This window comes from uncultured Bifidobacterium sp. (assembly GCF_959020155.1).
GTDB lineage: Bacteria > Actinomycetota > Actinomycetes > Actinomycetales > Bifidobacteriaceae > Bifidobacterium.
In genome coordinates this window covers 57,088-114,758 of the sequence record NZ_CAUERC010000001.1, presented here as the reverse complement: position 1 = coordinate 114,758, position 57,671 = coordinate 57,088, and the positions used below count along the sequence as shown (strand labels likewise).

The window sequence follows — 57,671 nt, the reverse complement described above, 5'->3', positions numbered from 1 at the left end:
ACCGCGCCCAAATCAAACGCCAGCTATAACGCCATTAACCAGGCGCTCGCGGACGTGGATGCCGGCAAGATCGGCGCTGTTCCGCTGTATTTGAGGAACGCCCCCACCAAGCTTATGAAAGAGTGGGGCAACCACGAGGGCTACAAGTATGCGCACGATTGGCCCGGTGCCGTGGCGCCACAGGAATATATGCCCGAAGAGCTGCGTGGCACCGAGTACTACCATCCCAACGATCGCGGCTACGAACACGAAGTCAGCCAGCGTCTTGCCAAGATTCGCCCGATGTTGCATGGCGGGGAACCCGAACAGAAATGAACATAGGGGAGTAAAGTGTAACGCAACAATAACAGTGGGAAAGGGAAGACAAACACCATGGCGACCATCTTCATCGTGGACGACGATCAGGCCATCGGCGAAATGCTTAGTCTTGTTTTGGAAAACGAGGGATTCCAGACCGTGACCTGCCTGGACGGGCTGAGGGCTGTGGAAATGTTCCCCATCGTCAAGCCCGATTTGATTCTGCTTGACGTTATGCTCCCCGGGCTGGACGGCACGGGGGTGGCCCGCCGCATCAGAGCTACCTCTAATGTGCCGATTATCATGCTCACCGCCAAATCAGACACACTTGACGTCGTGGCCGGCTTGGAAGCCGGGGCCGACGACTACGTGCCCAAGCCCTTCAAAGTGGCCGAATTGCTGGCGCGTATCCATGCACGCTTCCGCATCGCCAAGCCGGCCGCCGAAGACGGTGCCACCGGTGGCGCAAGCGGTGGCAATGCAAACGTCAACCATCTGGAACGCGGATCCATCGTCATCGACCGTTTGGAACACACCGCCACCAAGGATGGCAAGGACCTGAATCTTACTCCGATGGAATTCGAGCTGCTGTTCATGCTTGCGGCCGCCGCCGGCGAGGCCATCAGTCGTTCCAGCCTGCTCAAGAATGTCTGGGGATACGAGAATTCCGGCGATACGCGCCTGGTCAATGTGCATGTTCAACGCCTTAGGGCCAAAGTGGAGGACGACCCCGAGAACCCGCAAATCGTGCAGACCGTACGTGGCATCGGCTACAAGTTCGTCACTCCTGAACAATGAACCTGCGCCCTCGATTCAGCCTCAAACGCTTGCTGCGCCACGGACGCGCTGAAGTTCGTCGCTCGCTGCAGGCCCGCACCGTGGCCCTCACCGTGATTCTTACACTGGCCGTGGCCATCGTCTTCTCTGGCGTATCGATGGTATCAGTGCGCGCCTCGCTGCTTACCCAAATCACTTCGCAGTCGCGTGCCGACTATTCAAACATGGTGCAGCAGGCCCAAACCAGTCTGGACGCGGCCGATGTCTCCGCCACAGTGCAGATCCAGCAGCTGGTCAATGACTTGGCGTCCTCGTTGCAATCCGAGGGGCCCTCCAGCCTGATAGGTGTGTATTTGTGGAGTCGTGATACCAACTCGCGTGCCATCATCCCCGTATCCACCGAACCCAGCTATCAAAGTCTGATTTCTGATGACATCCGTTCGTCCGTGGCCTCCGACTTGGATGACAGCGTGTTCTATCAGCCGGTCGAAATTCCCGGTGATTCCGGCATGTCGGGCAGCGGGACGCCCGCAGCGGTGCTCGGCACCGTATTGGACTTTGGCGTGGCCGGCAACCTCGAATTCTTCGCCATTTATTCGTACACGTTCCAGCAGCAGTCCTTGACGCAGATTCAGCTCAGTCTGGTGGTCATCTGTGCGTTGCTGTCCATCGTGGTGGGCGTAGTAATCTGGCTGGTGATTCGTGGCATCGTGCGCCCGATTGAACGAGTGGCAGCGGCCTCGGAAACACTGGCCTCCGGCAATCTCGATATGCGCGTTACCGTGAATCGTAAGGATGAGCTTGGTGTGCTGCAGCAATCCTTCAATACGATGGCTGATGCGCTCAACCAGAAGATTGATGAGCTGGAGGAAGCAAGCGTTTTCCAGAAACGATTTGTGTCCGACGTCAGTCATGAATTGCGCACCCCGGTGACCACCATGCGTATGGCTTCCGACCTGCTCGAAATGAAAAAAGACGGCTTCGACCCCTCCACCAAGCGTACGGTCGAACTGTTGGCCGGCCAGATCAGTCGATTCCAAGACATGCTCGCCGATCTGTTGGAAATCTCCCGCTACGATGCCGGTTATGCGGCACTTGACCTTGTGGAAACCGATTTATGCGAACCAATTGAAACGGCAGTGGACCAAGTTGCCGGCATCGCCCAAGCCAAACGGGTGCCGATTCACACGTATCTGCCCAATGTGCAGGTTTTGACTCGTATCGATTCGCGTCGAGTGATTCGCATCGTCAGAAATCTGTTGGCCAATGCCGTCGATTTCGCTGAGGACCGGCCGATCGAAGTGCGTGTCGCGGCCAACCGCAAAGCCGTGGCCATCAGCGTTCGCGACTATGGCGTTGGTATCGACGAAGACAAAGTCGCTCATGTATTCGATCGATTCTGGAGAAGCGACCCTTCACGTTCGCGCGTTACCGGCGGCACCGGATTGGGCTTGGCCATCGCCATGACTGATGCCTTGCTGCACCACGGTACTATCCGTGTACGTTCGGCAGTGGGGGAGGGCACCTGGTTCTTGGTATTGCTGCCGCGTGACCCCGACCAAGGTGAGGTGGCGGACGCTGAACTGCCGGTGAATTTTGCTTCTGAAACGCCCGATGACCTGCGTATTACCGGTGGGTTTGGTGTGGCCACCAGCCAAGTCACACATGATTATCATGAGGTTCGCCGCGACACGATGATGGGGAGGCCGCTATGAGACGAGTGACCAGAACGATTGCCGCCGCAGGCGCGGCCATAGTCTGTTGCGTCACGATGACGGCATGCTCAAGTCCGTTCGGTTTGCCGATTAGCGGCTCGGTGCAGACTCTGGCACCGGTGGAACAGCAGACCCAGCGTGTTTACACCAATCCTCAGGGACCTGCGGACGATGCGCAGCCGGAAACCATCGTCAAAGGGTTCTATGATGCCATGCCTGCCGGCGTACAGTCCGATGGCTACCGTGTGGCCCGTGAGTTTCTGACCGGTTCGGCGTCGGCCGGATGGAATGGCGATTCCTCGGCACTGGTCTACAGCGGTACGCCTGATTTCCGCCGACGCGCCAACACCATAAGCGCGCCACAAGGTGCGGAAAGCTCACTGATTGTGGAAGTGGAACTTCAGGTGGTGGGTTCCTTGGATTCGCATGGCGTATACACGCCGTCAAACAGCACCCAAACGCGCAGGCTTCCCTATACGCTGATGAAGAAAAGCGGCCAATGGCGCATCTCGTCATTGGAAAGCGGCGTGGTGATTTCCACCGCAGATTTTGAACAGGTGTTCCGCCAAGTATCCGTGTATCAGGTGAGTACTTCCGGCAAGCAACTTATCCCGGATATTCGTTGGTTGAGCTGGCGCAACTGGCGCACCCAGGCAGTCGGTGAAGTGCTCTCGGATGCACCCTCCTGGTTGGAAGGAGTGCTGCGAGGCGCCGGCTTGTCTACCATCAAACTCGCGGTCGACAGCGTGCCGGTGAAGAACAATGTGGTGGAGATACACCTTAACAGCGGTATCAATGCGTTGAATGAGGAAGAACGAGGCCTGCTGGTACATCGCATCCGTCTGACTATGGGCGACGGCAATGCCGAATACGCGCTGAAGATTACCGGCGACGGAGTGGACTATTCTGATGCCGACGCAAATGTGAAACTTACTACCGAGCAGCCGACAGCGGGCGTATACACGTTGACCGGTGGTCATATCGTTTCCCTGGCCAGCTCCAGTCCGTTGCGTGTAGGGGAGGCCCCCGGATATGACGATGCTCGGGGCTTCGTTTTTTCCTCATCCGGCGGTGCGGTGTTGCGTGCGGACGGTGTCGTCGAATGCCTGAAATCTGATGGTGCGTCCTGTGGGGTGATGTTCTCCGGCGAGTCGATGCGATCGATTACCGAAGGTCTGGATGGCGAAGTATGGGCTGTATCCGAGAACGGGCGCGAATTGCATGTGTCAGATGGGGGTAAGGAAACCGATCTGAAGCTTGATTGGCTTGGCGCTGCCGACAGCATTGTGGCATTGGCGGTTTCTCCGGAAGGGTGCCGATTGGCGTTGGCAGTCGAGGGCGAGGACACGAACGGCGTGATGATGACCGGTGTGGCGCGCAACGGTGATAAAACACTGAGCGGTCTGAGCAAAGCGGCCACCCAAGTGAGTGTGCTCAGACACGTCACCATGCTCACGTTCTACAACGATCTGAATCTGGTGTACGCCACCACACCTCCTGAGGGAAACAGCGAACAACAAGAGGCATGGCGTCAAATGGCACCAGGCCCGGCCAATGCGCAGCGTCTGCCTAATGGAACCATAACGTCGATGGCATCGGGGCAGATTAGCCTGTCCCGTCGCCTGGCCATTGTGGACGATTTGGGTATTGTTCGCTCCGTTTCTGGCTCACTCGACGGTTCCTGGACCATCGCCGATAGCCAGGTCACTGCCCTCGGTGCGCAGTAGATGGTATAAGAAAAACAGTGTTCATAATAACCTTTCTTGTTGTATGAGGCAACGGCTTTGTCGCTCGGCTGGCGAGCGGCATTGCCGCTGCGCAACCAATCACTATTATTGGTCTGTTATCAAGGCAAAACAGTGTTGCGACGCCATTTTTGAACCACTGTTATTAATTTGTTATAAACCTGTTATCAAACTGTTATCGCATGCGATTGAACATTTGGCCTGTGAGCGTCATACTAGAGGCTGTCGATGACGAACAGTCACCAAACAGGATGAAAGATCATCCAAAAAATAAACACTGCTCGAGGAGGAGTATTTATGAAGAATTGGAAGAAGGCCATTGCCCTCGTTGCTTCTGCTGCTGCGCTTGTCAGCGTTGCCGCATGCGGTTCCAGCAACGCAGGTGGCAGCTCGGACTCCGGCAAGAAGACGGTTGGCTTCGTGGCTGTCGGTCCTGAGGGCGGCTTCCGTACCGCCAACGAGAAGGACATTCAGAAGGCATTCGAGGATGCCGGCTTTGACCTGACCTACTCTCCGACCCAGAACAACGATCAGCAGAAGCAGATTCAGGCGTTCAACAAGTTCGTTAACGACGAAGTCGACGCCATCATCCTGTCCTCCACCGAGGATTCCGGTTGGGATGACTCCCTGAAGAAGGCCGCTGAGGCTGAGATTCCGGTCTTCACCGTTGACCGTAACGTGGACGTCAAGGACGCCGAGGCCAAGAAGGCCATCGTTGCTCACATCGGACCGTCCAACGTCTGGTGCGGCGAGCAGGCTGCCGAGTTCGTGAACAAGAACTTCCCGGATGGCGCCAACGGCTTCATCCTCGAAGGCCCTGCCGGCCTGTCCGTGGTGAAGGATCGTGGCACTGGTTGGGGCAACAAGGTTGCCTCCAACGTCAAGGTTCTTGAGTCCCAGTCCGCTAACTGGTCCACTGATGAGGCCAAGACCGTGACCGCTGGTCTGCTCGACAAGTACAAGTCCGACAACCCGCAGTTCATCTTCGCTCAGAACGACGAGATGGGCCTCGGTGCCGCTCAGGCTGTTGACGCCGCCGGCCTCAAGGGCAAGGTCAAGATCATCACCATCGACGGTACCAAGAACGCTCTGCAGGCTCTTGTTGATGGCGACCTCTCCTACGTGATCGAGTACAACCCGATTTTCGGCAAGGAAACCGCTCAGGCCGTCAAGGACTACCTGGATGGCAAGACCGTTGAGAAGGACATCGAGATCGAGTCCAAGACCTTCGACGCCGCCTCCGCCAAGGAAGCTCTGGACAACAACACCCGCGCCTACTGATAAGTCTGCTGCGACTCATTGATAACTGAACCAAATAATTGATGTGATGGTGTGAGAAGGATGTTCCTTCCACACCATCACTCATGTGTGGCTCAAATATCACAAAACGATAACACTTCATTCTCGTTTAAGGCAAAGACATGACAGATAAAAACCCCATCGTCGTAATGAAAGGCATTACGATTGAATTCCCGGGCGTCAAGGCCTTGGATGGTGTTGATTTGACTCTCTACCCGGGCGAAGTTCACGCCCTGATGGGTGAGAACGGTGCAGGCAAGTCCACCATGATTAAGGCTCTGACCGGTGTGTACAAGATCAACGCCGGCTCCATTATGGTGGACGGCAAGCCTCAGCAGTTCAACGGCACCCTCGACGCACAAAACGCCGGTATCGCCACCGTGTATCAGGAAGTGAACCTGTGCACCAACCTTTCCGTCGGTGAGAACGTGATGCTGGGCCACGAAAAGCGCGGCCCCTTCGGCATCGACTGGAAGAAGACCCACGAGGCCGCCAAGAAGTATTTGGCACAGATGGGCCTCGAATCCATTGACCCGCACACTCCGCTGAGCTCCATCTCCATCGCTATGCAGCAGCTGGTCGCCATCGCCCGCGCTATGGTCATCAACGCCAAGGTGCTGATTCTCGATGAGCCGACCTCTTCGCTGGATGCCAACGAGGTCAAGGACCTGTTCGCGATCATGCGCAAGGTGCGTGACTCGGGCGTGGCCATCCTCTTCGTCTCCCACTTCCTCGATCAGATTTATGAGATCACCGATCGTCTGACCATTCTGCGTAACGGCCAGTTCATCAAGGAGGTCATGACCAAGGACACCCCGCGCGACGAACTCATCGGCATGATGATTGGTAAGTCCGCCGCCGAGCTGTCCCAGATTGGTGCCAAGAAGGCTCGCCGTGAAATCACCCCTGGCGAGAAGCCGATCGTCGATGTCAAGGGCCTCGGCAAGAAGGGCACCATCAACCCGGTTGATGTTGACATCTACAAGGGTGAGGTCGTTGGCTTCGCTGGCCTGCTGGGCTCCGGTCGTACCGAGCTTGGTCGACTCCTGTATGGTGCCGACAAGCCGGATTCGGGTACCTACACGCTCAACGGCAAGAAGGTCAACATCTCCGATCCGTACACGGCTTTGAAGAACAAGATCGCGTACTCCACCGAAAACCGTCGTGATGAGGGCATCATCGGCGACCTGACCGTCCGCCAGAACATCCTTATCGCCCTGCAGGCAACGCGCGGTATGTTCAAGCCGATTCCCAAGAAGGAAGCGGACGCCATCGTTGACAAGTACATGAAGGAACTCAACGTTCGTCCCGCCGACCCGGATCGCCCGGTCAAGAATCTCTCCGGCGGCAACCAGCAGAAGGTGCTCATTGGCCGTTGGCTGGCCACGCACCCCGAGCTGCTGATTCTGGACGAGCCGACCCGTGGTATCGATATCGGTGCCAAGGCTGAAATTCAGCAGGTCGTGCTTGACCTGGCTTCTCAGGGCATGGGCGTTGTCTTCATCTCCTCCGAGCTTGAAGAGGTCGTGCGTCTGTCCGACGACATCGAGGTTCTCAAGGACCGCCACAAGATCGCAGAAATCGAAAACGACGACACCGTCTCTCAGGCGACCATCGTCGAAACCATCGCTAACACCAACGTAAACACCGGAAAGGAGGCATGAGATGGCTGAAAAGGCAAAAGCCGAGGGCAACAACTTTGTCAAGAAGCTGCTGAGCAGTAACCTGACCTGGTCGATCGTCGCATTCATTCTTCTGGTCATCATCTGCACCATCTTCCAGCATGACTTCCTGGCTTTGAGCTGGAACAGCAACACCGGTGGTCTGGCCGGCCCGCTGATCACCATGCTCCAGGAATCTGCCCGATACCTGATGATTGCAACCGGTATGACCTTGGTTATCTCCACCGCCGGTATCGACCTTTCGGTCGGTTCCGTTATGGCAGTGGCAGGTGCCGCCGCCATGCAGACCCTGTCCAATGGCATGAACGTGTGGCTCTCCATCCTCATCGCCTTGGCTGTTGGTCTGGCCATTGGCTGCGTCAACGGCGCTCTGGTTTCCTTCCTGGGCCTACAGCCGTTCATCACCACCCTGATTATGATGCTCGCCGGCCGTGGTATGGCCAAGGTCATCACCTCCGGTGAGAACACCGACGCCTCCGCAGTTGCTGGCAACGAACCGCTGAAGTGGTTCGCCAACGGCTTTATTCTGGGCATTCCCGCCAACTTCGTCATCGCCGTTATCATTGTGATTCTCGTTGGCCTGCTGTGCCGCAAGACCGCTATGGGCATGATGATTGAGGCCGTGGGCATCAACCAGGAAGCCTCCCGTATGACCGGTATCAAGCCGAAGAAGATCCTCTTCCTCGTCTACGCGATTTCCGGCTTCCTCGCGGCCATCGCTGGTCTGTTCGCCACCGCATCCGTGATGCGTGTCGACGTGGTTAAGACCGGTCAGGACCTCGAAATGTACGCCATTCTGGCAGTCGTCATCGGCGGTACTTCACTGCTGGGTGGTAAGTTCTCCCTCGCCGGCTCTGCTGTCGGTGCTGTAATTATCGCCATGATCCGCAAGACCATCATCACCCTGGGCGTCAACGCCGAGGCAACTCCGGCCTTCTTCGCCGTCGTTGTGATTGTGATCTGCGTGATGCAGGCTCCGAAGATTCACAACCTGAGCGCGAATATGAAACGCAAGCGCGCGCTCAAGGCTCAAGCTAAGGCGGTGGCAGCATGACAACAGCTACGGCAAACAAAGTGAAGGCTCCCAAGAAGGGCTTCAAGCTCGATCGTCAGATGATCCCGACCCTCGCGGCCGTGGTGATCTTCATCCTGATGATCATCATGGGTCAGGCGTTGTTCGGCACCTACATTCGACTGGGCTTCATCTCCTCCCTGTTCATTGACCACGCCTACCTGATTATTCTGGCTGTGGCCATGACCCTGCCGATTCTGACCGGTGGTATCGATTTGTCTGTCGGTGCTATCGTGGCCATCACCGCAGTCGTCGGCCTGAAGCTGGCGAACGCCGGCGTGCCCGCCTTCCTGGTCATGATCATCATGCTGCTCATCGGCGCTGTGTTCGGCCTGCTGGCCGGCACCTTGATCGAGGAATTCAACATGCAGCCGTTCATCGCGACCCTGTCGACGATGTTCCTGGCCCGTGGTCTTGCCTCCATCATCTCCACCGACTCGCTGACCTTCCCGCAGGGCAATGACTTCTCGTTCATCTCCAACGTGATCAAGATCATCGACAATCCGAAGATCTCCAACGATCTGTCCTTCAACGTCGGCGTGATCATCGCACTGGTGGTTGTGGTCTTCGGCTACGTCTTCCTGCACCATACCCGCACCGGACGCACCATCTACGCCATCGGCGGCTCCCGTTCCTCCGCGGAACTCATGGGTCTGCCGGTCAAGCGCACGCAGTACATCATCTACTTGACCTCTGCGACTCTCGCCGCCCTGGCCTCGATCGTGTACACTGCAAACATCGGCTCTGCCAAGAACACTGTGGGTGTTGGCTGGGAGCTCGACGCCGTTGCCTCCGTGGTCATCGGCGGTACGATCATCACCGGTGGCTTCGGCTACGTGCTCGGCTCCGTGCTCGGCTCTCTGGTCCGCTCCATCCTCGATCCGCTCACCTCTGACTTCGGTGTGCCGGCCGAATGGACCACCATCGTTATCGGTCTCATGATCCTCGTCTTCGTTGTGCTTCAGCGCGCGGTGATGGCGGTCGGCGGAGATAAAAAATAGCGGGCTTGCCCGCTCGGTCTCCGCACCGAATACGACACACACCATAACTGAATAGGCGGGATCAGCCCGGCTGCTGTGATGGCAAGGTCACAGCAGCCGGCACTGCCCGCCAAAGCTTTCTTTCTCCTTTTCTTCCTTTCATTAGCGTGTGGGGCGTGACCCGGGGTTCTCCCGGGGCACGCCCCACACGTGTTTGGAAAGCTGGGACTCTATTGATGATCGGATTTATGCACGCTTACGTGCCGCGCGAATGCGGAACGCGGTGGCCAGACAGCACCAGCCAATCAGGCAGATAACCGTCATCGTTGCAAACGTCCATGTGCCGCCGACGGCAGTGGCGTGAGCAAACTCAGCGGTGCCTTCTTCTCCTGCGCCGGCCTGAGCCACGGAAAGAATCGTGGAGAACAGTGCGGTACCGGCAGCGCCGCCAAACTGAAGACACGTGTTGAAAATGGCGTTGCCGTCCGGCTTGAACTCGGGAGAGACCTCCGACAGGCCACTGGTCATCACATTCGCATTGCCGATGGAATAGAACAGACCGAAAATGAAATAGAATCCGGCGAGCAGCACGGGCGTAAGCTGCATCGAGAACACCAGCATAAGCACTGGGCCCAAAATAGCGATGCCGAGCGGAATCAGAATCGGCTTGACCGCGCCGAACTTATCGTAGAACCAGCCGCCAAGCGGGGCACAGACAGCGCCGACCAGTGCGCCGGGCAGCACCAGAGAGCCGGCCACAAATGCCGTGGTGCCGAGCGAGAGCTGTGCCACATTGGTGATGACATAGCCGTAGCCGATGGCGACCAATGGCAGCAGCAGATATGCGCAGGCGTGTAACAGTACGGCGGGATCCTTGAGAATGCCAAGGCGCAGCAGCGGGGAGAAGGCACGCTTGGAACTCATGGCGAACACGATCAACAAGGCGAGGCCCGCAATCAGACTGACAATGGCGATAATGCCGGAGCGTGTGGCTGACTTGCCGGACACCGCCGCACTGATGGCCACGCCACCTTGGTTGAGCGCCAGCACCAGACCGACCAGCGCGACAACAATGGACCCAAGCTGAATCGGGTCAAGATAGGCAGCCTCGGTCGGTGTCTTCTGCTCAATGCACTTCATGCCGATGCATGCTGCGATTAGCACCAGCGGAATGGCGATGACGAAAATCGCGCGCCACGGTAGCACTGTGGTCACCGCGCCGCCGACGGTCGGGCCGATGGCCGGAGCCACGGTAATGACCAGCGATCCTACGCCCATCAATCGGCCGATTTTCGAACGAGGAGACTGCTCCAGGATGATGTTGATCATCAACGGCGTGGCCACGCCTGAGCCAATGCCCTGAATAATGCGGGCGACAATCAGCAGCGGGAAGGCTTGGGCGACGATCATGATCAGCGAGCCAACGATGGCCAGAATCACAGCCGCAAGAAAAATGGTTTTCAGCGCGAATCGGCGCTTCAAAAACGAGCTGATGGGCATGGTAGCGGCCACCGCCAACAGATAAATCGTGGTAATCCATTGCACAGTGGCCGTGTCGACATGGAATTCGCGCATCAGTGCGGGGAAAAGCACGGTCATCACGGTTTCGGTCAGAATGCCAATGAAGGCAAGTGAGCCGACAGCCACAATCGCGCCGATAAGACGTGTGGGAATCTTCTCGTTATCAATATGCTGCTCAGGCATACATGCTCCTAAACGTTCGGTTGCAAGGTATGGAATGTAAGGTTTACCAACCGGCGTAGGTACCTGTGCGTGCGGATAAACCGGCAATCGTACTGCCTTGGCTGCACGCTATGGAATCACAAAACCACCTGTGAGTGTACGGTTCGGGGCGGACGCTACGGTCGATGCGCAATGGGTTGTCCCTTGGTTTGGTGGGGTTTGATGGGGCGGATTCGGCATTGGTCCGGTAGCAGTTCGGCATTGGTTCAGCATGAGGAAACCGCGATAATATCTGCCCTGCCGCCTAGTTTGGTGAACCATGGGTATTGAGAACACGCATAAGCTGATTGTCAACTGCCTGCCACTCAACGAAGGAGAACGGCGGGCTTTCGCCAAGGCGGCTCGCGATGTGCCGCAGGAATTCGTGGGCGACGAAGCGCACCGCGGCGACATGGTCTGGTCGGCCGCTGTTCCCGAGGAGCTTCGCTCCCGAGCTACCGCAGTCATCGGCAACTTTCCGGTCTCGCAGGCTTCCCAATACACCCGTCTTGAATGGTTGCAGACCTTCAGCGCCGGTGTGGATGCGTACATCTGCCCGGGTGTGCTGCCTCGCGGCACCATGGTCACCAATGCGAGCGGCGCGTATGGCCAAAGCGTGTCGGAACACATGTTCGCCACCATGTGGGCATTGATGAAGAACCTCAACCGGTATGCCTCCAATCAGCGTGATCATCAGTGGCAGGATGAAGGACCGGTATTGAGCCCGGAAGGTGGCATCGCGCTGATTATCGGCGTCGGTGACATCGGGTCGCATTTCGCTCAGCTTGCCCAATCCGTAGGTATGCGTACTTTCGGCGTGCGCCGTCATGCGGACGTGCCGGCCAAGGGCATTGAAAAGATGTATGGCTTCGAGCGGCTGGAGACGCTGTTGCCATTGGCAGACGTGGTGGCGATGGCGGTGCCGCGCTCGCCGCAGACCCATCATCTGCTGAATGCGGATCGTCTGGGTCGTCTGAAATCCACAGCCATCGTGATTAATGCCGGGCGTGGCGACGCCATCGATCCCGAGGCCTTGGCTGACGCCTTGCACAATGGACGGCTCCACGGTGCCGGATTGGACGTCACCGAGCCTGAGCCGTTGCCGGCGGAAAGTCCGTTGTGGGATGAGCCGCATTGCCTGATCACCCCGCATGTGGCCGGCGGCAATCATTTGGAAAAGACTTCCGAACACATCATCCGCATCGCCCTGACCAACGTTTCCCGCTATGCCAAACAGCAGGAACTGTTGAATCTCGTGCGATACTGATTCGCCTGTGTCGGGCGGCGGGCGGCCATCGCCTGACACTGAATACAGATAAGGGGCGTATAACACCGTTGTTATACGCCCCTTATCGGGCAATCCGAAAAAGATGGTTGATAGTCAGTACCAATCAGTACTGGTTCGCGCCGATACCCTCGAACTTCACGTTGAAGCCACGCTGGTAATGCAGGAACATGCTGGCGCCATAGCGGTCGACCGGACGGTGCGTGAACAGCATACGAATGGCGAATGCGGTCTGCACGTCCTTAGGCAGCGCCAGGAATGCTTGGTGGGCGTCCCAGTACGGGTCGTACACCACGGCGGCACCGGGCACGTAGGCGTAACCGTAGCCATCCTCGTTGACGTATCCCATGAACGGCAGATCCCAGGCGTTGTGTTTGGTGAGTTGTGCCTTGAAGTCCTCGACCTCGGCCAACGCCGCGTCGCTCAGGCCGAAGCTCTTGGCCACTTCATTGGCCTTGGTTGTTTTCGAATCCGGGTCCTTGCCGAACATATCCGGGTTGACGATGATGACTTTTCCCTCCGCCATAATGTGTTCCTTTCAGCATGGCGTTCCCCAAGCAAGCACCTAGGGAAGTACTGGCATTGTTCGATTCACATATGAATTGAACAACATGTTACCTTCTCTGTAGAAAAGGATTGTGCACTTTGTTGATGTGCTGGTTTCAAAGCCTAGCATGAAAAATGGCGGATATAAGCCGTTTTGCCGGTTATTAATCTATTGGTAATGTAATTGGGAAGTTATGGTAGTCTGTGATGTCTGATGTTCATATCTTGCAAAAGTGAACATGATAAATGTTTGTTTTGAGGGTGAAAGCAACAAAGAAAACGGCCGTGTACATGAACTCATGTACACGGCCGGCGTGTCGCATCCCGCTGCGACTGCGGCATCGAGATGATACCTGCAGAGGCGTGGTTGATCAGGGGCCCAATGAACGTGGCCCGAGGTTAGTTTCAGTCTGATAGTTCGTAGCCGTTGGCGTCTTTATGCCACGGTGAGCCGGGCTTGCTGCACAGAATGATGATGCCTTCAACAAAGCCCCAGATGGCGGCTGCGATTGGGCCAAGTCCGAGCAGAATCCAGCCGACAAGCGTCAGCAGCAGCTGGGCCACGGCCTTGCCGGTGTTGCCGAGATAGAAGTTGTGCACACCAAGTCCGCCGAGGAAGATGCCCAACAGGCCGGCAGCCAGCTTGGACTTGGACGATTGCCCCACCGGGGCGGCGGCATACGGAGCGGCGGTGTATTGCGGCTGCGCGTAGGCGTTCGGCTGCTGGTAAGCCTGTCCATAGCCGGGCTGCTGGCCGTAGCCCGCTGCGGGCTGTGCGGGCTGGCCGTACTGCGGCTGGCCGTACTGAGGCTGAGCGTATGCGCCGGCGGGCTGGCCGTATTGCGGTTGCTGCTGGCCGTAGCTTCCGGCGGCGGGTTGAGCGTATGCGGCGGGCTGTGGGGCGCCATAGCCCTGCGGCTGCTGTGCGGCATCTTGGCCGTAAGACGGTTGTGCCGGCTGTGCGGGCTGTGCCGGCTGCGGAACACTGTCCGAACCGTACGGTTGTTGTTGATTATCAGTCATGCGGGTCAGTCCCCTCTCAATCGGGAACGGCAATACCTTCTTACCGTTTCTGCACAACATCATCTCATGTTTTGCCCAATAGTAAAACCTGCCGCGCTACGATTGGGCCATGAGAAGTTTCCTGACCAGCTGGTTGATTATGACTATCGCCGCCGCCGTCATGGTCGCGGTGACTCCCGGCATGACCCCGGTGGGGGAGCCTCCGATTCTCGGCATCGCCGCGTTCGCTTTGTTCATGGCGCTGATTAATGCGTCAATCAAGCCGATTGTGCATCTGATCGCACTGCCGTTTGCGATTCTGTCTCTCGGGCTGGTCACCTTGATTATCAATTGGCTGTTCATGCGACTCGCCAGCTGGCTGGCGGTCAGTCTGTTCGGCGTGGGCGTCTTCGTACACGGTTTCTGGTGGTCGGTACTGGGGTCCTTGGTTCTGACCATTGTTGCGGGAATCGTCGGGTCCATCTTGGATCAGTGACGGTGCTCGCTGGGCGAATATGAGTAATGGCGGTTGGAATCGGACTGATTCCAACCGCCATTACTCATATCAAGCTACGGGATCGAGCGGGGCGAACGCTACTCGCGCACCAAGCGGATATGCTCCACATCGTCGCGCCGGGAGCGACGGAACAGCACGAAACGATTGCCGATGGACTGCACCACTTCGGCGTTCAGCTGCTCGGCAAGCTCGGCGGCGGCTTCCTTGGCGGTCAGGCCAGAACCGTCCTGCACGGCGCACTTGATGAGCTCGTGCTTCTCAATGGTTTCATCGGCCTGATTGACGGCCGACTCGGTCAAATCGTTCTTGCCCACATAGAACAGGGGCTTCAGCGAGTTTGCCATCGCGCGCAGCTGCTTGATTTGCTTCTTGGTCAATGCCATGGGAATTTCCTTACATCTTTCGTATAACCACACCAGCATAGCAACCGGTGCTGTCTGTGCTGTTTGCCGCCCTACAGCGCGATGATGGCGGCGATGTAGGCGATGACGGCGACGGCGAACACGAGATCTTGCGCGGCGATGGTCAGGGCACGCCAGTGGGTGCGGCGGATGCTCTCCTCGTAGCAGCGGGCGTCAAGTGCGAGGCTCAGGTTGTCCGCGTGACGCAACGTGCCGGCGAAAATCGGCACGATAATCGCGCTCATCGCCTTGATACGCTGGGCCAGCGAACCGGTTTCGATGGAACCGCCACGCGCGGATTGGGCGTCGACGATGGCACGGGTCTCGTCGGTCAGCGTTGGAATGAATCGCAATGCCAGACTCATGACCAGCGCGATTTCTTGGGCATGGATACCGAGCCGGTTGAGCGGACTGATCAAGGTGGCGAAGGCGTCGGTCATGGCGGTAGGCGTGGTGGTAGTGAGGAACACCGCGCCCAGAATGATTACCAATGCGAAACGGCAGGCGTACAGCACGGCTATGGTCACGCCCTGATCGGTGATGCTTAGCGGGCCAAGCGCCACCACCGGCGTGCCGGTGCGTACCACAAACAGATTGACCACGCCCATCAGCACCAGCAGGATCAGAATCGGATGAATGGATTCAAGCACCCGTAACGGGTTCAGGCGTGCCGCCGCGATAACGGCCAGGGTGATGGCGATGCCCAGCGCGAGCTGGGTTGGCGTGTTCACCGCGAACATCGTGAACATGGCGGCCAGGAAGCCCACCATCTTCACGCGCGGGTCAAGTCGGTGTATCACTGAGTGCGCAGGGCCGTTGGAGGATACGGCCGGCTCGGTGACGGTGGCCGTGACGGGGCCGCCGGATGCGGGGGCGGCAATCGGCATACGGACCACGCGGTCGGCGATTTGCTCGGCCTCCTCCCGGTCATGGGTGATGATGAGCACGGTCACGCCACGCGATTTGAGCGTGCGCAACAGCTCATGGATACGCTTCTTGGCTTGGGCGTCCAGACTCGCGGTCGGCTCGTCCATGATGAGCACGTCAGGATTGCAAGCCAGCACGCCGGCAATGGCTGCCAATCGTTGTTGCCCGCCGGACAGGTCGAAGGGGGAGCGGTCGGCAAGATGCCCGATATGCAGCAGTTCCAGTGATTCGCGCACGCGGTCGGCTACCTCGGTCTCGCCAAGCCCTTGGTTGCGTGGGCCGTACGCCACGTCCTCGGCTACCGTGTCAGCGAACAGCTGATGCTCTGGATGCTGCATCACGTAACCCACATGCCGGCGCAATTGCGCTAATTGCTTGCGATTCGCCGACTTCGGGCGCACGTTGCGACCGCGCTTGCCGGTCGAGGCCACCGGAACACCGGCCACTTCGATGCTGCCGGCGGTCGGCGCAGTCAGTGCGCACAACATGCGCACCAGCGTCGACTTGCCCGAACCATTCACGCCCATCAGTGCCACGGTTTCACCGCGCGCGATGGTGAACGACAGGTCATCGATAACCGCCCGTTTGGCCGAAGGATAGCGATAGATCAGATGCGAGACGCGAATAATGGGGTTCGTCATATCACCGATGCCATCGGAGAGCAGCGGCAGTTCGGAGCCGTCTTCGCGCTCCCGCTGGCGGGGGCTGTCGTTCGTAGGGCGACTGGGGGCGGCTTCTGTGCCGATACTACCCTCAGTCTCGCTTTGCGAGACAGCCTCCGCTAGCGGGGATCGATTATCGACGGCTGCAGTGATACCAATGATTCGCCCGGCCTCCATGTGCACGATGCGATCGGCATGAACGGTTTCATCTGGATGATGCGTGACATGCACAATAGTGGTGCCGCGCGCCTGCAAATCATCCAAAATGCGCATAACTTCGGCGCGTGCGGATTCGTCCAGCATGGCGGTCGGCTCATCCAATACCAGCATTGCCGGGTTCATGGCCAGCATGCCGGCGATGGCGGCGCGTTGCTGCTGCCCGCCGCTCATACGGGTCGGGTCGGACTGGCGTAAGTTCGCCAACCCCACGGCCTGCAATGAATCAACGATACGCTCGCCGATGAGCTCGCGCTCCAGCCCGAGATTCTCCGGGCCAAAGGCCACGTCATCCTCCAACACGGTGGTGACCAGCTGATCCTCGGGATTCTGGAACACCATACCGATGCCGCGGCGGGCAGCACGATAGGCATCGGCATTCGGGCCGGCTGCGTACACGCGTTGCCCCAGTAACGTCACTTCACCACCGTCCGGCGCGGTCAATCCCGCAATCAGACGGGCTAACGTGGATTTGCCCGACCCGTTCGGACCGACCAAGCATAGGCGCTCGCCGGCATGGACCGTGAGTGAAACGCCATCCAAAGCCCATGAGGTGCCGCGGTCATAGCTGAAACGAATGTCCTTGAGCACGGCGGCGGGGGAGGCAGGCTCGGCGGAAGCGTGAGGTTCGGCAGAATCGTGGAACTCGTCGGCGTCGAAGGAATGGGGTGCAACGGTCATGAAACAGCAATCCGTAACTGATAGGCGAAAACGCAGAATCCCGGCCCGTGCCGGGATTCTGCGTTCTGGTTCTTTGAGTGGTCTTTGAGTGGTCGTTAGTCGTGGCGGGCATCGGCCCGTCTCAGGCCAGTCACTGCTGCTTGGACAGCAGGTTGGAGATCGGCTTGTAGATCAGGAAGGTGATCACGGCGTGAATCGCCATCTTAGCCACGTTGAACGGCAGCAGAATCGGCAGAATCATCGCGGCCACAGCTTGGTAGGTCATGTGCGCGTAAATCGGCGTGACAATCAGGTTGCTCACCAGCGCCACCACGATGGCCAGCACCGCACCCACCAGAATGCCGATGGCGGCACCCTTGCGCGTACGGATCTTACGGTAGATGAACGCGGCCGGCACAGACAGGAACAGCGCCACCAGCACAGCCATCAGCGAACCCCACGGATTGGCGAACATGTGCGGCACAAAGCCGAGCACAGACACGATTGCGGCGGCGGCCGGGCCATACGCAAAGCCGGCAATCAGGCAGACGATGCCGGACGGGTCGTACTTCAGCCAAGTGACCGGCGTAATCGGGAATTCAATGAAGCTGGTGACCATCGCCAGCGCCACGAACAGTGCATACATGGCGATACGGCGCGTGGACCAGCGGCCAGAATCGGCCACACCAGTGGTGTGTGAGCCAAGTTTGGCGCTGGTGCTGGCGGTGGACGTGCTGGCCGAACCCTCGGCCTCGGGTGCCACAGAACGAACAACTTGCATGCGAATACGCGAAGATACACTCATAATGAGCCCTCGTTTCTTCCATCCGGACTATACCGTTGGCTCCGGAATCTCACCGGATCAGCCGCTTGCGCGGGTCGCGGGCTTCCTGCCATCCCCGTTATGAAACCCGGGGTGCAGGTTACCGCCAGTAAGGAATTGCACCTTCCCTGAAACTGACAGGCTTATTCATACGCCATGCGCCGGACGTATGCAACCCGCGTTTCACTGTGCAGAAATTCGTCTTGTGCCGGTCAAGTGCAACAATGGGAGCCATGGCTGAAGTGAAGAAACCCAACAACACCATCGACAAGCTTGCCCTGATCGTCACCACCTACAAACGTCAGCAGTTGCTTGAGACACTGTTCGATTCGATTCTGGCGCTTGAACAGGCACCGTGGCGCATTGTCATCGTGGACAATGAGCAGTCCGATCAGACGGCGGACATGGTCGCTGCGTTTGCCGGCAAGGTGACCGGCCAATGGGGCACCACCGTGGCCGACCAGTCCGGTAACGAAGAACGTGTGGTCTATGCGCCGCAGACCGAGAACCTGGGTGGTGCGGGCGGTTTCTCCGCCGGCGTGGCCAAAGCCTACGAGCTGGGTGCCGCATGGTTCTGGGTGATGGATGACGATGTGGCCGTGCTGCCGGACGCCATTGCCAAGCTGTCCAAGTGGACCGACAAGCACGAGGTGATTCAGGGCTCCCGATTCGACTACGATGGCGGCCCGTTCTACTGGCAGTACGACTTCATTGTGCCGCTGGGCATCCCGAACCCGATTGCGCCCGCCGCATTCGGCCCGGCCGGATACCGAGTGATGGACACGCTGTGCTTCGAAGGCGGCCTGTTCAACCGCCGTGTGGTTACGGAAATCGGTCTGCCGGACCCGCGCTTCTTCATCTACTGGGATGACACGATGTATGGCTACCGCGCCAGCAAGGTCACCAACCCGATTGTGGTGCCCGACGTGATCCTGCGCCGTACGCGCGAAATCGGCAATTGGGATATCGCCGGCGTGCGCCAGCTCAACTCCACATCCGACATGAACCGGTATCACATCATGCGCAACCGCGGATACATGGCCCGGTACTTCATGACCTATGGTGACTTCCGTCCGCTGGTGTTTGGACTGGGTACCGTGCTCACCGCGGCCAAGGAAGTCATTCGCCTGGTGATGGTGGATCGCGAGCACCTCAAGACCGGTTTGGTACAGATTGCCAAGGGCTGGTGGGACTCGCGCAAGCTGATGCACGACCCCACCTGGAAGCCCATGCCGTCGCTGAAGTAGCCGTAGTAGTGGCTCCCCTCTATGAGGGGGGTCACTACAGGTTACTTATGGATGAACAGGCCACCGTCGCCCCAAGCCCACTGGCCTTGGCCGGCACCGATCTGGAAGTGCAGCTTGGCGATGCCCATGTCATTGAACGCGTGATGCTCATCTTCCGCACTCTGATCGATATGCGCGGCGGCGGTATCGTCGGCCGGATTATACGAGAAGGTGATTGGCTGACGGTTCATCGCGCTCGGCGCCTTCATCGCAGCCTCGACGCCGGACTTGAACCAATCCGGAGCGGCCTCGCGCCCCTCATCGCTCATTGTGGCGGTGAACTGCTCATAGGTCTTGGTGGCGCGGTGCGTGCGTTGCGCTTCGCATAGCTCCTCATAGGATTTCGCCTGATAATCCAGATGATTCTTCGGATGCCCGATCACCACACCGAGATACAGCTCCTGGCCAGAGGTGACGCGGCAATGCTTGGCCGCCTCCGCCTTGTCCCATGAGCCGGCGACCCATAAGGTGCCGAGGCCGCGCAACGTGGCCGTGAGCACCATGCGTTCGGCATAGAAGCCGGCACGCTCTTTGGCTTCCTCATCGTTCGCGGGGCCGACGATGGCCAGATAATTCGCCGCATTGGTCAGATGACCTGAAGCATTGGCTTCGGCGAACACCTTGGGCTGGTCGCGCACCAGCTGAATGTTGAGATCGCCGAGTAAGTTGATCGGCTGAAGCGCCATCTCGAGCTGGCGGGCCGTATCGTCGTCGATCGGCTCATCATCGTAGGCGCGTACGGCGGTGCGGATGTTAATTGCATCAATAAGTTGGGTATGTTCTGCCATACCTCCCATTATCGCGCGCGACACAGAGTCAGGCCACCATAGACGCCGATTTTTCCTAGTATGCGAAATCGCATGCATTGCCCATTGTCAGGCTTGAAAAAACGATACGAATAGGGTACGTAGTGACCGGCGACGATGCACACGTTTGCACAATTGGTGTGTAATGGTTTCGTGTTGAGCGTAATTCGCGTTAAACTGGGCGCAACCTTACGAACTGATGAAAACGTATGGAAAGGAAGGTCAACGATGATTGAAACTGCACAGGCTTTCGGTGTTGACATTGGCGGTTCCGGCATCAAGGCCGCACCTGTCGATCTGACCAAGGGCGATTTCGCCGAGCCACGATTGAAGATTCTCACTCCCGAGGTCTCCACTCCTCAGGCCGTGGCCAAAATCGTCAAGCAGCAGCTCGACCACTTCGAAGTGCCTGAATCCGCACCCGTTGGCATCGCTTTCCCCGCGCCGATCAAGCCCGGCCAGAAGCTCGACTTCATGGCCAACCTTGACCAGTCTTGGATTGGCGTGGACGTTACTGAAGTGTTCTCCGAAGCCTGCGGCCGCCCGGTCGTCGTGGTAAACGACGCCGACGCCGCCGGCCTGGCCGAAGTCCAGTTCGGTGCCGCCAAGGGCCAGGATGGTCTGGTCATCGCCACCACACTGGGCACCGGCATCGGCACCGCCTTGATTTACAACGGCGTGCTCATCCCGAACACCGAACTTGGACACATCATCCTGAGCGCCAAGCATCTGGACGCCGAGAAGTATGCCTCCTCCGCGATTCGCGAGAATGAGGAACTGGGCTACAAGAAGTGGGCCAAGCGTCTGACCAAGTACTACGGCCTCATGGAGAAGTACTTCAACCCGGACCTGTTCACCGTCGGCGGCGGCGTGAGCCGTCAGAGCGAAAAGTTCCTGCCGTACGTGGATATCAAGACCCCGATCGTGCCCGCCAAGCTGCGTAACCAGGCCGGCATCGTCGGTGCCGCCTACTATGCCAGCACCAAGCAGCAGTGAGCCAGTGAGCGTGGGTGTGCAGCGCTGACCCGCGAATATGCTTCAGGCCGTCCGACTAGTCGGGCGGCCTTTCGCATTGCATAGGAAAGGTATGCGACGCATTCCCGGGAAAGTTGCGCAAAGTGAGCGTGTATGGAGGTCTGTGGCGACGCGTTCCCGGGAATGTGCCGCGTTTGAGGGTGTGATTCGGGTCCAGAGCGACGCATTTCCGGGAATGTTGCGCGATTGAGAGCGGGACAGGGGGCACCACGCTCTATCGTGGGAGGGTATGAGCGTGCATTTCTCTTCTCGTGTGGATATTTCTGCGCCGAATCCCATTGCGGCGGCCGAGGCGGCAGCCAAGGCAAACGGCATCGCACTCAGCAAACTCAACGATTCCAATCCGACCCGCCACGGGCTGGCACCCGAATTGGTGCCGAGCGTGTATACGGCCGACCCACGTGGACCGCGTGCGGCACGAGAAGCATTGGCCGCATTCCTCAATACGGCAAACGTGGTAGACGCAAGCAGCCCTCAGTTGGCTTCGCCCGCCGCCATCGAGGGCGGGAACGAGCGCCATGCCGCTTTCAACAATGCGAATACCGCCATCGAGGGCGTTGACCCGGACGTCCTGTACTTGCTGAGCTCCACGTCCGAGGCGTATTCGTGGCTGATCAAGTTACTTTGCGATGCCGGCGACGCGGTGCTGGCACCCAAACCCGGCTATCCGCTGATCGAGTCGATTGCACGGCTTGAATGCGTCGACACGGTCGAATACCAGTTGCAATTCGACGGCTCCTGGTTCATCGACATCGCCGAACTCGAGCGGCTGCTCAGCGAGCCCGGTGGCGAACGCATCAGAGCATTGGTGCTCATCAACCCGAACAATCCGACCGGTTCGTACGTAAAACCAACCGAGCGTGCACGTATCGTGACATTGTGCCGTGAGCATGGCATCGCCCTTATCGCCGATGAAGTGTTCTTCGATTACTCTCTCGAACCTTTCCCCGGCAACGCACGGCTCGCAGGGGAGCGCGGCGTGCTCACCTTCGCCCTAGACGGATTCTCCAAAATGCTGGCCGCGCCGCACGCCAAAGTCGGGTGGATTCAGGTGTCCGGACCTGCCGAGGACGTTGCCGAGGCACAGCGTCGACTGGACGTCATCGCCGATGATTATCTGCCGATGAGTGACATCATCGCCGAACGGATTCCCGCATTATTGAACGCCGCGCCTGCACAGACCAGACGGGTGGGGGAACGCGTGCGCAATAACCTGGCCAAGTTGCACGAGTTGCTTGACGCCGATCCCAACGGGCTGGTCAGCGTGCTACGGGCCGAAGGCGGCTGGAACGTGCTGCTACGAGTGCCTTCAGTCATCGATGAGAACGAACTGGTGCTGCGGTTGATTGACGAGCACCAACTCACCGGACAGCCCGGCTACTTCTTCGACATGACTTCCAATGGATACCTGGCCGTTTCCCTGCTACCCGAACCGGACGAATTCGAGCGTGGCATCCGCGCCGTGCTCAATACCGTCGCCGCTTTGCTGCGATAGGCCGGTGTTTGCCGGCCCCACGCCTGTACTCCACGTACAATAGCGGCATGGGATTCTTGTTTAGACCGAAAGAACTGCCACGCCCGGCGTCGCTGACGTTCACTTTGGATCAGGCCGGGCATACGTATGATGATGGGCACGTGGGACTTGCTCCCACGGACATCACCATCAGCGAGCTGCGGGTGGCTGTGATCGGACTGAACGGCGCAGGCAAATCCACATTGCTGGGTCTGCTGGACGGTTCGTTGAAGGCCAACGCCGGCACGGTGACCATTGCGGGCGGTGAGGAACGTCTTGACCCGGCTGTGAAGAAGGACGCGAAGCGCATCGATAATCTGGTCGGCAAAGTTCGCCGCGAGGAGATTCCGAACAGCTTTTACCAAGCGGCGAATATTTCCGAGGCTGTTTCCGAAGCGCTGAAAAAGCACAAGGTGCCCGAGTCAGAACGTCATGCGCGCATCGGCAATCTGTTCGCGCATTTTGATTTGGCGCAGGTCTCCAAGGCCAAGGCCAGCGAACTGGACTCCGAGAAACGGCACCTGCTGGCTATTGCGGCCGCGCTGAGCTTTGAGCCGAGTGCGATTGTGGCGGATGAGCCGAGCAAGGGATTGGATGAGATTGGCGCCGCGCATGTGGCCAAGGCGTTGTTCAGCTACAACAAGCAGGTGATTTTCGCCACGCATGACACGGATATGATCCGCCGGCCCGAATACGCCATCGACCGCGTACTGGTGCTGGACGAGCACGCGGTCGCGTTTGACGGAGCGCCGGCTGAGGCTGTGGCGTTTTATGAGGATCTGATTCGCCGCAAGTATGAGGCTGCGAAGCGGTAGCAGATAGGAATCGGCCGTTGGAGGATTGGCATCGGCCGTGAGGTCGATGCCAATCCTCACGCGAAGTAGAAGCCGCGGAAGCCGTACTGGTAGACGCGGTAGATGTATCCCGAACTGAGCACCATCTTGTACTGTGCCTTGAGGTTGCCGTCGGTGTCGGTGATGGTCAGGGTAATGGTGTTCTTGACCTTGGGGATCAGTCCCAACACCAGAAACTCGTGCTCGGTGGAGGCGATGTCATTGCTCGATACCGTGGTCGTCTGACTCGCCGTGCTGGTACCGCCGACATTGCCGGAACCGTCGGCGTCGCCGGCGGCGGCCTCACGGTATGCGGCGGCCGCCTCATCGCTGGTGATGGCGTTGGCCGTGTAATCCGGGTACCCCTCAGCGGAAACGGTGTAGCTGGAAGACGCGACTACGGACGGCAGTGGACACGGGGAAACCCTCACGACAGTATGGGTAAACGATTAGTGAATTACGTCACATACATTATGCCGCAGGTCTTGGAAAACACCGGCCGGAATGCTGGGAGAATACTGAAGCTTGGCGGGTCGCCGAGCGGTCCGGTCCTATAGCAGGGTGAACCAAGACTGAACCTGATGCCAGAGCGTCGGATTGTTGGCGATCATCGAATCGCTGCGCGACTGCACGAAGCAACTTAGTATGGCTATGCCCAGCGCCCACAATACGGCCAGCATCACGACCCAGCGCATCAGCCAACGCCACGGAGTGACGCGGGCGATGCCATCGCCTGAAGCGGCGTCGTTGGCCCCCGCCAATGAGCGGCTCGGTTCGCGCCCATTGACCAGCCACAGTAGCCCCGGTATGGACGCCAGCGAGATCAGCCAGCCGAAATCGGCGGAATACCGCCATCCCAAACCGCCGACGTGGCTGTCGAATACGACCAGCACCGCCGCCACGGCCAAGCAAGACATCAGCCATGGCCGCATGCCGTGCGTCTCCAATCTGCGCAGCAGGGGTAGCGCCAAAGCCATCAAGGTCAGTGGCGTGGCCGTGAAAATCGCGCCGACCATCACCTCGTAATAGCCCCATTGCGGCATCGGGGCGGGAGAGCCCGCCAGCCACGGGAAACGATCCATGAAGCGCAGCGGCAGGAACAGGTAATACCAGATGTTGGCGGGCATATCCGCGGACGGGGTGGTATGCCGGGTCATATCGGATATGGAGAACTGATACGCATTGCCGAAATTGAACGGGGAATCGAACCGAACCATGTTCCATGTCATCAGAGGCGTCACGACGAGAATGGCGGGGATGATTACCGCCAGCGGCGCGCGCAACGCCTGCAACGGCTTGATACGGCGTGTGCGCAGACCGGTGCCCAGCGCGCGAATCTGCGGCCAGAACAGGGGGAACGCAAGCAATGCGGTCAAGGTGAACGTCGGTCGGCATCCGAAATTCGCCGCAATGCACAAGGCGCCCAAGGCCAGTCGTGGCAGGGAGAGAGGCTTGGCGTCGCCCGCCTGCCATCGGTCCGATGGTCTCAGCGGACGGCGGGACGTGTCCGCGCCGAGCCATAGCCATAGTCCCAGCGAAGTCAACGTCAGCGATGCGGCGAACGGTATCTGATAGAAGTTCGTGCGATACAGCAAATACCCCACTTGCGCGCTCACCAACGATGAGACCACTACTAACGACGCGGCCGCCACCGAAGTCTTCGGCATCACGCGATGGATGACGCGCAGCACCAGCAAGGAGAAGAAGATGATGAACAGCAGCACGAGAATATACTCGGCGGCGGATGTCGGCAGATTATGACCGGTCAGCAGACGATAGGGGACGAACAGCAGCACTGCGGGCAACACGCCAAAATAGGAATACCAGTGACCGTCATAATACGCGTAATCCCAGTAGAGCGGACTGGCTCCATTGGCGAGTAGCTGGGCACGTGTGGCTACGTCATAGGGGTGCTCGGTGGCGGCCAGTTGTTCGGGAACCGGCAAGTCGAGCCAGGGCCGGCCGGCGACCAGCGCATCGGCCACATGCCCATACTGGTCGAAATCATAGGTGTAATCGCCGGAAACGTGGAAGACGAGCGGAGACGCGTACCACAGTTCGTGGATGATGGATGCGCCGATAAGCAGGGTAGGAATCGCCATAAGCCCCACGAAAGCAAGTCGTTGCCGAGTGCTGGACGGGTCAAGCGTGATACGCCACAGGTGCGATCCCGGCCTCCAGACGGCAATCATCAGCAACACCAAGGCCATGGCGAGCACGCGCATCCAATTGATGACGAACGGTACGTGCACGTTGGCGCGGGAGTCGGTGACCGGTACGATCGCGCCGCGCTCTTCCTGAATCCAAATACGCACGATGCCGGCACCCGGTGCCTTGACATAATGGCTGCGAATAGCGTCGGGATTCATCGACTGGGCCTGGCCGGTGATGCCATCGACATCCGCGCGCACATGAATGGTCGCCAGCGGTTTGAAGACTTCCTTATCGTCGTTCGCTTCGGATTCGGCCTCGGCCTGCTCACGGGCCTTATCGATGACCTTGCTGCTCGCGGTATCGATGCGTAGGTAATCCGACGTGCCGTCCGCGGTCAGTTCAAGATAGGCCTTGGTCGGATCGGTGACGGTCAACATGCCATCATTCCGGCGCGTGAGACCCGAACCCAGCGTGTTATGCACGGCGTTCGTATCCGTGCTCGCTCCGAGCGTACGCCAGAACGGCAGGTTGAACACGATGCACTCCATGGCGGCGATGGCGGCGATGGCGGCCAGCAAGGCGATCAGCAGGCGCACCAAACGCAGCCGGTGCCGGGTATCCGGACGGCTGGGCAGGCGCCGTTCATGATTCGACGGCATCGGACGATCTGCGCGAGTGTGGTCTATGGAATGCACGCATTTATTCTATAGGCTTTATTCGGGCTTGATGTCGGGCAAACAAGAGACAATGTGAATCATGCCAAAACGTACATCGGACCATGGGAAGCACAACCGCACGCCACTGCTGGGCGGACTGAAGGATTCGATGAACGCGCTCGCGGCCGATCTGGGACTATCCAAGCCGAAGAAGCACGATACGAATCCGTTCGGCGATGCCTTGCAGGAGACCAGTGAGCGTAAAGGCGGCATTATCGACGAACTGACTCGCCATGCAGTGGCGCTGAGTCCTGTAATCAAGCGACGCACCTTCCCCGAATTGGAGAACGTGCCGGAAGGGCTGGTGCTTGGATGGGCGCAGCTGCCCTCCACCAGAGGCCGCGGCTTCTCGCTTGGCATTTTCCCCGACCGCGATCATTTTGCGCAGGTGGCGTTCGCCGATACGCATGGCCGCGTATTCGTGGGCACCGACCCCGACATGGACGTGCAGGATATGCAGGCGCGATTTATGTTCGGCAAGGAAAAAGAAGTGACATTGCCGGACGGTGAGCGGCTGGGCGAAAGCGACGAGCCTCGTTCACGTTCCGGTTTCTCCCGTACAGACCGTGGCCTGGGAAGTGCGCTGCATCATGGGCGTGGTTTGGGGCGTGGCCTTGGTCATGGTGCTGACGGTGTGAAGGCCATTACCGGTGGCGTGGTGGGGCGTGACGACACCGGACGCATGACGTGGCTCGCCTCATGGCTCAAGGCCGGCAACCGGTACACGCTTGAGCAGATGCGTGCCAATCTGCCGCCTGCGATGCGTCATGATTTGGAATACCGCGATGCCATTACCATCGCGTTCTTCGCCACGTATATGTTGCCGCAGATCAATGGTCTGCTCATCGGATTCGGTTCCGGCAATATCTTCCGCCGTCTCAACCGTGAGGCGCCAATCGGTGCGATTCGCCGTTCGGTGCGTGACACTTTGGCGGCACGTGCCCACGGCATGCGGGCCTCCGGTCTGGAGGATCATTTCGCCGATCTGATGCGCGAAGCCGGCGCTCTCGACACCACGCCGGGACTGGAAGCGGTGCATGGCGCCGAACCATTGCACCTGTACACCTCGACGTATTCGAGCGGCTATTTCTTTACGTGGGATAAGTCCTTGGCATTCGGGCAGGCGCTGAAATCCTTGAAGATCGAAGGCAACCTCAACCGATTCGCTGCGGTGAGCGCTTGGTTGGAGCGCAACGCTTCCTTGGGACGCAACCCTACGGAAGATACGGTGACCCGTGCCGAGGCCGCGCAAATCGACATGAAACTCATCGAAAACCCTGCGATTATGGCGCTTGACCCGTATGATGGCGAGCAGGAGCGTCGGGCCGTGCTGAGCCTGGTCGATATCGCCGCACGCACGGCTGGACAGATTCGCAGTGAATTCCCCGATCCTCGAGATGTGCTGACCCAGCAGAACGTGCCGGATTCGGGTGTGACGAATGCTGCGGGCGCTGAAAGTACTGAGAGTGCTGAGGGCGCTGTAGAACGGACCGATAAGAGCGACACCAACACTCAAGCCGCTCGTCCTTCGTATTCGCCGGCGAGGAGCGACGAATGGGTGTATCGTCAGACCCTCTCTTCACTGTTGCGCCGGTTACGGTTGCCGTATCGGTTTGACGTGGAGTTCCGGTCGCGCTTGGATTCGGGTGAAGTGGCCATTGGCTTCACCACCGCCGGCACCTCGATGATGCCCGATAGCCGGTATGACACCACTCGACGTACGTGGCGTGCGCTGAGTAGCGCCGAACGCGCGTCAATGAGCGCCGCCTACAACCTGCGTGTCGGCCTGATGATGGCCGCGCTGAGTTTCGGCACCAGCGAATCCGTGCGCCAGGTGTCGTTGCACATCGATTCCATTGGTCTTGAAGAGGCGATTGCCGAACAGGATTCCGCCATCGAGGCGATGATGAGCGAGGCCCTAAGCGCCTTCGAACATCTACGCAGTGGCGATTTGGGGCGTGTGGGTTCCAAAGCCGACCCCAAAGATGGTGATTTCCATGGCGACCCGACCCGCCCCATCACCCATGAGGAGACGTTCGGGCAGACGGCGTCCGGTGACGAACGCGGCACGGCCGGGGGAGCAGGCAACGGTACCGGACCGTCTGCGGATGCTACGGATCAGGCCGCGGCCGAATCTGCTGACGCCGATGGCGCTGCGTCCATCGATTCGCAGTTCGAAGACCTGATGAAGGGCATCGATATCGACGAAATGGCGTTCGGCATGCCGGACGATACCGGCGCAGGCGACGACCTGGGCGGTATCGGCGGCGAGGGCGTCGGCACTGACGGTGCTGATGGGGCCGCCGGCATGGACGATGATCCGATGAGTGTGCTGCGCCGCAATCCCACCGTGCGCAATATGGTCACCGTCACCTTCACCCGTGATGCCTTCCTCAAGCGACTGGACACCGCTGGGCTTGACAATCCCGAGGAAACCTACCGCATGTTCGGTGCCGTGATGGACGTGGACGGCGAAGGTGGTCTGAAACCCATCAGCGCCGACTTCGACTTGGCGGACAGCCGGTTCTCTCCCACCGGATCCCAGGAGGAGCCCGAACTGGCCGACCGTCAATTCAGCCCGGCGACCGCTCACGTGCTGGGCGCACAGAATAGTGCCGGACTGGCTATCCAGCGAGTGGACCTGCTGCAGCATGGCGTCAACGAATTCCACGATATCGCCAGGAACACGTCGCTCGGCTCCGTGGAAAAGGCCCAGCGAGCCATGCAGGTCATCGAATCGATATGCGATCCCGAACTGACCGATTTGGCCTCTCAGGTCACCAGTGCGTTGATCGATGGCAAGGACACGCCGGACTTCACGTTCACGCTTGCCGACGATCTTGACAAGGAGCGTCTGCGCGCCCGAGACATGCTGTTCTCGGGCCAAGCCGATCAGGCCATCGAAGCGGCCGAAGCGGCCGTGGCCCATTTGGACCAGGTGTATGCGGCAGGCCATGGCGTACCTCGATACTTCAACTCCTATGCCGAGCGCGTGGTCTACAACCGGCTGTTCGCCACATTGGACGAGCGTACGGTGCTTATCCCGGACAATCTGTTCTACGCGCACATGGAGCTGGCTGACGTGTTGAGTCAGATCAAGGGTGCCGAGGCGGCCATCCCGCATCTCAACCGTATGGTGGCGTACGCGCCCGCCTACCCGCTCTCACATCTGAAGCTCGCCATTCAACTGGCCCGCAATGAGGATTGGGATTCGGCACGCGCCGCCTGCCTGAATGCTCTGCGCGTGGCCTTGGACCGCGACGATGCCGCGTTCGCCTATTACCGGTTCGCGTACGCCGAATGGATGCTTGACCGGTTCGACACAGCCGCCGCAGCCTACATTATGAGCGATCACATCGCTCCCGGGGCCATTGGTTCGCTGGAAAGCGAACTGCAGGAACTGGTTTCCCGTGCGGACTCGCAGTGCATACCGGTGCCTGAATCGGTGGAGGCCGCCGCCCATGTGCTTGCCACGCATGATCTGCCGGTCTGGCCGCATATCGAAGTGGCTGACATCGTGCGTGACGCCGCTCGCGTGTGCGTGGATGAGGACATGTTCGTGCCGGCCCGCACGCTCTCGGTGGCTGTGGCCCGCATGAATGACGGCGAAGGCGATAACATCGACATCATCCAAGCCCAGTTCCTGCGCTCGCTATCCGCGTAGCCGCCTGAGGGGAGTTGACGGTATAGCCGGCCGAGGGGAGCCGAGCCCGCTAGGATAGACAACCATGAGCACGAACGAACAACTGGCATGGGATTTCGACGATGGGGATGTGGCCGAGGTCCGGCCTGATACCGGTATTGCACGTTTTGCCCCTGGCTCCGAACAATGGATAGCCGCACTGCAGCCCACTGACGACGACGCGATACGCCTCGACCGTTTCGACGTGAACACGATGACCGCTGAGGCCGCCGCCCGCCTGTGGGCTCGCGTGGCCGCATGGGTGGAATCCGATCAGATCGCCTACTACATCGACGACTCACCCGTCAGCTCCGACGCCGCTTACGACGCGCGCATGCGTTGCCTCGAACGACTCGAAGCGGCGTTCCCCTCACTGGACAATCCGCAGTCGCCCACCCATCGCGTCGGCGGCTCCTTCTCCAACGACTTCGCCTCCGTGCGCCACCCCAGCCGCATGATGAGCCTTGACGACGTCTTCTCCATCGAAGAACTCAAGGATTGGTACGACTCGGTGATTCGCGACCTCGATTGGCCTGAATCCAAGCCCCTGCCCATGAGTTGCGAGGTCAAAATCGACGGCCTCGCCCTGAACCTCATCTATCGCAACGGCGTGCTTGAACAGGGACTGACGCGCGGCGACGGCGTTACAGGCGAAGACATCACCCTGAATGTGCGAACCATCGGCTCCATTCCCGCAAACCTCGGCGGCCCCAAGGAAGACGTTCCGGACTTCGTGGAAATCCGAGGCGAAGTGTTCATGCGTTGGGATGATTTCCACACCCTGAACAACGAGCAGGAGGACGCCGGACGAGCGCCCTTCGCCAACCCACGCAACGCGGCTGCCGGCTCGCTGCGTCAAAAAGACCCTCGCATCACCGCCACCCGTCGCCTGAGCTTCTATGCGCATGGTCTGGGGCAGCTCACTTGGGGGCCGGACCATCCGCGCGGCACCCATGACGTGGTCGCCGACCAGTCGCAGGCCTACGATCTATACACCAAGTGGGGCGTGCCGGTCTCCCCGCACAATCGTGCGGTGACCTCATTCCAGGAGATCCTGGACATGATCGAGTACTACGGCGAGCATCGTGGCGACATCGAGCATGCACTTGACGGCATCGTCGTCAAGGTCGATGACCTGGGCCTGCAGCGTACCCTCGGCGCCACTTCGCGCGCGCCGCGCTGGGCCATCGCCTACAAATACCCGCCCGAAGAGGTCAACACCGAACTGCTCAACATCACCGTGCAGGTGGGGCGTACCGGCCGTGTGACGCCGGTCGCCGTGCTCAAACCTGTCTACGTGGCCGGCTCCACCGTGGCTCGTACCACGCTGCACAATGGATTTGAAGTCAAACGCAAGGGCATTCTGATCGGCGACACCGTGGTGGTGCGCAAGGCCGGCGATGTGATTCCCGAACTGGTCGGCCCGGTGCTTGAACGGCGCAAAGGGCGTGAGGACCAGCTGCGCGAATTCGTCATGCCCGAGTTCTGCCCTTCATGCGGCGCGAAACTGTCACCCGCCAAGGAGGGTGACAAGGACATTCGCTGCCCGAATGTGGAGAGCTGCCCGGCCCAGTTGACCGAGCGCGTGATTTCGCTGGCCTCACGCAAGGCGTTCGACATCGAGCACTTGGGCGAACAATCGGCCATCGCTCTGACCAACCCGGAGGAGAACCGGCCTGATTCGGTGGCGACCTACGCGCCGAACATCACCGAGGTTCTGGTCGCCCCCGGCGAAGAGCCTGACCCGTACGAGCCGGTGGAAGGGCTGGAATTGCCGGCCGCGCAGAAGCCGGTGTTGTCTAACGAATCCGGGTTGTTCAACCTGACCGCCGCCGATCTGCGCGACGTGCGCGTGTGGCGTGAGGCCGCAATCGTCGAGGTGCATGAGACGGTCGGTGCGAACGGTAAGAAGAAAAAGGTGCGTAAGCGTGTCGGCGGCTCTGGCCTGTGGCATCAGGTGCCTGCTTTCTGGACCGCGCCCACGCCGGCCAAAAAGCTCACGGCCAAGCAGCTGGCCGAACGCGCGCAAGGGGAGGCCGCAATCGAATCTGCCGAAACACAGGGAGGTACCGCCAGCGAGACGACCGGCGCACCTACCGGGGCTGAGGCGCCACTTGGTACTATGCCGGGCTTTGCCGCAGCCTCCTATCCTGAGTATGACGTGCCGGCCGACGCGGTTATCGTGCGCGTGGATCACAAGACCACGCGCACTGGCGTCACGGATGTACCGGTGATCATTCGGCCCGGCGAAAACACGCGCAAGATGTTCGACGAAATGGACAAGGCCCGTCACGCCGACCTGTGGCGTGTGCTGGTCGCGTTGTCGATTCGCCGGCTCGGTCCGCCTACCGCACGCCTGATTGCCTCGGCGATGGGCTCGCTGGCAGCCATCGAAAACGCCACGATTGAAGATCTGACGGCCATCGACGGGGTGGGCCCGGAAATCGCCGAATCGGTGGTGAACTGGTTCGCCGCCACCCGCGAACCCGGCGACTGGCGCGGCGCGACTTTGCGTGCTTGGCAGGCCGCCGGCGTGGGCGTCGACGAGGCCGAGACCAGTTCGTTGCCGCAGACGCTGGCCGGCAAAACCGTGGTGGTCACCGGTTCATTGGAGGGCTATTCGCGTGATTCCGCCAAAGAGGCGATTATCGAGCGCGGCGGCAAGGCGGCCGGTTCGGTGAGCAAGAAGACCGATTACGTGGTGATTGGCGCAAACGCCGGCTCCAAGGCCGCCAAGGCCGAGGAACTCGGCATCCCCATGCTGAGCGAAACCCAATTCGCCCAGCTCCTAGCCACCGGCACCATCTAAAATAGCCCCCTCAGACGCTTCATTAACCCCCTCTGATGAGGGGGCTGTCAGCCTTTAGGCTGACTGGGGGAGAGAAAAAGCGAATCCCGCCCCAGTGTGACTTACTCCACTCCCTCTGGCATGCCGCCGCATCACACGCTAGGGTAGAACAGGCCCTAAAGGAGGATACGGATTTATGAGCGACGCACGTCAGATCGAAGCCGACATCTACGAACGCCTGAGCAAGGTCATCGACCCCGAGCTCGGTCGTTCGGTCACCGACCTCGGCATGATTGCCGCCATCGAAGCCGCGCCCGCATCGTCGGACGCCGGCACTTACGACGTCACCGTGCACGTTGAGCTGACGGTTCCCGGATGCCCACTGAGCGAGACCATCACCAGCCAGATCAATGGCGCGGTCAGCTCCTATCCGGGCGCACAGCTGCTGCCTCATATCGAAGTCGGTTCGATGAGCCGTGACAAGCTGGCCGATCTGGTCGCCGACCTCAAGGCCGAACGCAAGCAGAACCCCTTCAGCAAACCGGGTGTCAAGACCCGCATCTTCGCCATCGCCTCCGGTAAGGGCGGCGTCGGCAAGTCCTCGGTTACCGCGAACCTGGCCGCCACGTTTGCGGCCCTCGGCTTCGACACGGCCGCCATCGACGCGGACATTTATGGCTTCTCACTGCCGCGCCTGTTCGGCGTGCATACACAGCCCACCAATCTGAATGGCATGCTCATGCCGGTCACCGCGTGGGGCGTGAAACTGATCTCCATCGGCATGTTCGCCGGTGCTGACCGGGCGATTCTGTGGCGTGGGCCGCGACTGCAGCGCTCCTTGGAACAGTTCCTGTCTGACGTATGGTGGGGCGAGCCGGACGTCCTCTTGCTCGACTTGGCTCCCGGCACCGGCGACATGGCGATTTCCGTGGCCCAGGCGCTGCCCAACGCCGAACTCGTGGTGGTCACCACCCCGCAGCCCTCCGCTTCTGACATCGCCGTGCGCTCCGGACTCGTGGCCCTGCAGGTGCCGATGAAGGTGCGTGGCGTGGTGGAGAACATGAGCTACTACGAGCACAAGGGCGAGAAGCTGGAGATTTTCGGTGCCGGCGGCGGTCAGCGCGTGTCTGAACAGCTCACTCAGGCGCTGGGCTATGACGTGCCGCTGATGGCCCAGCTGCCGCTGGAACCCGAAGTGCGCGAGACCGGCGAGGCCGGCCGGCCGGCGGTGCTGGACGCCGACGGCGCTTTGCGTACGGATGGCATTGGCCAGACCTTCCGAGGGTTGGCTGAACGGCTGTTGGCAGTGTGAGCCTGCGCAGCCTCACACTTTTGTAGGCGGCGTTGGCGTTTAAGTCCGGTTCGCTGCTGGTGGGCGAATCGCTTGACCACAGCACCCGCGACCTGGTGGTCGAGGCAATGGAGCGCACTGTCGGCGTGGATAGGCTCATTAACCTGCAGGCCATTCACATGGACGAGGACGCCGTGCCGCGCTGCCTTGGTATGAATGGGAGATCTACGTTGAGCCCGATATCTGGCGGGTGCCTCGCAGTAAATAACGGCATAGCGCATTGTCGGTGCGATGCTAAGAGGTAATGGCCCATGAGCGGTTCCAATCGGCGAGATTGCGTTGCCGGGACACCACGACATGGGCCATCTCGATAAAACGATGCCGCGTGTCGGCTGTTCTCAGGTCATCCGCAGTGACGAGAATGACGATCCAGCCGAGCAGTTGCAATGCGTTTCGCTTTGCCGCGTCGATTCGCATTTGTGCCGGATCGGCGTGATAGGCTCCCTGATATTCGAACGCGACGCGGCAGTCCGGATATGCCATATCCAATATGACGTATGAGTTGCCGATATTCACGCGATAGTTGGCGGTGGGGCATCCCAAGCCTGAATCCTTCAGCATCCCAAACAGCGTGTTTTCCGGCGGAGAATCCGTGTTCTCTGTCATGTAGGGCAGTGCCTCGTGGCATTTGTTACGACCTATGAACCGCGGACTGATTTCCAAGTAAGTATCGAAATCCTTGCGAGTGGCCATTCTGCGCCGTTTATCGCGGCTCATCAAAGAGGCTCCAATGGCCGCAAGTTCCTCCAATGTAGAGTATTGGGCCATCTGAGCCCACATCATGACCGGCGAGGCAATCCAGAACTGTTCATAATCCTTTTTGCGGATATCCAGTTTTCCCTTAAACACATGGAAGACCACGCCTTTGATTCGTCTGCGTTTGTTGGCACTGGAAACACAGGCGTGCACGGCATCAACAGATAGCGTGCAATGTCGGGGGATGGGCGCGCCGTAGTAGTTGGCCGCATTGATGTATCCCACCAGCAATGGACCTTTCGAACGGCGCGCAGCATCATTGCAGCGTTCACGTTCTGCTCGGCGTCGGCCGACAATATCCTCATGCATAAAAGAGCTCATGATGCGACCGTAAAGCTGATTTGGACTTGAATGCAAGCCAGGCAGGGCAATGTGGTTCCAGCTTATGGAGTTATCCACATTGTCTATTTGCGCAGAGAACGGTTCTCAGTAGTATCTGTGCGCTCAAATGAACAAGAACATAACAATCTCACATCATCGCAAATGGCGACATGGCAGTGATTAGGGCATATTCCATGTGTGCTTCGGGCGTAGAGAAGTGTGCACAGACATTATTGAGAACCGTTCTCTGCGCGCCTATCTGGCTACGACCTCGGTGGGCAGGAGCCCCGTGCGCTGGAACGGCCGGTCCTCGATCTGGTCAAGCACTAGGGTAGCCAAGCTGACGCCGAATGCGTCCATTGGCTGGCGCACGGTGGTCAGCTGCGGGCACGCTGGCGTCGGCGTCGACGTCGGCAAGTACGACGGTCCGATGATATAGGCGATTCGTCGATACCCGCGCCCCAACATATGCTCGGTGAGCTTGCGTGAAGCGAGTCGGTTGTCGATGTCGACGGTGGGGAAGGGGTGGCGCTGCCATAGCCGACGCCGGAAATGGCGACTGGCACGCTGATATTGGCGAATCCCTGAAATAGCGGGTCGTCCTTATGAAATGTGTTGAGAATCCACGGGCCGTATCGCATGGCGCAGCGCAGTCTGCACCGCCCCGCCGCCGAACCAACCCCGGCAAGATCGCGCGCCGCGCCGGCACCACTATCCTCGCCCTGCTGTTCTGCGTCGTATGGTTCTTCCCGGTCTACTGGATGATTATCACCGCCGTAAAGCCGCGCGATGAGATCATGACCACGACCCCCGTGTTCTGGCCCATGCACCTCTCGATCGTCCTGTCGATTATTGTCGCGTTCTTCGCGTGCACGGCCCTGACCCTGTACCGCTTCCGCGGGCGCAAGCCGATCATGGTGTTCGTGCTGGCCATCCAGATGACCTCTGGCGGCATCATCCCGCAGATCATCATCTACAACCAGCTCGGCCTGCTCAACAAATACAGCGGCCTGATCCTGGCGTACATCGCCATGGTGCTGCCGTTCGCGATCTGGAACATGCGCGGGTTCTTCCTGAACATCCCGAAGGACATCTTCGAATCCGCGGCCGTGGAAGGCGCGAACGACTGGCAGATCCTGTGGAAGATCACCTTCCCGCTGGCCGCGCCCGGCATCGTCTCGACCTCGGTGTTCGCGTTCATCAACGCCTGGAACGACTACATGATCGCCTATACGTTCATGAAGGACCAGTCGAAGTACACGCTGCCGGTATGGCTGTCGTCCTTCTCGACACCCACCATGGGCACCGATTTCGGCGGGCAGATGGCCGCTTCGGTGACCTTCTCGTTGCCGGTGGTGGTGTTCTTCATGCTCATCCAGCGCAACATCATGAAGGGTGTGACGACCGGTGCCGTGAAATAGCGTATGCCGCCGTACCTCACCAAACGATTCGTCCGCTGATGGCGGCGTGACCGCGTGTCGCCTGCCGTCAGCGGATGAACGATAATAAAAACAGTATGAAAGGAACAGCTGTGCCCACATTCGAATATAAGGCTGATGCCGCAACGCCGTGTCTCACCCTGATTCCCGCTCCGGTGACATTGGAATACACGCATGGCACGGCTATGATCGGGTCCTTGGTGACGATCGAGAAACGAATTCCCGAATATGCCGTCACCGAAGATGCCGATGAGACCTGGGAAACGCTGCCAATCGAGCAGCTGTCCAGCGAACTCGAGCGTTACTGCGGCGTCGCCGTCCGTACGCGCCGAGTACTCACAGCCACAGATGAAGCCGACGCCGGTGCCAATGCCGCCGAAAAAGCGCGAGATGCGGGCGTGGGTGCGGGTGCGGGCGCGGGTGCGCCGGCAGCGATGAACGGCACCGTCATATTGCTGTGTGTGGATGCGCGATTGGCGCATGACGAATACACGCTGGATGTGTTCGCCTCAGATACCATCGCCGTGCGTGGTGGCAGCGAAAGCGGATTGCGGTACGGCATGCAGACACTGCGGCAGATGATCAGGCAAACCTCGCGGACCTTGCCCTGCCTGCATATCCAAGACAAGCCTGCGTTCGCGGTGCGCGCCTACAGTCTTGACGTGACGCGCGGGCGTGTGCCGACGATGGCGTTCCTCACCTGGTTCATCGACCAGCTGGCGTTGTATAAGTACAACCAATTCCAGCTGTACGTGGAACATGCCTTCGCTTTCGGCGAGCTCAGCGAAGCGTGGCGCGGCACTGACCCGCTCACGGCCGACGACATCATGTTCCTGGACGAATACTGCGCACACCACGGCATCGAACTGGTGCCGTCCTTGGCCACTTTCGGGCACATGTATATGAACCTGCGCACCCGTGAACATCGTGGACTGGGAGAGTTCCCCGAAGACGCCGACCGTCCGTTCAGTTTCATCGAACGAATGGAACACCACACACTGAACGCAGCCAACCCCAAGTCGCACGATTTCGCCTCGCGCCTAATCGAGGAATACGCGCCGCTGTTCCGCTCGCGGTCCTTCAATATTGGTGGCGATGAGACTTTCGACTTGGGCCGTGGCCGGTCCGTACAGGACTCGCCGGGCGCCAGTCGCGATGAGCTGTATGCCGATTTCGTCAAAGACCTATGCAGCACGCTTGCCCATCGTGGTCTACAACCGATGCTGTGGGCGGATATCGCGCTCGAGAATCCGCACACCATGGACTTGCTGCCCGGCGACATCACGATGCTCAACTGGATGTATGAGCCGGATATCGACGAAAGCAAGATCCAGACCATCGCATCACAAGGCCGCCGCCAATTCGTGTGCCCTGCCGTGCGTGCGTGGAGCCGGTTCTTCCCCGACTATGACGGTGCCTGGCTGAACACGTACCGCATGGCGGTGGCCGGGCTCAAATATGGTGCGGAAGGCATGGTGGTCACCGATTGGGGTGACTATGGGCATGTCAATGATCCGCGGTTGAGCGTGCCGGGACTGTGCTACGGTGCGCAAAACGCGTGGAACCCGGTTGCAATTGACGCATGCGAAATGAACCATCGGATTTCTAATCTGGCGTATGGCGACGAATCCGGTTGGCTTATGGATTCACTCGCTCGCATCGACTCCGATGGAGTGTCGTTCCCCTGGGACCTCGCCGTGCAAGTGCTGGAACTGGAATACGGTTCCGGCACCGGCATGCTGAATACGGATGTGGCATCGTATGTGGAACGGTCGTGCGGGGGAGAGCTCATGTTTGACCGTGCGCTGGGATGCGCCGACGCGCGCCGCCGATTGCTCCTGCGGAACCATGCCCGTCTCGAACGACGCCGGGATTGCGACCGGGCGTTGATTGATTGCGGCAGTGCGGTTGTCGCGGTGCTCGATGGCTCGGCACGAGGAGGATTGAACCCGGAGCTGCTGTGGGTGATGCTGGATGGGCAGCGGTTGTTCAATAGACTGGGTGAGGAACTGCTGGTATTGGCTGGCGGCGAGGACGCCTGTGACACCAAGGATGTGACCGGCCGTGCGCTGGATGCCTCGCGCCGCGCCCGTCTTGCCGCCGATTTGGAGTTGTGGTTCGAACGGTACCGTGTGCAGTGGCTGTCCATCGGCCGTTACGCCGAATTGGCGCGTATCGCCCATGTGGTGTGGTCGTTTGCGGACATATTGCGTAGGGGAGCGCTATAGGGGGGGGCTCGCAGAAATTCGGTCCTGCTGAGAACAATGTGAGGCTTACGCGCCGTCAAACGCACATGGTGATTTCAAAAATGGCGAATTGCTGCCATTCTTGCACCTGTGCGTTTGATGGGAAATGTGCGTATGCCTCACATTTTTTTGCATAAAGCATGAAAATGTGTGAGACCGGCGTCAAGGTCGAATTCGAGAAGAAGGCCTTCGAACAGATTCGCCAGAACGCCTCCCAGGTCCTCAACTCCGACGACGCTCCGGACGTTACGGAATACAACAAGGGCAACGCCACGTCCGGCCTGCTCGCCAGCCAAGGCCTGCTCACCAACCTCAACGATTACGTGTCCGAATATGGCTGGGACAAGATTATCACCGGTTCCTTGGCCGACACCGGCAAGTACGATGAGCAAGGCATGATGGGCTCCGGCGACTGGTACGGCATCACCACCGGCGCGGTGAAGTAAGGTCATTCGCACAACAGGCAATTCAATCAACAAGCAGCACATATTGATTTTGGTTTCGGCTGCCTTGTTCCCTGGCGGTCGAAACCACCTCTCCACCAAGGAGCAGCAACAATGAAGTTCACCAACGGCTACTGGATGATTCGTGACGGCGTCGACGCCCTCTACGCTCGTGAAGCCTACGAACTGGCGGCGGATGCCACCACCGAAAGCCTCAACGTCCTCGCCCCGACCTCCGTGGTGCGCGGCCGATACGATACCCTGAACCTGCCCACATTCAATGTGGACATCACCACACCTGCGGAAGGCGTGATTCGTGTGTGTGCCGAACACTGGCAAGGCGCCACCGAATACCCCGGATTCCCGCTCAATGCCGACGAACCCGGCAACCGTGATTACGTGACCGTTCAGGCGAACGGCAATGGCGACGGCGAAGTCGGCGTCAATGGCGCGGATGTCACGCTGACCACTGGCGGACTTACCGTGAAGGTCGTCAAGGGCGCCCCCTGGAACCTGACCTTCATCGGCGAGGACGGCAAGGTGCTCACTGAGTCCGCAGGCAAGTCGCTGGGCCGATTCAAGCTCGGTGCCGAATCGAACGTCACCGCCCAGCCGGTCAGCGAATTCGGTGTGACCATGGACGGTTCCGCCCGTGATGAATCCGACGTGTTCATTGCCATCCAGCTGCATCTGTCGGTTGGCGAAGACGTATACGGCTTGGGCGAACGCTTCGGCGCTTACGTGAAGAATGGTCAGAGCGTCGACATCTGGAATGAGGATGGCGGCACTGCTTCCGAGCAGGGCTACAAGGACATCCCGTTCTACATGACCTCCAATGGGTATGGCGTACTGGTCAACAACCGCGGCCATGTCTCCTTTGAGATCGGTTCCGAGAACACCGAGGCCACCATCAACTCCTTCATCGACGGTATGGCCGAGCGTGATATTCCGCTGGCCGCCTTCCACTACGACTGCTACTGGATGCGCGAGTTCCATTGGTGCGATTTCGAGTGGGACAAGCGTTTCTTCGGCGACATCGAATCCACGCTGAAGCGCCTGCACGAAGACAAGGGCTATCTGGTGCGCAAGCCCAATGGCGAAGTCTGGCAGACCGACTTCTGGCAGGCCGGCATGGGCTTGGTGGACTTCACCAACCCGGCCGCCCGTGAATGGTTCAAGGACAAGGTCAAGGCCCTGCTGAATCAGGGCGTGGACGCCATCAAGACCGATTTCGGCGAGCGTATCCCGCGCGACGTCGTCTGGTATGACGGCTCTCCGAAGCTCTCCATGCACAACTGGTACACCCAGCTGTACAACCAGGCCGTGTTCGAAGCCATCGAAGAAACCTACGGCAAGGGCAACGCCTGCCTGTATGCGCGCTCCGCCACCGTCGGCGGCCAGCAGCAGCCCGTGCATTGGGGCGGTGACTGCGAGTCCACCTTCAATGGCATGGCCCAGTCCTTGCGTGCCGGCCTGTCGCTGACCTCCTCCGGCTTCGGCTTCTGGAGTCACGGCATCGGTGGCTTCGAGGGCGCGTTCCCGGATCCGGCCGTCTACAAGCGTTGGGTGGCGTTCGGCATGCTCGGCTCCCACTCGCGACTGCACGGTTCCACCGTGTACCGTGTGCCGTGGCTGTTCGACGAGGAAGACGAGAAGAACGGCGTCGCATTGGTGCCCGGCCAGACCGCCGTGGATGTGGTGCGCGAGTTCACCAAGTTCAAGCTTGAACTCATGCCGTATGTCTACCAGCTTGGCCTGCAGCCTCATGTGAACGGTACTCCGGTCATGCGTTCCATGTTCGTGGAGTTCCCCGATGACCCGGCATGCCGCACGCTGGACCGTCAGTATATGTTCGGTCCGTCCATGCTGGTCGCCCCCGTGTTCACCTACTCCGGTGAGGTTTCCTATCGATTCCGCTGTGGGTGCGCGACGGCAGCGTAACGACATGAACATTTCAGCGTGGTGCTGTAACACTTCGGTGTTGCGGCACCACGCTTTTGTGCTGATATGGGGATTTGTACTAGTCGAATCCGCGAAATGTTCAGCAAATGTTCACGTAGCGAAATCGGCATAGAATGCGAACAAACGCATAACGGCACGGTGCTGTTCATGCGTACACCAACGCCAGACGAACCGCCGGAAAGAAGGGGTCTCCGTGATTGAGACAGTGGACGATATCAAGACGATTGCGAACGTCGGCACGGGAACCATGGGCCACGCGATCACGTTGCAGTTCGCGTTGGCCGGATATCCGGTGCATCTGGTCGGCCGCGGCGAGGCCTCGCTGGAGAAGGCGATGAAGGCGATTCGTTCGGATGCCGAGGACTTCGCCGAAGCCGGACTACTCAAGGACGGCGACACCTTGGACGCGGTGCTGGCCCGCATCACCGGTTACGCCGACTATGCAAGCGGCGTGGCGGACGTGGACTTCGTCATCGAATCCGTGGCCGAGAACCTTGACATCAAGAAGTCCGTCTGGACCGAAGTGGAGCACGCCGCCCCCAAGGACGCGATTCTGTCCACGAACACCTCCGGCCTGAGCCCCACCGCGCTGCAGTCGGTGATGGGGCACCCCGAGCGCTTCGTGGTGGCGCACTTCTGGAACCCCGCGCAGTTGATGCCGCTGGTCGAAGTGGTGCCGGGTGAGAAGACCGACCCGAAGGTAGTGGACATCACCTTCGACCTCATGGCCAAGATCGGCAAGAAGCCGGCGAAGATCAAGAAGGAATCGCTGGGCTTTGTGGGCAATCGCCTGCAACTGGCCGTGCTGCGCGAGGCGTTCCACATCGTCCAGCAGGGCATCGCGGACGCGGCCACCGTGGATGACGTGATGAAGTACAGCCTCGGCCGCCGCTGGAACCTGGTCGGCCCGATCGCCAGCATCGACCTCGGCGGCCTCGATGTGTTCTATAACATCAGCACTTACCTGTTCGACGATATGGACAACGGCACCGGCCCGAGCCCGCTGCTCGCCGAGAAGGTCAGGGAAGGCAATCTCGGCGCCAAAACCGGCCAGGGCTTCTTCTCCTGGCAGGGCGAGGACGGCAAGCGCATCATCGAATCCCGCAACAAGGCCCTGCTGCGCGCGCTGAAGAACGACGCCGCGGATGCCGCCGCTGCGCAGGCGTGAGGCATAAATATCAAGGATCGGTGACGACGATGACGTCCACAGAACACAGCACGCGAGCCGACATGCTGGCCCATATGGGCAGCCTTCAGCAGGCCGCCTACGTGCGCCCGATCGAATACTAGGAAGGCCGAGCCCACGGCCTCAAGGCCATCGAGGTGAAGAACGGTCCGTTGCGTTTCGTGTCCATGGCCGACCGCGCCCTCGACGTCTGCCAGTTCGAATACCGCGGCGAGAACCTCGTACTGCGTCGCACAATCACCAGCGTGTACGGCCGGCTGTCGATCACGGTCGAGGATGAGGTGACCAACGAATCCTTCCGCGACGATCAGTCCCGAAAGCGTGTACCTGCACGAGCTCGCCGCCGACGAGAACGGCCGCAGCTTCGCCGCCGTGGTCAACCGCAAGCTCGGACTCGGAGTCGTCATCGACTTCGACGCCAGCCTCTTCCCATACTTCATGGAATGGAAGTCGACGGGTGCGGGCGACTACGTGGTCGGCCTCGAACCCTCGAACTCCAGCGTCCACGGCCGAGGCTGGCACGAGCAGCGCGGCGACCTGCACGCCATCGCCCCGCAGGCCAGCGAACGCAAGTCCCTGACCTTCACCGTCATCGAAGGCGAGGCCGCGATTGACGGGCTCATCGCCCGCCGCGACGCCCTGCTCGGCTGAATTGTGAGATAATATCGGCCGATATGTGAATGGCTGATTAGCGTGGGGAGCATGGTTACCTGGGATTCGGAACAGTATCTGCGATTCAAACGGGAGCGCACGCAGCCGGCGCGTGATCTGGCGATGCAGCTGCCGCCGGACGACGGCAGCGTCACGCGCGTGCTGGATATTGGCTGCGGGCCGGGCAACAGCACGGCCGTGCTGCGCGAGCGCTATCCCCATGCCAAGATTCTCGGCGTCGACAGCTCGCCGGTCATGATCGAGACAGCGCGCAAAACCTATCCCGACATCGATTTCCAGCTGTGCGACGTGTCCGCGCGGCTGGACGAGCTGCCGGCCGACTTCGACGTGGTCTTCTCCAATGCCTGCATCCAATGGGTGCCGGACCATCCGCATCTGATTCCCGGACTGCTCGCCCGGCTCAGGGTCGGGGAGTGCTGGCTGTGCAGACGCCGATGAACTATGAGGAGCCGATTCACCGCATCATCGGTGGTATCGTGCACTCGCCCGCGTTCGCGGACAAGCTGCCGCAGCAACGCGAGTTCTACAACCTCACGCCGCCCGAATACTGGGAGCTGCTGCATGCGCATGCCAGCGCCTTCCGCATGTGGAAGGTCACGTACATGCACACGCTGCCCTCGCATGAGGCGGTTATGGACTGGTATCGTGGCACCGGCATGAGGCCGTATCTGCAAGCGCTTGACGACGCCGGGCGCAAGAAGTTCGAGGCCGAAGTGTTCGCCCAAGTCCGCGAGGAATACCCCACACAGTCGGACGGCAGCATCATCTTCCCCTTCCCACGTTTCTTCTTCCTCGCGACTCGGTAGAAGCTCGCCGGATTCGCGTACTGGGCGGCGCGACCTGTTTCCCGCGCCGCCAGCTGTGGGTTGACCTCGCTACTGGGCTTGCGGTGATGCCGCTGGCTGCTGCGCTGTTTCCGATTGCGATGGCATTTGCATATGCGGCGCAATCCTCGGGACTGTTCGGCATCGGGCTTGGTGCGGTGACCATGATCATCGGCCTGTGGATGCTGCTGCGGCGGCGCTGGACGGTGCCGGCGTCGGGCGAAGATTCCCCGGACGATGCCGTTCCTGCAGTCGAGATCACGGCTGAAACCGAGGCGTAGGGCGTCGCAATGCCTGTTTACAATCGACCCGAATGGTCTTTGTGGTGAGAAGAGGCATATGGTGAGGCTGCCGACGTTGAACGTGAATTGGAGTCGCGATCGGGTCTACGTGATTCGGCGCGGAGTGGTCGCCTGCTGTATCCTGTTCTGCCTGATCGGCGCCGGAGTCGAGACCGCGGCGGCGCAGCGCAGCTGGCCGCGAGCCGACACCGCAACCGCCGCCGCAACCGCAGCGGCGAACGAGCCCACGGCCGTTACCCGCAAGCAGGTTCCCGATAGCGGCAAACAGGGCGGGTCGCGGAAGACGCAGAACACGCAGAACGGCGATGACAAAGCCGCGCAAAGCGTGGACTGGAAGGGGCCGACCGGCAAACAGCCCGACCTATCCCAGTACTCCGACCTGAGCGTGGAGGTCAGTCTCGCCAAACAACGGGTGTACGTCAAGTCCGGTGGCCAGACCATTTATACGATGATCGCCAGTACCGGCGTCGACGACGCCACCCCGCACGGCTCGTACACCATCGATACACGCGGCGAACACTTCTACAATGCCGAAGAAGGCATGGGCGCCGACTATTGGGTGCAGTTCTACGGTTCGTACCTGTTCCACTCGGTGCCGACCGGCGAGGCCTTCGGCGACTATCTGCCGGAGGAGGGTGCCAAACTCGGCCAGCCCGCCTCGCACGGCTGCGTGCGCCTGACTGTGGCCGACGCGCAATGGTTCTATGACCAGGTGCCGGACGGCACGCTGGTCACCATCGCGTAGGGTGGTCTCTCGCTCAGTCTCGTTGCGTTCGACAGCTCCCTCGTCAGAGGGAGCTTATCAGAGGGAGCTTAGCTGATTAGCGCGCTTCGGGCGGGCGGTATTGGTCGTCGGCGGTGAAGCAGGTGCGGTAGATCATGACCATGATCAGGCCGTCGGCCAGCAGGGTCAGCGCGGCGATGGCGTCGAGGACCACGAACTGGTACTTGGCGGCGTTGAGCGGGTCGCCGCCGGCGATCACCTGACCGGCCATCATGCCCGGGATCGTCACGATGCCGCTGGACGCCAGCGAGGCGGTGGTGGGCAGCAGGCCCAGGCGAATCGACGAGACGATGGACGGGCGGGCCGACTCCCATGGGGTCGCTCCCAGCGCCAGCATCATATCCACCTCGTCACGCCGCTCCTCCATGCTCTCGTAGAAACGGCTCAATCCCACCGCCAAGGCGGTTACGGTGTTGCCCAGCAGCATGCCGGTCAGGGGCACCACCAGCTGGGGCGCGTACCACGGGTGCGGGCGCACGATGAGCTCGGTGACCAGCGCCAGCATCAGCAGCATGGTGATGACCAGGCTCAGGAAGATCGGCCCGGCAAGGCCCTTGGGGATGCCGCGTGCGCGGGACATCACGATCTGCACGGCCGCCACCAGCATGACCGCCATCAGGGCGAACACCATCCATACGCTGTTCGACCGGATCACGTAGCCGATGATGAAGCCCATGGCGCACAGCTGCACCAATGCGCGGCACGATGACCACATCAGGGTCTTGCCGATGCCCATGTGCATCAGTTCGCTGATGATGGCCGCCACGGCCACCATGCCCAGCGCGATGAGCAGACCCCAGATATCGATGTTGTAGGAATTGCCCAGATCGCCGCTCATGCCTGCGTCTCCTCATTTTCATCGGCGCCGGCAGACACCGCGTTCGCGTCCTGCGCCGCCGGATCCGTCATCTCGTGTTCGGTCAGCCGCCCCTTGTCCAGTGTCAGCGTGCGGGTGGCCCGTCCGTCCGGCGGACGGTGGCGGATGCGGATGATCGCCATGCCGTGTGCGGCCGCGTCCGCCATGATTGTAGCCACCTTGGCCGCGTTGTCGTCGTCGAGACCGGCATCTACCTCGTCGGCCAGCAGCACCTTCGGATCGGTGAGCAGTGTGCGGGCCAGGGCCACGCGGGCCGCCTGGCCGCCGGACAGGTCGTGCGGGGCGCGCTCCAGATCGATGTCCTCGCAGCCCATCGCGTCCAACGTCGTGCGGATGCGCTCGTCGGGCAGCAGATGCTCGCCCTTGCCGCCCTTGCCGCGAATCGCGAGCGTCCAGGGCAGGCGGATCGCCTCGGCCACGTTCTTGCCCGTCAGAATCGGCTTCTGCGGCAGGTAGGCGACATCCCGCCGCCACTGCTGCGGCGTGAACTCGCCGCTGCCCTTGCCTTCAAGGGCGAACGCGCCGTGCGCATGCGGGTTGAGCCGGGCGCACGCGGTCAACAGACTCGACTTGCCGGAGCCGGACGGTCCCACCAGATCGACGATCTCGCCGCGCTCCACAGCAAAGGACAGGTTCTCGAACACCGTGCGTTCGTCGTCCGCCGGCGATTGCGCGGGGATGACGCAGGACACGGATATGGCTTCGAAGAAGGATCGCATATTCATCCAGTCTAGCCGGGGACACATGGGAAACCCCAGCGTTCACTTCCTGTATACCCGGTGTGGCATAATAGCCGAGGCAATTTTTGGGCTTTGCCTAAGCTAGTTTGAATTTGAAATAGGTGAATAACGTGGCACAGACTACTAACGACATCAAGAACGGATCCGTCCTGAACCTCGACGGGCAGCTGTGGACCGTCATGAAGTTCCAGCACGTCAAGCCGGGCAAGGGCCCCGCCTTCGTGCGCACCACCATCAAGAACGTGCTCTCCGGCAAGATCGTCGACAAGACCTTCAACGCGGGCATGAAGATGGAATTCGAGACCGTGGACAACCGCACTCTCCAGTACTCCTACGAGGACGGTGACAACTTCGTGTTCATGGACATGACCACCTACGATCAGATCATGGTTCCGAAGACCCTTCTGGGCGACAAGGCCAAGTTCCTGCTCGAAGGCACCGACTGCCTGGTCTCCTTCCACGACGGCACCCCGCTGAGCGTCGATCTGCCGGGCTCCGTGGTCCTGACCATCACCCACACCGAGCCGGGCCTGCAGGGCAACCGCTCCAACGCCGGCACCAAGCCGGCCACCGTTGAGACCGGAGCCGAGATTCAGGTCCCGCTGTTCATCAATGAGGGCGACCGCGTCAAGATCAACACCGAGGACGGTTCCTACACCGGCCGCGAGAACAACTGATCTCCGCATCCTCAACAGACGACCGACCGTATAAAGGACTAGGACAGCAGCAGTATGGCACGTTCCACCGCGCGCAAAAGGGCTCTGAACACCCTGTACGAAGCCGACGAAAAAAGCCAGGATATTCTCTCCCTGCTTGACGAGCGCATCGCACATCCCGGTGCCCAGACCCCGCTTCCCGACTATGCCATTGAAATCGTCAAGGGCGTGGCCGAGCACCGTCGTCAGATCGACATGACCCTGGACGAACACTCCACGGGTTGGAAGGTCCGCCGTATGGGCGTGGTCGATCGCAACATTCTGCGTATCGCCGCTTGGGAGATTCTGTTCACCGATGATGTGCCGGACAAGGTCGCCATCGACGAGGCTCTGGCATTGGCCAAGACCCTGTGCGATGACGATTCGCCCGCTTTCATCCATGGCCTGCTGTCTGCGGTGTGCACCGCCAAGAATGCAGCACCGGCACCGGAGTCCGTGGCAGAAGAGGCCGATGAGGAATCGTCCGATTCCGCTGCCGCCGCATCCGAGCCGACCGATGAGGGCGATGTTTCCGATTCGCCCGATTCGTCCGGTGCATCCGACGAGCCTGCTGCCCCGTCCGCTGAGATTCAGCCGACGGTCGATTAGTCATTTGTTGTTCAGCCTCCCCATTCGGGAGGCTTTTTCATGGGCGGACACTTGTGCCGCCGTACATTCTCAAGTCGGCACCTTGCCGACAGCCCCGCCAGCGGGGGTGAGACTTTGCGTCCAACGGCGTGTGAGTCTGCGCTGGCCGTTAACCTTGGTACGAATACCCGAAAAACATAAGGGGGTTTTGGTGAGCCAGAACGAGTCCGGGACCATCGCAATTCCGATGTATGACAAGGACGATGCAGTCCTCGTTTTGGAAGACGGACAGGTATATGTGGGGGAGCCATACGGCGCCCTCGGCGAGACGACCGGTGAGATCGTCTTCGCCACCGGTATGACCGGATACCAGGAGACGCTCACCGATCCGAGCTACGATCGCCAGATCGTTGTGCAGACGTTCCCGCACATCGGCGATACCGGCGTCAACAGCGAAGACCCTGAGTCCTCCCGCATCTGGGTTGCCGGATACATTGTGCGTGATCCCTCTCCGAACGTGAGCAACTGGCGTGCCGAAGGCAGCCTGGACGACGACCTCGCCAAGAACGGCATCGTCGGCCTGAGCCACATCGACACCCGCAAGCTGGTGCGCCACCTGCGTTCCGCAGGCGTGATGCGCGCCGGCATCTTCTCCGGCGACGCCCTGACCGATCAGGCCACCGGCGCGCTCAAGACCATCGAGCAGCTGCTCGAAGACGTCAAGAACACCCCGCAGATGCAGGGTCTGAGCCTGTACGACGAGGTGTCCACCAAGGAGACCTACACCATCGAACCGTGCGGCGAGTACGAAGGCAAGGAGCCGCTGTACACCGTGGCCGCTGTGGACCTCGGCATCAAGGGCATGACCCCGCACCGCATGGCCGAACGCGGCTGCCGCGTGCACGTGGTGCCCTCCACCATCACCTTCGCCGAAATCGAGAACCTGAACCCGGACGGCGTCTTCTTCTCCAACGGCCCGGGCGACCCGGAACAGGCCGGTCCCGAAATCGAGCTGCTGCGCCAGGTACTTGACGCCGGCTACCCGTTCTTCGGCATCTGCTTTGGCAACCAGCTGCTCGGCCGCGCACTCGGCTTCGGCACCTACAAGCTCAAGTTCGGCCACCGCGGCATCAACCAGCCGGTCAAGGATCTGACCACCGGCAAGGTCGAGGTCACCGCCCACAACCACGGCTTCGCGGTCGACGCCCCGATCGGCAAGCAGGTCGACGCGCCGTTTGAAAACGGCAAGTACGGCAAGGTGTTCGTCTCCCACATCGATCTGAACGACGACGTGGTCGAAGGCCTGCAGTGCGTGGACATCCCCGCATTCTCCGTGCAGTACCACCCGGAGGCCGCAGCAGGCCCGCACGATGCGGCCTACCTGTTCGACCGTTTCTGCGAACTTATGAAGAACAACTCCAAGGAAGGTAAGTGATATGCCGAAGCGCACCGACATCAAATCCGTGATGGTCATCGGCTCCGGCCCGATCGTGATCGGTCAGGCTGCGGAGTTCGATTACTCGGGCACCCAGGCATGCCGCGTCCTTCGTGAGGAAGGCATCCGCGTCATCCTCGTCAACTCCAACCCGGCCACCATCATGACCGACCCGGAGATGGCTGACGCCACCTACATCGAGCCGATCGCCACCCCGATCCTCGAGCAGATCATCGCCAAGGAACGCCCCGACGCGCTCCTGCCCACCTTGGGCGGCCAGACCGCGCTCAACGCCGCCATGGCGCTGGGCGAGGCCGGCGTCCTGAAGAAGTACAACGTCGAACTGATCGGTGCTTCCCTGGAAGCCATCGACCGTGGCGAGGACCGTGAACTGTTCAAGAAGGTCGTTGACGAGGCCGGCGCCGAATCCGCCCGCTCCGACATCGCCCACAGCATCGAGGAAGTCGACAAGATCGCCGAGAAGTTCGGCTACCCGCTGGTCGTGCGCCCGAGCTTCACCATGGGTGGCCTAGGCTCCGGCATCGCCCACAACGAGGAGGAGCTGCACCGCATCGCCGGCGCCGGCATCCATTACTCGCCCACCGACGAAGTCCTGATCGAAGAGGGCATCGAGGGCTGGAAGGAATTCGAGCTCGAGCTCATGCGCGACCGCAACGACAACGTCGTGGTCGTCTGCCCGATCGAGAACGTCGACCCGGTCGGCGTGCACACCGGTGACTCCATCACCGTGGCCCCCTGCTTCACCCTGACCGACCGCGAATACCAGAAGCTGCGTGACATCGGCATCGCCATCATCCGTGGCGTGGGCGTGGACACCGGCGGCTGCAACATCCAGTTCGCCGTTCATCCGGACACCGGCCGCATCATCGTCATCGAGATGAACCCGCGCGTCTCCCGTTCCTCCGCACTGGCCTCCAAGGCCACCGGCTTCCCGATCGCCAAGATCGCCACCAAGCTGGCTCTCGGCTACACGCTCGACGAGATTCGCAACGACATCACCCAGTCCACGCCGGCCTCCTTCGAGCCGACCATCGACTACGTGGTCACCAAGGTGCCGCGCTTCGCTTTCGAGAAGTTCCCGGGCGCCGACCCCACCCTGACCACCTCCATGAAGTCCGTGGGCGAGGCCATGGCCCTGGCCGGCAACTTCCAGGAGTCCCTCGGCAAGGCCATGCGCTCCATCGACAAGCGCCACATGGGCTTCAATTGGGATGGCGAGAAGCCGTCCGCCGAAGAAGTGGCCGAACTGCTTGAGGCCATCCACACCCCGACCGAACACCGTTACCTGCAGCTTATGCGCGCCATCTGGGGCGGCGCCACGCTGGAGCAGGTGTTCGCGGCCACCAAGATCGACCCGTGGTTCCTGAAGCAGATCTTCCTCATCAATGAGACCGCCATGACGGTGCGTGAGGCCGAAACCCTCACCCCGAAGCTGCTCAAGAAGGCCAAGCTCGCCGGTCTGTCCGACGTGCAGGTGGCCCACCTGCGTGGTTTGGGCGATGAAGGCGAGAACACCATCCGCGAACTGCGCTGGACCTACGGTCTGCGCCCGGTCTACAAGACCGTCGACACCTGCGCCGCCGAGTTCGACGCCGCCACGCCGTACTACTACAGCTGCTACGCCGACGAAACCGAGCTGCGCCCGCGCGAACGCGAGGCTGTGATCATCCTCGGCTCCGGCCCGAACCGCATCGGTCAGGGCATCGAGTTCGACTACACGTGCGTGCACGCCGTGCAGGAGCTTGGCAAGGACTATGACACCATCATGGTCAACTGCAACCCGGAGACCGTGTCCACCGATTACGACATGTCCGACCGCCTCTACTTCGAGCCGCTCACCTTCGAGGACGTGCTCGAGATCTACGAGGCCGAGAAGAAGATGGGCCCGGTCAAGGGCGTCATCGTCCAGCTCGGCGGCCAGACCCCGCTGTCCTTGGCCGCGCGTCTGAAGGCCGCCGGCGTGCCGATTCTCGGCACCACCCCGGAATCCATCGACTTGGCCGAGAACCGTGAGCTGTTCGGCGAAGTGCTCAAGAAGGCGGAGATGAACGCCCCGCGTTACGGCACCGCCCTGAGCCTCGAAGAGGCCAAGGAAGCCGCCCACCGCATCGGTTACCCGGTGCTCGTGCGCCCGAGCTACGTGCTCGGCGGCCGTGGCATGGAAATCGTCTACGATGACAAGCAGCTCAACAAGTACGTGGACCGCGCACTTGCCGAGGCCAAGGCCGATACCGTGGTCTCCGGTCGCCTGCCCTCCCCGCTGCTCATCGACAAGTTCCTGCAAGACGCCATCGAAATCGATGTCGACGCACTGTTCGACGGCGAGGAACTATACATCGGCGGCATTATGGAGCACGTCGAGGAGGCCGGTGTCCACTCCGGTGACGCCGCCTGCACCCTGCCTCCGTCCACCCTGTCCGACGACCAGATTCGTCGCCTGCGTGAAGGCACCTACGCCATCGCCAAGGGCTGCCATGTGCAGGGCCTGATCAACGTGCAGTACGCCTTCATGGCCAACACACTGTACGTGATCGAAGCCAACCCGCGCGCCTCCCGTACCGTGCCGTTCGCCTCCAAGGCCACCGGCGTGGCACTGGCCAAGGCCGCCGCCCGCATCATGGCCGGCGAAACCATCGCCGATCAGCGTGCCAACGGTCTGCTGCTGCCCAAGGGCGACGGCGGCGACATCCACCCCGGCCAGCAGGTCGCGGTCAAGGAATCCGTGCTGCCGTTCAAGCGCTTCCGCACCCCGGTGGGCAAGACCGTCGACATCCTGCTCGGACCTGAGATGCGTTCCACCGGTGAGGTCATGGGCTTCGACCGTGACTTCCCGCACGCCTTCGCCAAGAGCCAGCTCGCCGCCTACGACGGTGGCCTGCCGACCCACGGCAACGTGTTCATCTCCGTGAACGACACCGACAAGCGTCAGCTGCCGTTGATCGCCGTTCGTCTCGAGGAGCTTGGATTCAAGCTCTGGGCCACCGAGGGCACCGCCTCCGTGCTTCGCCGTTACGGCATCGAGTCGAACATCGTGGACAAGATCAGCACCCGCGTGGACACCGATCCGGAAGCCCCGGTCGAGGTGCATCACGCTGCCGGATCCGTGGGCAAGAACGTGGTTCAGCTCATCGAGGAAGGCAAGATCGACATGATCCTCAACACGCCGAACTCGCGCGGCTCCCGTTCCGACGGCTACTCCATCCGTGCCGCCGCCATTGCCGCCGATCTGCCGCAGTTCACCACCATCACCGAGTTCCAGGCCGCACTGCTCGCTATCGAGGCCGTGAAGCATAATGATTACCAGATCATGAGCATTCAGGAGCATTCGAAGCAGCTGTTCGAATTGGAGCGACGGGAGTTCTGATGACTACACTCAGCAGTGAGGAATTGCAGGCACAACGTTCGGATTTCGGTCTGCGATTAAGCAATTCAATGGCCAAATACGGGCCGCTGTGTGTGGGCATTGACCCGCATCGCAAGCTCCTCACCGACTGGGGATACAACGTCGACGCCGAAGGCGCCGAACTCTTCTCCATGCGTATGCTGCAGGCCGCCAACGGGCGCGCCGCAGCAGTCAAATTCCAGACGCCGATGTTCGAGCGCTACGGAGCTAAAGGTTTCGAAGCGCTCGAGCGCGTGCTCTACGCGGCACGACAAATGGGCGTCATCACCATCGTCGATTGCCTGCGCGGCGGCCTGTCCACCACGATTTCCGCCATCGCAGACGCCTATTTCAAGCCCGGTGCACCGTTGCTGGCCGACGCCATCACGCTGCTGCCGTACTATGGCGCGCGTTCGTTGAACGGCCTGATTACCGAAGCGCTGGAAAACGGACGCGGCGTGTTCATCGCCTCCCTGACCTCCAACCCGGAAGGCATGAGTCTGCAGACCGCGTTGCGCCAGAGCGGCGATTACAAGGGACGTACCGTGGCCTACGGCATCGCCTCCACCGCGCAGAAGCATAACGTGGATATCGAAGGCATGGGCTCGGTTGGTCTGATTATCGGTGCCACCATCGGCCAATGGATGCAGGATTCCGGCGTGGACCCCTCCAAGTTCACCGGTCCGATTCTTTCCCCCGGTTACGGTTGGCAGGGTGCCGAGGCCAAGGATCTGAAAACCGTGTTCCGCGGTACGCGCGGCAACGTGCTGGTCACCGTGTCCCGCTTTATCGCCTCGCATGGGCCGGATATCGCCGCACTGAGCCAAGCCACCGAGTCGATTGCGCTTGACGTACGTCAGGCGCTGATGGAAGCCACTGTCGAAGGCTCGGAAAACCAGTAATCAGAACGGAATCAGATGTCGCGGCATGCGTACGTGTCTATCTCATCGCGTACGTCGCATCACGATTCATATTCTTCCCTGTTCGTCGGGGCTGTAGCAGTTACCGGTCATCTCGCCGGTGAGCCGTTACCACGTTGGATTCATAATCGCTGCACACCACATCATCTCCGGAGGAACCCATGACTGAAAACACCCATGCTGGCCGTCTAATCGTCCTGACTGGCCCCACCGCAGTAGGTAAGGGCACCGTGGAAGCCAAGCTGCGCGCCGACCACCCCGAAGTGTGGGTGTCCGTCTCCGCCACCACACGCGCTCCGCGCCCGGGCGAGGTTGATGGCGTCAACTATTGGTTCCTCACTGAAGACGAGTTCCTGGCCCGTGAGGCGGCCGGTGAGTTCCTGGAAACTGCAGTGGTGCACGGCATGGCCCATTATGGCACCTTGTTGAAGCCTGTGGAGGAACATCTGGCCGCCGGTGTGCCCACGATTCTGGAAATCGACCTGCAGGGTGCCCGCCGCGTCAAGCAGCGCGCCGCCGAGCTCGACCTCGAAGTGGTGTACGTGTTCATCGCGCCGCCAAGCTTCGAAGAGCTCGAGCGCCGCCTGATCGGCCGCGGCACCGAAACCGCCGAACAGCAGGCCCGTCGCTTGGAGACCGCCAAGGTGGAGCTCGCCGCCGAAAGCGAATTCGACGTCACCATCGTCAACGAAACCGTCGATCAGGCCGCTGCCGACCTCTGGTCCGTCATCGCCAAGGAATACGGGCTGTAAACTACCTCTTTACCACCAACTGCTGGTGGAGGATTTCGGCGCTGTTTTTGGCCGGCGCCTGCTTCCAGCGGATTGCTTCGGTTTCGTGATGCTCGGTGACGTAATGCCGCATCCATTCGAAGCACTGCTGGGTTTGGATGGCATCGCTTAATGCGCGGTGCTCCTCATTGTCCGCGATGCCGAAGCGTACGATCAGGTCGGCCAGACGGTGATGCCGCTGCGCGGGGAACAGGGCGCGGCTGATCTGCATCGTGTCATAATCCGCGCAGGCAAAGCCGCAGCCGGCGATATGCCGGGTGTTGTAATCCAGGAATCGCAGATCGAAGCTGACGTTATGGCCGACAATCGGCTCAACGGCGGGACCGGCAGCCGGGGTAGCGAGCCATGCGATGAATCGGGGAAGCACCTCGTCAATCGGATCGAGATCGGCCACCATCGCATCGGTGATGCCGGTCAGCGTGGTGATCTGACGCGGAATCGGCCGCAAGGGATTCACCAGCTGCTGGAATTGATCGACGATATGCCCCTCCCGCACGCGCACGGCACCGATTTCCGTGATGGCGCAACTGTTCGGGTAAAAGCCGGTGGTCTCCAAATCCAGCGCCACATAATCGGTGGGGAAGACGGCATCGTCCATGGCGATTCGCCCGCCGGCACCATGATTGGGCTGGGATGGTTGGCCGAAAACGGTAATGCCGGAAGTGGTCACGGAGGCTCCTCATATCAGTCGGTGTTCGGTGACTTATTGTACCGGCAGCCCGGTCTGTCGGTACAATTTTTCCCTCCCGGATTTTCTCGGATATATTGGTTAGGCGGCCGGCAATTGCGCGGCGCATCGGGAAGGGAGCACAGCTGATGAAACAGATAGTGGCAGGCATCGTGGCGCATGTGGACGCGGGCAAGACCACGCTGTCCGAGGCTCTGCTCTACCGTACCGGTGAGATCCGCAAATTGGGGCGAGTGGATCACGGCGATGCGTTTCTGGACACCAATTCCTTGGAGAAGGCGCGAGGCATCACGATTTTCGCGCACCAGGCATTGGTGGAACACGGCGACCTGCGCCTGACCTTGCTGGATACGCCGGGGCACGTGGACTTCGCAGCCGAAACCGAACGTGTGCTGCGTGTGCTTGATTACGCGATTCTTGTGGTCTCCGGCACGGATGGCGTGCAAGGCCATACCGAGACACTATGGCGTCTGCTGGCCAGATACGGTGTGCCGACGTTCATCTTCGTCAACAAGTGCGACGCCGCCGGATTCGACCGCGAGGCCATTCTGGCACAGTTGCGCAAACGCCTGAGCGATGCGATATATCCGCTGCCGGCAATGGAGCAGTCCACTGAGGGCAGCGCGGTACCGTTGGACGCGCTTGCCGAGGATATCGCCACCCTGGACGAGGAGGCGATGAACGACTATCTGGAACATGGCGCGCTGTCCGTGGACAGATTGCGATCGATGATCGCCGTGCGCGAGCTGTTCCCCGTATATTTCGGCTCGGCATTGAAACTCGAAGGAGTCGAGGAATTCCTGGACGGGCTGGAGACGTTCACCCGCGAACGTGAATGGCCGGCCGCCTTCGCCGCACGCGTGTTCAAAATCGCCCACGACGGCCAGCACAACCGTATGACGTGGCTGCGCGTCACCGGCGGTGCGCTCAAAGCCAAGGAGATCGTCTCTTCATCCTCGTGCGCCGCGGCGTCGACAGCACCGTCGCCGGTACAGGGGGATGATGGCACGGTATGGTCCGAGAAAGTCGATCAGGTGCGCGTCTACAATGGCGCCAAATTCGAGACGGTCACCGAGATACCTGCCGGATCGGTGTGTGCGGTGACCGGACTGACGCGGACCTTCCCCGGCGAAGGGCTGGGAGCGGAACCGGACGCCGAATCACCGTCGCTGCAACCCGTGTTGACCTACACGGTGTTGCCCGCCGGAGCGGAATCCGATACGGCCGGCACCTCGGGAGCGGCCAAACGCGGTGGCGCCGGCCATAACAGCGTGAATCAGGACGATGCCGAGCATGATGCCGCCAAGTCGGGAACCGGCCGCAATGAGGAGAACGACACCGCTCGCCAGACCGCGGCGGACAATAGCTCGCCGGCCCGTCCCCAGTTCGATGATCTGACCTTGCATAAGGTCATCACCGCATTGCGTGAGCTGGAAGACGAAGACCCGTTGTTGCATGTGGTGTGGGTGGAACGGCTGGCCGAGATTCATGTGCAATTGATGGGCGCAGTCCAGCTGGAGATCATCCAGCAGACCCTGCACGACCGGTTCGGTCTGGATGTGTCGTTTGGCCCCGGCTCCATCCTGTACCGTGAGACCATCACTGCGCCAATCGAAGGCGCAGGTCATTTCGAGCCGCTCCGTCATTATGCCGAAGCACATATCCTGCTGGAACCAGGGGAGCCGGGCAGCGGAGTCACTGTGGCCTCGGCCCTGTCCGAAAATGATTTGGACCGCAATTGGCAACGGCTGATTCTGACCCATCTGACCGAGCGTGAGCATCTCGGTGTGCTCGTTGGCGCGCCGCTCACCGATATCAAGATGACTTTGGTGGCTGGCCGCGCGCATCTGAAGCATACCGAAGGCGGCGACTTCCGCCAAGCCACCTATCGTGCGATTCGTCAGGGGCTTATGGAAGCCAGAGCTGGAGTCAGTGGCCGGCCCGAGACGCCGGTCGAGAGCCGTCCGGACACCGCAGGGGAGGGCAACTGCCGACTGCTGGAACCGTGGTACCGGTTCCGGCTCGAAGTGCCAGCAGACATGATCGGCCGTGCCATGAGCGACATCCAGCGCATGGCCGGCACCTTCGAATCCCCGGTCACCGATGG

48 protein-coding genes and 1 riboswitch (2 of these 49 only partly in view) are annotated in these 57,671 nt (G+C 60.4%); of the genes, 35 read left to right on the top strand and 13 right to left on the bottom strand.

Annotated features, from left to right (window positions below):
* The 8 genes from Q5H31_RS00515 to Q5H31_RS00480 form a co-directional block, all read left to right on the top strand.
* Nucleotides 1–315 carry the end of a replication-associated recombination protein A gene (locus tag Q5H31_RS00515; RefSeq protein ID WP_131210635.1) on the top strand. Its footprint begins 1,065 nt before the window's first position, so only the last 315 of its 1,380 coding nucleotides appear in the window; the start codon falls outside the window, past its left edge; its stop codon occupies nt 313–315.
* Nucleotides 316–372: 57 nt separating this feature from the next.
* Entirely contained in the window at nt 373–1,095 is a 723-nt protein-coding gene (gene mtrA, locus Q5H31_RS00510) for an MtrAB system response regulator MtrA (protein WP_007053219.1), read from the top strand.
* Nucleotides 1,092–2,789: an MtrAB system histidine kinase MtrB gene (gene mtrB, locus Q5H31_RS00505; protein WP_302457370.1), complete on the top strand. Its 1,698-nt coding sequence runs from the start codon at nt 1,092–1,094 to the stop codon at nt 2,787–2,789. The genes mtrA and mtrB overlap by 4 nt, the downstream gene beginning before the upstream one ends.
* Entirely contained in the window at nt 2,786–4,516 is a 1,731-nt protein-coding gene (locus tag Q5H31_RS00500) for an LpqB family beta-propeller domain-containing protein (protein ID WP_302457369.1), read from the top strand. The genes mtrB and Q5H31_RS00500 overlap by 4 nt, the downstream gene beginning before the upstream one ends.
* Nucleotides 4,517–4,831: 315 nt before the next feature.
* On the top strand, nt 4,832–5,815 hold the full coding sequence (locus tag Q5H31_RS00495; RefSeq protein ID WP_007053222.1) for an ABC transporter substrate-binding protein: 984 nt from the start codon (nt 4,832–4,834) through the stop codon (nt 5,813–5,815).
* 140 nt (nt 5,816–5,955) lie between these two features.
* Nucleotides 5,956–7,497: a sugar ABC transporter ATP-binding protein gene (locus tag Q5H31_RS00490; protein WP_060662284.1), complete on the top strand. Its 1,542-nt coding sequence runs from the start codon at nt 5,956–5,958 to the stop codon at nt 7,495–7,497.
* 1 nt (nt 7,498) lies between these two features.
* The gene (locus Q5H31_RS00485) at nt 7,499–8,569 is read left to right on the top strand and encodes an ABC transporter permease (protein WP_007053224.1); all 1,071 of its coding nucleotides are present in this window, start codon (nt 7,499–7,501) and stop codon (nt 8,567–8,569) included.
* Nucleotides 8,566–9,588 (top strand): ABC transporter permease, encoded by a 1,023-nt coding sequence (locus Q5H31_RS00480; RefSeq protein ID WP_007053225.1) that lies wholly within the window; start codon nt 8,566–8,568, stop codon nt 9,586–9,588. Before Q5H31_RS00485 ends, Q5H31_RS00480 begins: the two co-directional genes overlap by 4 nt.
* Before the next feature lie 225 nt (nt 9,589–9,813).
* On the opposite strand, the gene Q5H31_RS00475 is transcribed toward Q5H31_RS00480, so the two are convergent.
* Nucleotides 9,814–11,271 (bottom strand): MFS transporter, encoded by a 1,458-nt coding sequence (locus Q5H31_RS00475; RefSeq protein WP_007053998.1) that lies wholly within the window; start codon nt 11,269–11,271, stop codon nt 9,814–9,816.
* Between the two features lie 298 nt (nt 11,272–11,569).
* Here Q5H31_RS00475 and Q5H31_RS00470 point away from each other — a divergent pair, with 298 nt between their 5' ends.
* Nucleotides 11,570–12,556, top strand: coding sequence for a D-2-hydroxyacid dehydrogenase (locus Q5H31_RS00470; protein WP_007053228.1), 987 nt, complete (start codon nt 11,570–11,572; stop codon nt 12,554–12,556).
* Between the two features lie 124 nt (nt 12,557–12,680).
* On the opposite strand, the gene Q5H31_RS00465 is transcribed toward Q5H31_RS00470, so the two are convergent.
* Both Q5H31_RS00465 and Q5H31_RS00460 read right to left on the bottom strand, forming a co-directional pair.
* Complete coding sequence (locus Q5H31_RS00465; protein ID WP_007053229.1) at nt 12,681–13,100, bottom strand: hypothetical protein; 420 nt, start codon at nt 13,098–13,100, stop codon at nt 12,681–12,683.
* A 425-nt stretch (nt 13,101–13,525) separates the two neighbouring features.
* Nucleotides 13,526–14,203, bottom strand: coding sequence for a TM2 domain-containing protein (locus Q5H31_RS00460; protein ID WP_008782692.1), 678 nt, complete (start codon nt 14,201–14,203; stop codon nt 13,526–13,528).
* 49 nt (nt 14,204–14,252) lie between these two features.
* Between Q5H31_RS00460 and Q5H31_RS00455 the strand changes: the two genes are divergently transcribed.
* On the top strand, nt 14,253–14,618 hold the full coding sequence (locus Q5H31_RS00455; protein ID WP_007053231.1) for a phage holin family protein: 366 nt from the start codon (nt 14,253–14,255) through the stop codon (nt 14,616–14,618).
* 98 nt (nt 14,619–14,716) lie between these two features.
* On the opposite strand, the gene Q5H31_RS00450 is transcribed toward Q5H31_RS00455, so the two are convergent.
* From Q5H31_RS00450 to Q5H31_RS00440, 3 genes are all read right to left on the bottom strand, one after another.
* The gene (locus tag Q5H31_RS00450; RefSeq protein ID WP_007053232.1) at nt 14,717–15,022 is read right to left on the bottom strand and encodes a YhbY family RNA-binding protein; all 306 of its coding nucleotides are present in this window, start codon (nt 15,020–15,022) and stop codon (nt 14,717–14,719) included.
* A 71-nt stretch (nt 15,023–15,093) separates the two neighbouring features.
* Nucleotides 15,094–17,526 carry an energy-coupling factor transporter ATPase gene (locus Q5H31_RS00445; protein ID WP_302457368.1) on the bottom strand — a complete coding sequence of 811 codons (2,433 nt, stop codon included), beginning with the start codon at nt 17,524–17,526 and terminating at the stop codon, nt 15,094–15,096.
* Between the two features lie 130 nt (nt 17,527–17,656).
* Nucleotides 17,657–18,310 (bottom strand): ECF transporter S component, encoded by a 654-nt coding sequence (locus Q5H31_RS00440; protein ID WP_007053234.1) that lies wholly within the window; start codon nt 18,308–18,310, stop codon nt 17,657–17,659.
* 6 nt (nt 18,311–18,316) lie between these two features.
* Nucleotides 18,317–18,468, bottom strand: a riboswitch (FMN riboswitch).
* An 84-nt stretch (nt 18,469–18,552) separates the two neighbouring features.
* Between Q5H31_RS00440 and Q5H31_RS00435 the strand changes: the two genes are divergently transcribed.
* Nucleotides 18,553–19,575 carry a glycosyltransferase family 2 protein gene (locus Q5H31_RS00435; protein ID WP_007054002.1) on the top strand — a complete coding sequence of 341 codons (1,023 nt, stop codon included), beginning with the start codon at nt 18,553–18,555 and terminating at the stop codon, nt 19,573–19,575.
* 41 nt (nt 19,576–19,616) lie between these two features.
* Here the strand turns inward: Q5H31_RS00435 and Q5H31_RS00430 are convergent, their stop codons facing one another.
* Entirely contained in the window at nt 19,617–20,402 is a 786-nt protein-coding gene (locus Q5H31_RS00430) for a nitroreductase family protein (protein WP_007053236.1), read from the bottom strand.
* Nucleotides 20,403–20,648: 246 nt separating this feature from the next.
* Between Q5H31_RS00430 and ppgK the strand changes: the two genes are divergently transcribed.
* From ppgK to Q5H31_RS00415, 3 genes are all read left to right on the top strand, one after another.
* On the top strand, nt 20,649–21,416 hold the full coding sequence (gene ppgK, locus Q5H31_RS00425; protein ID WP_007053237.1) for a polyphosphate--glucose phosphotransferase: 768 nt from the start codon (nt 20,649–20,651) through the stop codon (nt 21,414–21,416).
* 268 nt (nt 21,417–21,684) lie between these two features.
* Entirely contained in the window at nt 21,685–22,950 is a 1,266-nt protein-coding gene (locus tag Q5H31_RS00420; protein ID WP_161519619.1) for a pyridoxal phosphate-dependent aminotransferase, read from the top strand.
* Between the two features lie 47 nt (nt 22,951–22,997).
* Complete coding sequence (locus Q5H31_RS00415) at nt 22,998–23,783, top strand: energy-coupling factor ABC transporter ATP-binding protein (protein ID WP_007054005.1); 786 nt, start codon at nt 22,998–23,000, stop codon at nt 23,781–23,783.
* A gap of 56 nt (nt 23,784–23,839) precedes the next feature.
* On the opposite strand, the gene Q5H31_RS00410 is transcribed toward Q5H31_RS00415, so the two are convergent.
* Both Q5H31_RS00410 and Q5H31_RS00405 read right to left on the bottom strand, forming a co-directional pair.
* Nucleotides 23,840–24,232 carry an aryl-sulfate sulfotransferase N-terminal domain-containing protein gene (locus tag Q5H31_RS00410; protein ID WP_060662278.1) on the bottom strand — a complete coding sequence of 131 codons (393 nt, stop codon included), beginning with the start codon at nt 24,230–24,232 and terminating at the stop codon, nt 23,840–23,842.
* A gap of 120 nt (nt 24,233–24,352) precedes the next feature.
* Entirely contained in the window at nt 24,353–26,614 is a 2,262-nt protein-coding gene (locus Q5H31_RS00405; RefSeq protein ID WP_032746912.1) for a hypothetical protein, read from the bottom strand.
* A gap of 97 nt (nt 26,615–26,711) precedes the next feature.
* Between Q5H31_RS00405 and Q5H31_RS00400 the strand changes: the two genes are divergently transcribed.
* The 3 genes from Q5H31_RS00400 to Q5H31_RS00390 all read left to right on the top strand — a co-directional run bounded on the left by Q5H31_RS00400 (nt 26,712) and on the right by Q5H31_RS00390 (nt 34,453).
* Nucleotides 26,712–30,335 carry a M48 family metallopeptidase gene (locus tag Q5H31_RS00400; protein ID WP_032684353.1) on the top strand — a complete coding sequence of 1,208 codons (3,624 nt, stop codon included), beginning with the start codon at nt 26,712–26,714 and terminating at the stop codon, nt 30,333–30,335.
* Nucleotides 30,336–30,399: 64 nt separating this feature from the next.
* Nucleotides 30,400–33,162, top strand: coding sequence for an NAD-dependent DNA ligase LigA (gene ligA / locus Q5H31_RS00395; protein WP_007058309.1), 2,763 nt, complete (start codon nt 30,400–30,402; stop codon nt 33,160–33,162).
* A gap of 175 nt (nt 33,163–33,337) precedes the next feature.
* Entirely contained in the window at nt 33,338–34,453 is a 1,116-nt protein-coding gene (locus Q5H31_RS00390; RefSeq protein WP_007054010.1) for an Mrp/NBP35 family ATP-binding protein, read from the top strand.
* 273 nt (nt 34,454–34,726) lie between these two features.
* Here Q5H31_RS00390 and Q5H31_RS00385 read toward each other — a convergent pair whose 3' ends face one another.
* Nucleotides 34,727–35,557 (bottom strand): hypothetical protein, encoded by an 831-nt coding sequence (locus tag Q5H31_RS00385; RefSeq protein WP_007054011.1) that lies wholly within the window; start codon nt 35,555–35,557, stop codon nt 34,727–34,729.
* A gap of 617 nt (nt 35,558–36,174) precedes the next feature.
* Here Q5H31_RS00385 and Q5H31_RS00380 point away from each other — a divergent pair.
* The 11 genes from Q5H31_RS00380 to Q5H31_RS00330 all read left to right on the top strand — a co-directional run bounded on the left by Q5H31_RS00380 (nt 36,175) and on the right by Q5H31_RS00330 (nt 45,388).
* Nucleotides 36,175–36,990, top strand: coding sequence for a carbohydrate ABC transporter permease (locus tag Q5H31_RS00380; RefSeq protein WP_007054013.1), 816 nt, complete (start codon nt 36,175–36,177; stop codon nt 36,988–36,990).
* A 110-nt stretch (nt 36,991–37,100) separates the two neighbouring features.
* Nucleotides 37,101–39,236, top strand: coding sequence for a family 20 glycosylhydrolase (locus tag Q5H31_RS00375; protein WP_007055634.1), 2,136 nt, complete (start codon nt 37,101–37,103; stop codon nt 39,234–39,236).
* A gap of 164 nt (nt 39,237–39,400) precedes the next feature.
* Complete coding sequence (locus Q5H31_RS00370; RefSeq protein WP_007055628.1) at nt 39,401–39,700, top strand: extracellular solute-binding protein; 300 nt, start codon at nt 39,401–39,403, stop codon at nt 39,698–39,700.
* Between the two features lie 111 nt (nt 39,701–39,811).
* Nucleotides 39,812–41,638 (top strand): TIM-barrel domain-containing protein, encoded by a 1,827-nt coding sequence (locus tag Q5H31_RS00365; protein ID WP_131221882.1) that lies wholly within the window; start codon nt 39,812–39,814, stop codon nt 41,636–41,638.
* 214 nt (nt 41,639–41,852) lie between these two features.
* On the top strand, nt 41,853–42,827 hold the full coding sequence (locus Q5H31_RS00360; RefSeq protein WP_080821291.1) for a 3-hydroxyacyl-CoA dehydrogenase family protein: 975 nt from the start codon (nt 41,853–41,855) through the stop codon (nt 42,825–42,827).
* 29 nt (nt 42,828–42,856) lie between these two features.
* The gene (locus Q5H31_RS00355; protein WP_012471763.1) at nt 42,857–42,949 is read left to right on the top strand and encodes a hypothetical protein; all 93 of its coding nucleotides are present in this window, start codon (nt 42,857–42,859) and stop codon (nt 42,947–42,949) included.
* Nucleotides 42,950–43,166: 217 nt separating this feature from the next.
* Nucleotides 43,167–43,496, top strand: a complete 330-nt coding sequence (locus Q5H31_RS00350) for a DUF4432 family protein (RefSeq protein ID WP_007053254.1) — start codon at nt 43,167–43,169, stop codon at nt 43,494–43,496.
* A gap of 51 nt (nt 43,497–43,547) precedes the next feature.
* Complete coding sequence (locus Q5H31_RS00345) at nt 43,548–43,955, top strand: methyltransferase domain-containing protein (RefSeq protein ID WP_007056948.1); 408 nt, start codon at nt 43,548–43,550, stop codon at nt 43,953–43,955.
* Nucleotides 43,940–44,323, top strand: coding sequence for a trans-aconitate 2-methyltransferase (locus Q5H31_RS00340; RefSeq protein ID WP_007056947.1), 384 nt, complete (start codon nt 43,940–43,942; stop codon nt 44,321–44,323). The genes Q5H31_RS00345 and Q5H31_RS00340 overlap by 16 nt, the downstream gene beginning before the upstream one ends.
* An 86-nt stretch (nt 44,324–44,409) precedes the next feature.
* The gene (locus Q5H31_RS00335) at nt 44,410–44,622 is read left to right on the top strand and encodes a hypothetical protein (protein WP_023658482.1); all 213 of its coding nucleotides are present in this window, start codon (nt 44,410–44,412) and stop codon (nt 44,620–44,622) included.
* A 58-nt stretch (nt 44,623–44,680) separates the two neighbouring features.
* Nucleotides 44,681–45,388, top strand: coding sequence for a L,D-transpeptidase (locus Q5H31_RS00330; protein WP_007054020.1), 708 nt, complete (start codon nt 44,681–44,683; stop codon nt 45,386–45,388).
* A gap of 76 nt (nt 45,389–45,464) precedes the next feature.
* On the opposite strand, the gene fetB is transcribed toward Q5H31_RS00330, so the two are convergent.
* Together fetB and Q5H31_RS00320 are read right to left on the bottom strand one after the other, a co-directional pair.
* On the bottom strand, nt 45,465–46,265 hold the full coding sequence (gene fetB / locus Q5H31_RS00325; RefSeq protein ID WP_007054021.1) for an ABC transporter permease: 801 nt from the start codon (nt 46,263–46,265) through the stop codon (nt 45,465–45,467).
* Nucleotides 46,262–47,029 (bottom strand): ATP-binding cassette domain-containing protein, encoded by a 768-nt coding sequence (locus Q5H31_RS00320; protein ID WP_007054022.1) that lies wholly within the window; start codon nt 47,027–47,029, stop codon nt 46,262–46,264. The genes fetB and Q5H31_RS00320 overlap by 4 nt, the downstream gene beginning before the upstream one ends.
* A 125-nt stretch (nt 47,030–47,154) precedes the next feature.
* Between Q5H31_RS00320 and efp the strand changes: the two genes are divergently transcribed.
* From efp to gmk, 6 genes are all read left to right on the top strand, one after another.
* Nucleotides 47,155–47,721, top strand: coding sequence for an elongation factor P (gene efp / locus Q5H31_RS00315; RefSeq protein WP_007056944.1), 567 nt, complete (start codon nt 47,155–47,157; stop codon nt 47,719–47,721).
* Between the two features lie 54 nt (nt 47,722–47,775).
* Nucleotides 47,776–48,348 (top strand): transcription antitermination factor NusB, encoded by a 573-nt coding sequence (gene nusB / locus Q5H31_RS00310; RefSeq protein ID WP_007053263.1) that lies wholly within the window; start codon nt 47,776–47,778, stop codon nt 48,346–48,348.
* A 190-nt stretch (nt 48,349–48,538) separates the two neighbouring features.
* Complete coding sequence (gene carA, locus Q5H31_RS00305) at nt 48,539–49,762, top strand: glutamine-hydrolyzing carbamoyl-phosphate synthase small subunit (RefSeq protein WP_007053264.1); 1,224 nt, start codon at nt 48,539–48,541, stop codon at nt 49,760–49,762.
* A 1-nt stretch (nt 49,763) separates the two neighbouring features.
* Nucleotides 49,764–53,147 (top strand): carbamoyl-phosphate synthase large subunit, encoded by a 3,384-nt coding sequence (gene carB, locus Q5H31_RS00300; RefSeq protein WP_007053265.1) that lies wholly within the window; start codon nt 49,764–49,766, stop codon nt 53,145–53,147.
* Nucleotides 53,147–54,067, top strand: a complete 921-nt coding sequence (pyrF, locus tag Q5H31_RS00295) for an orotidine-5'-phosphate decarboxylase (RefSeq protein ID WP_007053266.1) — start codon at nt 53,147–53,149, stop codon at nt 54,065–54,067. Before carB ends, pyrF begins: the two co-directional genes overlap by 1 nt.
* A gap of 179 nt (nt 54,068–54,246) precedes the next feature.
* Nucleotides 54,247–54,837 (top strand): guanylate kinase, encoded by a 591-nt coding sequence (gmk, locus tag Q5H31_RS00290; protein ID WP_007053267.1) that lies wholly within the window; start codon nt 54,247–54,249, stop codon nt 54,835–54,837.
* Between the two features lies 1 nt (nt 54,838).
* On the opposite strand, the gene Q5H31_RS00285 is transcribed toward gmk, so the two are convergent.
* Nucleotides 54,839–55,546, bottom strand: coding sequence for a PolC-type DNA polymerase III (locus Q5H31_RS00285; RefSeq protein ID WP_007054025.1), 708 nt, complete (start codon nt 55,544–55,546; stop codon nt 54,839–54,841).
* A gap of 146 nt (nt 55,547–55,692) precedes the next feature.
* Here Q5H31_RS00285 and Q5H31_RS00280 point away from each other — a divergent pair, with 146 nt between their 5' ends.
* A protein-coding gene (locus tag Q5H31_RS00280; protein ID WP_302457367.1) for a translation factor GTPase family protein crosses the window boundary here: on the top strand, nt 55,693–57,671 show its 5' portion. It continues 277 nt past the right edge of the window; only the first 1,979 of its 2,256 coding nucleotides appear in the window; its start codon is at nt 55,693–55,695; its stop codon lies beyond the right edge, outside the window.

Excerpts from the sequence above, each read along its gene's own strand:
- mtrA (WP_007053219.1), top strand. The coding sequence starts at position 373 with ATGGCGACCATCTTCATCGTGGACGACGATCAGGCCATCGGCGAAATG.
- mtrB (WP_302457370.1), top strand. The coding sequence starts at position 1,092 with ATGAACCTGCGCCCTCGATTCAGCCTCAAACGCTTGCTGCGCCACGGA.
- Q5H31_RS00500 (WP_302457369.1), top strand. The coding sequence starts at position 2,786 with ATGAGACGAGTGACCAGAACGATTGCCGCCGCAGGCGCGGCCATAGTC.
- Q5H31_RS00495 (WP_007053222.1), top strand. The coding sequence starts at position 4,832 with ATGAAGAATTGGAAGAAGGCCATTGCCCTCGTTGCTTCTGCTGCTGCG.
- Q5H31_RS00490 (WP_060662284.1), top strand. The coding sequence starts at position 5,956 with ATGACAGATAAAAACCCCATCGTCGTAATGAAAGGCATTACGATTGAA.
- Q5H31_RS00485 (WP_007053224.1), top strand. The coding sequence starts at position 7,499 with ATGGCTGAAAAGGCAAAAGCCGAGGGCAACAACTTTGTCAAGAAGCTG.
- Q5H31_RS00480 (WP_007053225.1), top strand. The coding sequence starts at position 8,566 with ATGACAACAGCTACGGCAAACAAAGTGAAGGCTCCCAAGAAGGGCTTC.
- Q5H31_RS00475 (WP_007053998.1), bottom strand. The coding sequence starts at position 11,271 with ATGCCTGAGCAGCATATTGATAACGAGAAGATTCCCACACGTCTTATC.
- Q5H31_RS00470 (WP_007053228.1), top strand. The coding sequence starts at position 11,570 with ATGGGTATTGAGAACACGCATAAGCTGATTGTCAACTGCCTGCCACTC.
- Q5H31_RS00465 (WP_007053229.1), bottom strand. The coding sequence starts at position 13,100 with ATGGCGGAGGGAAAAGTCATCATCGTCAACCCGGATATGTTCGGCAAG.
- Q5H31_RS00460 (WP_008782692.1), bottom strand. The coding sequence starts at position 14,203 with ATGTTGTGCAGAAACGGTAAGAAGGTATTGCCGTTCCCGATTGAGAGG.
- Q5H31_RS00455 (WP_007053231.1), top strand. The coding sequence starts at position 14,253 with ATGAGAAGTTTCCTGACCAGCTGGTTGATTATGACTATCGCCGCCGCC.
- Q5H31_RS00450 (WP_007053232.1), bottom strand. The coding sequence starts at position 15,022 with ATGGCATTGACCAAGAAGCAAATCAAGCAGCTGCGCGCGATGGCAAAC.
- Q5H31_RS00445 (WP_302457368.1), bottom strand. The coding sequence starts at position 17,526 with ATGACCGTTGCACCCCATTCCTTCGACGCCGACGAGTTCCACGATTCT.
- Q5H31_RS00440 (WP_007053234.1), bottom strand. The coding sequence starts at position 18,310 with ATGAGTGTATCTTCGCGTATTCGCATGCAAGTTGTTCGTTCTGTGGCA.
- Q5H31_RS00435 (WP_007054002.1), top strand. The coding sequence starts at position 18,553 with ATGGGAGCCATGGCTGAAGTGAAGAAACCCAACAACACCATCGACAAG.
- Q5H31_RS00430 (WP_007053236.1), bottom strand. The coding sequence starts at position 20,402 with ATGGCAGAACATACCCAACTTATTGATGCAATTAACATCCGCACCGCC.
- ppgK (WP_007053237.1), top strand. The coding sequence starts at position 20,649 with ATGATTGAAACTGCACAGGCTTTCGGTGTTGACATTGGCGGTTCCGGC.
- Q5H31_RS00420 (WP_161519619.1), top strand. The coding sequence starts at position 21,685 with ATGAGCGTGCATTTCTCTTCTCGTGTGGATATTTCTGCGCCGAATCCC.
- Q5H31_RS00415 (WP_007054005.1), top strand. The coding sequence starts at position 22,998 with ATGGGATTCTTGTTTAGACCGAAAGAACTGCCACGCCCGGCGTCGCTG.
- Q5H31_RS00405 (WP_032746912.1), bottom strand. The coding sequence starts at position 26,614 with ATGCCGTCGAATCATGAACGGCGCCTGCCCAGCCGTCCGGATACCCGG.
- Q5H31_RS00400 (WP_032684353.1), top strand. The coding sequence starts at position 26,712 with ATGCCAAAACGTACATCGGACCATGGGAAGCACAACCGCACGCCACTG.
- ligA (WP_007058309.1), top strand. The coding sequence starts at position 30,400 with ATGAGCACGAACGAACAACTGGCATGGGATTTCGACGATGGGGATGTG.
- Q5H31_RS00390 (WP_007054010.1), top strand. The coding sequence starts at position 33,338 with ATGAGCGACGCACGTCAGATCGAAGCCGACATCTACGAACGCCTGAGC.
- Q5H31_RS00385 (WP_007054011.1), bottom strand. The coding sequence starts at position 35,557 with ATGCATGAGGATATTGTCGGCCGACGCCGAGCAGAACGTGAACGCTGC.
- Q5H31_RS00380 (WP_007054013.1), top strand. The coding sequence starts at position 36,175 with ATGAAATGTGTTGAGAATCCACGGGCCGTATCGCATGGCGCAGCGCAG.
- Q5H31_RS00370 (WP_007055628.1), top strand. The coding sequence starts at position 39,401 with ATGTGTGAGACCGGCGTCAAGGTCGAATTCGAGAAGAAGGCCTTCGAA.
- Q5H31_RS00365 (WP_131221882.1), top strand. The coding sequence starts at position 39,812 with ATGAAGTTCACCAACGGCTACTGGATGATTCGTGACGGCGTCGACGCC.
- Q5H31_RS00355 (WP_012471763.1), top strand. The coding sequence starts at position 42,857 with ATGACGTCCACAGAACACAGCACGCGAGCCGACATGCTGGCCCATATG.
- Q5H31_RS00345 (WP_007056948.1), top strand. The coding sequence starts at position 43,548 with ATGGTTACCTGGGATTCGGAACAGTATCTGCGATTCAAACGGGAGCGC.
- Q5H31_RS00335 (WP_023658482.1), top strand. The coding sequence starts at position 44,410 with ATGCCGCTGGCTGCTGCGCTGTTTCCGATTGCGATGGCATTTGCATAT.
- Q5H31_RS00330 (WP_007054020.1), top strand. The coding sequence starts at position 44,681 with ATGGTGAGGCTGCCGACGTTGAACGTGAATTGGAGTCGCGATCGGGTC.
- fetB (WP_007054021.1), bottom strand. The coding sequence starts at position 46,265 with ATGAGCGGCGATCTGGGCAATTCCTACAACATCGATATCTGGGGTCTG.
- Q5H31_RS00320 (WP_007054022.1), bottom strand. The coding sequence starts at position 47,029 with ATGAATATGCGATCCTTCTTCGAAGCCATATCCGTGTCCTGCGTCATC.
- nusB (WP_007053263.1), top strand. The coding sequence starts at position 47,776 with ATGGCACGTTCCACCGCGCGCAAAAGGGCTCTGAACACCCTGTACGAA.
- carB (WP_007053265.1), top strand. The coding sequence starts at position 49,764 with ATGCCGAAGCGCACCGACATCAAATCCGTGATGGTCATCGGCTCCGGC.
- pyrF (WP_007053266.1), top strand. The coding sequence starts at position 53,147 with ATGACTACACTCAGCAGTGAGGAATTGCAGGCACAACGTTCGGATTTC.
- gmk (WP_007053267.1), top strand. The coding sequence starts at position 54,247 with ATGACTGAAAACACCCATGCTGGCCGTCTAATCGTCCTGACTGGCCCC.